The organism is Lentzea sp. NPDC005914 (genome assembly GCF_040629405.1).
GTDB lineage: Bacteria > Actinomycetota > Actinomycetes > Mycobacteriales > Pseudonocardiaceae > Lentzea.
The window spans coordinates 1-57,192 of record NZ_JBEXVQ010000038.1 but is presented as its reverse complement, the minus strand read 5'-3'; the positions used below and the strand labels follow the sequence as shown (position 1 = coordinate 57,192).

49 protein-coding genes (1 of these 49 only partly in view) are annotated in these 57,192 nt (G+C 69.5%); 33 read left to right on the top strand and 16 right to left on the bottom strand.

Annotation, left to right across the window (positions count from 1 at the left end):
* From carB to ABZ345_RS38085, 8 genes are all read left to right on the top strand, one after another.
* Positions 1 to 3,113 carry the 3' portion of a carbamoyl-phosphate synthase large subunit gene (gene carB, locus ABZ345_RS38120; protein ID WP_359859701.1) on the top strand. Its footprint begins 190 nt before the window's first position, so the window shows 3,113 of its 3,303 coding nt (coding positions 191–3,303); its start codon lies beyond the left edge, outside the window; it ends in the stop codon at positions 3,111 to 3,113.
* Positions 3,110 to 3,922, top strand: a complete 813-nt coding sequence (pyrF, locus tag ABZ345_RS38115; protein WP_359859699.1) for an orotidine-5'-phosphate decarboxylase — start codon at positions 3,110 to 3,112, stop codon at positions 3,920 to 3,922. The genes carB and pyrF overlap by 4 nt, the downstream gene beginning before the upstream one ends.
* A gap of 295 nt (positions 3,923 to 4,217) precedes the next feature.
* Positions 4,218 to 4,535: an integration host factor, actinobacterial type gene (gene mihF, locus ABZ345_RS38110; RefSeq protein ID WP_030471603.1), complete on the top strand. Its 318-nt coding sequence runs from the start codon at positions 4,218 to 4,220 to the stop codon at positions 4,533 to 4,535.
* Entirely contained in the window at positions 4,532 to 5,128 is a 597-nt protein-coding gene (gene gmk, locus ABZ345_RS38105) for a guanylate kinase (protein ID WP_359859697.1), read from the top strand. Before mihF ends, gmk begins: the two co-directional genes overlap by 4 nt.
* A 3-nt stretch (positions 5,129 to 5,131) precedes the next feature.
* Positions 5,132 to 5,410, top strand: a complete 279-nt coding sequence (gene rpoZ / locus ABZ345_RS38100; protein WP_045313812.1) for a DNA-directed RNA polymerase subunit omega — start codon at positions 5,132 to 5,134, stop codon at positions 5,408 to 5,410.
* A 218-nt stretch (positions 5,411 to 5,628) separates the two neighbouring features.
* On the top strand, positions 5,629 to 6,882 hold the full coding sequence (gene coaBC / locus ABZ345_RS38095; protein ID WP_359859694.1) for a bifunctional phosphopantothenoylcysteine decarboxylase/phosphopantothenate--cysteine ligase CoaBC: 1,254 nt from the start codon (positions 5,629 to 5,631) through the stop codon (positions 6,880 to 6,882).
* A 38-nt stretch (positions 6,883 to 6,920) separates the two neighbouring features.
* Positions 6,921 to 8,123, top strand: a complete 1,203-nt coding sequence (gene metK / locus ABZ345_RS38090; RefSeq protein WP_359859693.1) for a methionine adenosyltransferase — start codon at positions 6,921 to 6,923, stop codon at positions 8,121 to 8,123.
* 61 nt (positions 8,124 to 8,184) lie between these two features.
* Positions 8,185 to 11,100 (top strand): hypothetical protein, encoded by a 2,916-nt coding sequence (locus tag ABZ345_RS38085; RefSeq protein ID WP_359859691.1) that lies wholly within the window; start codon positions 8,185 to 8,187, stop codon positions 11,098 to 11,100.
* Here ABZ345_RS38085 and ABZ345_RS38080 read toward each other — a convergent pair.
* From ABZ345_RS38080 to ABZ345_RS38070, 3 genes are all read right to left on the bottom strand, one after another.
* On the bottom strand, positions 11,090 to 11,572 hold the full coding sequence (locus ABZ345_RS38080) for a hypothetical protein (RefSeq protein WP_359859689.1): 483 nt from the start codon (positions 11,570 to 11,572) through the stop codon (positions 11,090 to 11,092). The genes ABZ345_RS38085 and ABZ345_RS38080 overlap by 11 nt on opposite strands.
* A 65-nt stretch (positions 11,573 to 11,637) precedes the next feature.
* On the bottom strand, positions 11,638 to 14,163 hold the full coding sequence (locus ABZ345_RS38075; RefSeq protein ID WP_359859687.1) for a BTAD domain-containing putative transcriptional regulator: 2,526 nt from the start codon (positions 14,161 to 14,163) through the stop codon (positions 11,638 to 11,640).
* Between the two features lie 37 nt (positions 14,164 to 14,200).
* Positions 14,201 to 14,944, bottom strand: a complete 744-nt coding sequence (locus ABZ345_RS38070; RefSeq protein WP_359859685.1) for a hypothetical protein — start codon at positions 14,942 to 14,944, stop codon at positions 14,201 to 14,203.
* Positions 14,945 to 15,079: 135 nt separating this feature from the next.
* Here ABZ345_RS38070 and ABZ345_RS38065 point away from each other — a divergent pair, with 135 nt between their 5' ends.
* From ABZ345_RS38065 to ABZ345_RS38055, 3 genes are all read left to right on the top strand, one after another.
* Positions 15,080 to 16,408, top strand: a complete 1,329-nt coding sequence (locus ABZ345_RS38065) for a S8 family peptidase (protein WP_359859683.1) — start codon at positions 15,080 to 15,082, stop codon at positions 16,406 to 16,408.
* 92 nt (positions 16,409 to 16,500) lie between these two features.
* Positions 16,501 to 18,447 (top strand): phosphocholine-specific phospholipase C, encoded by a 1,947-nt coding sequence (locus ABZ345_RS38060; protein ID WP_359859681.1) that lies wholly within the window; start codon positions 16,501 to 16,503, stop codon positions 18,445 to 18,447.
* 80 nt (positions 18,448 to 18,527) lie between these two features.
* Complete coding sequence (locus ABZ345_RS38055; RefSeq protein WP_359859679.1) at positions 18,528 to 21,254, top strand: primosome assembly protein PriA; 2,727 nt, start codon at positions 18,528 to 18,530, stop codon at positions 21,252 to 21,254.
* Between the two features lie 25 nt (positions 21,255 to 21,279).
* Here ABZ345_RS38055 and ABZ345_RS38050 read toward each other — a convergent pair whose 3' ends face one another.
* Positions 21,280 to 21,744 carry a hypothetical protein gene (locus tag ABZ345_RS38050; protein ID WP_359859677.1) on the bottom strand — a complete coding sequence of 155 codons (465 nt, stop codon included), beginning with the start codon at positions 21,742 to 21,744 and terminating at the stop codon, positions 21,280 to 21,282.
* A 65-nt stretch (positions 21,745 to 21,809) separates the two neighbouring features.
* On the opposite strand from ABZ345_RS38050, the gene ggt reads away from it, so the two are divergent.
* Positions 21,810 to 23,579, top strand: a complete 1,770-nt coding sequence (gene ggt, locus ABZ345_RS38045; protein ID WP_359859675.1) for a gamma-glutamyltransferase — start codon at positions 21,810 to 21,812, stop codon at positions 23,577 to 23,579.
* A 104-nt stretch (positions 23,580 to 23,683) separates the two neighbouring features.
* On the opposite strand, the gene ABZ345_RS38040 is transcribed toward ggt, so the two are convergent.
* On the bottom strand, positions 23,684 to 24,202 hold the full coding sequence (locus ABZ345_RS38040; protein WP_359859673.1) for a DinB family protein: 519 nt from the start codon (positions 24,200 to 24,202) through the stop codon (positions 23,684 to 23,686).
* Between the two features lie 11 nt (positions 24,203 to 24,213).
* Complete coding sequence (locus tag ABZ345_RS38035) at positions 24,214 to 24,468, bottom strand: hypothetical protein (protein WP_359859672.1); 255 nt, start codon at positions 24,466 to 24,468, stop codon at positions 24,214 to 24,216.
* A 120-nt stretch (positions 24,469 to 24,588) separates the two neighbouring features.
* Between ABZ345_RS38035 and ABZ345_RS38030 the strand changes: the two genes are divergently transcribed.
* The 12 genes from ABZ345_RS38030 to ABZ345_RS37975 all read left to right on the top strand — a co-directional run bounded on the left by ABZ345_RS38030 (position 24,589) and on the right by ABZ345_RS37975 (position 34,419).
* Positions 24,589 to 24,738: a hypothetical protein gene (locus ABZ345_RS38030; protein WP_359859670.1), complete on the top strand. Its 150-nt coding sequence runs from the start codon at positions 24,589 to 24,591 to the stop codon at positions 24,736 to 24,738.
* Between the two features lie 48 nt (positions 24,739 to 24,786).
* Positions 24,787 to 25,335: a peptide deformylase gene (gene def / locus ABZ345_RS38025; RefSeq protein WP_359859668.1), complete on the top strand. Its 549-nt coding sequence runs from the start codon at positions 24,787 to 24,789 to the stop codon at positions 25,333 to 25,335.
* 2 nt (positions 25,336 to 25,337) lie between these two features.
* Positions 25,338 to 26,264 carry a methionyl-tRNA formyltransferase gene (gene fmt / locus ABZ345_RS38020; RefSeq protein WP_359859666.1) on the top strand — a complete coding sequence of 309 codons (927 nt, stop codon included), beginning with the start codon at positions 25,338 to 25,340 and terminating at the stop codon, positions 26,262 to 26,264.
* 490 nt (positions 26,265 to 26,754) lie between these two features.
* The gene (locus ABZ345_RS38015; protein WP_359859664.1) at positions 26,755 to 28,191 is read left to right on the top strand and encodes an RsmB/NOP family class I SAM-dependent RNA methyltransferase; all 1,437 of its coding nucleotides are present in this window, start codon (positions 26,755 to 26,757) and stop codon (positions 28,189 to 28,191) included.
* 249 nt (positions 28,192 to 28,440) lie between these two features.
* Positions 28,441 to 28,935 (top strand): flavoprotein, encoded by a 495-nt coding sequence (locus ABZ345_RS38010; RefSeq protein WP_359859662.1) that lies wholly within the window; start codon positions 28,441 to 28,443, stop codon positions 28,933 to 28,935.
* A 314-nt stretch (positions 28,936 to 29,249) separates the two neighbouring features.
* Positions 29,250 to 29,915 (top strand): ribulose-phosphate 3-epimerase, encoded by a 666-nt coding sequence (gene rpe / locus ABZ345_RS38005; protein WP_359859786.1) that lies wholly within the window; start codon positions 29,250 to 29,252, stop codon positions 29,913 to 29,915.
* A gap of 14 nt (positions 29,916 to 29,929) precedes the next feature.
* The gene (gene ribD, locus ABZ345_RS38000; protein WP_359859784.1) at positions 29,930 to 30,913 is read left to right on the top strand and encodes a bifunctional diaminohydroxyphosphoribosylaminopyrimidine deaminase/5-amino-6-(5-phosphoribosylamino)uracil reductase RibD; all 984 of its coding nucleotides are present in this window, start codon (positions 29,930 to 29,932) and stop codon (positions 30,911 to 30,913) included.
* 8 nt (positions 30,914 to 30,921) lie between these two features.
* Positions 30,922 to 31,542, top strand: a complete 621-nt coding sequence (locus ABZ345_RS37995) for a riboflavin synthase (protein ID WP_359859660.1) — start codon at positions 30,922 to 30,924, stop codon at positions 31,540 to 31,542.
* A complete protein-coding gene (locus tag ABZ345_RS37990) occupies positions 31,539 to 32,801 on the top strand; it encodes a bifunctional 3,4-dihydroxy-2-butanone-4-phosphate synthase/GTP cyclohydrolase II (protein ID WP_359859658.1) in 1,263 nt (420 codons plus the stop codon). The genes ABZ345_RS37995 and ABZ345_RS37990 overlap by 4 nt, the downstream gene beginning before the upstream one ends.
* The gene (gene ribH, locus ABZ345_RS37985; protein WP_359859656.1) at positions 32,798 to 33,295 is read left to right on the top strand and encodes a 6,7-dimethyl-8-ribityllumazine synthase; all 498 of its coding nucleotides are present in this window, start codon (positions 32,798 to 32,800) and stop codon (positions 33,293 to 33,295) included. The genes ABZ345_RS37990 and ribH overlap by 4 nt, the downstream gene beginning before the upstream one ends.
* A complete protein-coding gene (locus tag ABZ345_RS37980; RefSeq protein WP_359859654.1) occupies positions 33,292 to 33,723 on the top strand; it encodes a PH domain-containing protein in 432 nt (143 codons plus the stop codon). The genes ribH and ABZ345_RS37980 overlap by 4 nt, the downstream gene beginning before the upstream one ends.
* Positions 33,724 to 33,759: 36 nt before the next feature.
* Entirely contained in the window at positions 33,760 to 34,419 is a 660-nt protein-coding gene (locus ABZ345_RS37975) for a dihydrofolate reductase family protein (protein ID WP_359859652.1), read from the top strand.
* Here the strand turns inward: ABZ345_RS37975 and ABZ345_RS37970 are convergent.
* The 5 genes from ABZ345_RS37970 to ABZ345_RS37950 all read right to left on the bottom strand — a co-directional run bounded on the left by ABZ345_RS37970 (position 34,416) and on the right by ABZ345_RS37950 (position 41,403).
* The gene (locus tag ABZ345_RS37970) at positions 34,416 to 34,841 is read right to left on the bottom strand and encodes a DUF1761 domain-containing protein (RefSeq protein ID WP_359859650.1); all 426 of its coding nucleotides are present in this window, start codon (positions 34,839 to 34,841) and stop codon (positions 34,416 to 34,418) included. The two genes, ABZ345_RS37975 and ABZ345_RS37970, sit on opposite strands and share 4 nt — an antisense overlap.
* Before the next feature lie 98 nt (positions 34,842 to 34,939).
* On the bottom strand, positions 34,940 to 35,365 hold the full coding sequence (locus ABZ345_RS37965) for a DUF1761 domain-containing protein (RefSeq protein WP_359859648.1): 426 nt from the start codon (positions 35,363 to 35,365) through the stop codon (positions 34,940 to 34,942).
* 87 nt (positions 35,366 to 35,452) lie between these two features.
* A complete protein-coding gene (locus tag ABZ345_RS37960; protein ID WP_359859646.1) occupies positions 35,453 to 36,907 on the bottom strand; it encodes a S8 family serine peptidase in 1,455 nt (484 codons plus the stop codon).
* Positions 36,908 to 37,075: 168 nt separating this feature from the next.
* Entirely contained in the window at positions 37,076 to 39,895 is a 2,820-nt protein-coding gene (locus tag ABZ345_RS37955) for an aconitate hydratase (RefSeq protein WP_359859644.1), read from the bottom strand.
* Between the two features lie 131 nt (positions 39,896 to 40,026).
* On the bottom strand, positions 40,027 to 41,403 hold the full coding sequence (locus ABZ345_RS37950) for an aldehyde dehydrogenase family protein (protein WP_359859642.1): 1,377 nt from the start codon (positions 41,401 to 41,403) through the stop codon (positions 40,027 to 40,029).
* A 178-nt stretch (positions 41,404 to 41,581) separates the two neighbouring features.
* On the opposite strand from ABZ345_RS37950, the gene ABZ345_RS37945 reads away from it, so the two are divergent.
* Genes ABZ345_RS37945 through ABZ345_RS37930 form a run of 4 tightly spaced genes read left to right on the top strand, consistent with a single transcriptional unit; the run spans position 41,582 to position 45,517 of the window.
* Positions 41,582 to 42,709 carry a sugar ABC transporter substrate-binding protein gene (locus tag ABZ345_RS37945; RefSeq protein WP_359859640.1) on the top strand — a complete coding sequence of 376 codons (1,128 nt, stop codon included), beginning with the start codon at positions 41,582 to 41,584 and terminating at the stop codon, positions 42,707 to 42,709.
* Positions 42,710 to 42,741: 32 nt separating this feature from the next.
* Positions 42,742 to 43,962 carry a sugar ABC transporter substrate-binding protein gene (locus ABZ345_RS37940; RefSeq protein WP_359859638.1) on the top strand — a complete coding sequence of 407 codons (1,221 nt, stop codon included), beginning with the start codon at positions 42,742 to 42,744 and terminating at the stop codon, positions 43,960 to 43,962.
* Complete coding sequence (locus ABZ345_RS37935) at positions 43,962 to 44,771, top strand: sugar ABC transporter permease (protein ID WP_359859636.1); 810 nt, start codon at positions 43,962 to 43,964, stop codon at positions 44,769 to 44,771. The genes ABZ345_RS37940 and ABZ345_RS37935 overlap by 1 nt, the downstream gene beginning before the upstream one ends.
* Positions 44,768 to 45,517, top strand: a complete 750-nt coding sequence (locus ABZ345_RS37930; RefSeq protein ID WP_359859634.1) for a carbohydrate ABC transporter permease — start codon at positions 44,768 to 44,770, stop codon at positions 45,515 to 45,517. The genes ABZ345_RS37935 and ABZ345_RS37930 overlap by 4 nt, the downstream gene beginning before the upstream one ends.
* Before the next feature lie 75 nt (positions 45,518 to 45,592).
* On the opposite strand, the gene ABZ345_RS37925 is transcribed toward ABZ345_RS37930, so the two are convergent.
* Both ABZ345_RS37925 and ABZ345_RS37920 read right to left on the bottom strand, forming a co-directional pair.
* Positions 45,593 to 46,018 (bottom strand): hypothetical protein, encoded by a 426-nt coding sequence (locus tag ABZ345_RS37925; protein WP_359859632.1) that lies wholly within the window; start codon positions 46,016 to 46,018, stop codon positions 45,593 to 45,595.
* A 148-nt stretch (positions 46,019 to 46,166) separates the two neighbouring features.
* A complete protein-coding gene (locus ABZ345_RS37920; protein ID WP_359859630.1) occupies positions 46,167 to 47,063 on the bottom strand; it encodes a hypothetical protein in 897 nt (298 codons plus the stop codon).
* 156 nt (positions 47,064 to 47,219) lie between these two features.
* Here ABZ345_RS37920 and ABZ345_RS37915 point away from each other — a divergent pair, with 156 nt between their 5' ends.
* From ABZ345_RS37915 to ABZ345_RS37905, 3 genes are read left to right on the top strand one after another with little or no spacing between them, the layout of a single operon-like run.
* A complete protein-coding gene (locus ABZ345_RS37915) occupies positions 47,220 to 48,038 on the top strand; it encodes an ATP-binding cassette domain-containing protein (RefSeq protein WP_359859628.1) in 819 nt (272 codons plus the stop codon).
* Positions 48,035 to 48,667 carry a hypothetical protein gene (locus tag ABZ345_RS37910; protein WP_359859626.1) on the top strand — a complete coding sequence of 211 codons (633 nt, stop codon included), beginning with the start codon at positions 48,035 to 48,037 and terminating at the stop codon, positions 48,665 to 48,667. The genes ABZ345_RS37915 and ABZ345_RS37910 overlap by 4 nt, the downstream gene beginning before the upstream one ends.
* Positions 48,667 to 51,450: a BTAD domain-containing putative transcriptional regulator gene (locus ABZ345_RS37905; RefSeq protein WP_359859624.1), complete on the top strand. Its 2,784-nt coding sequence runs from the start codon at positions 48,667 to 48,669 to the stop codon at positions 51,448 to 51,450. The genes ABZ345_RS37910 and ABZ345_RS37905 overlap by 1 nt, the downstream gene beginning before the upstream one ends.
* Here ABZ345_RS37905 and ABZ345_RS37900 read toward each other — a convergent pair.
* The 3 genes from ABZ345_RS37900 to ABZ345_RS37890 all read right to left on the bottom strand — a co-directional run bounded on the left by ABZ345_RS37900 (position 51,370) and on the right by ABZ345_RS37890 (position 54,750).
* Positions 51,370 to 52,671 carry an FAD-dependent monooxygenase gene (locus ABZ345_RS37900; protein WP_359859622.1) on the bottom strand — a complete coding sequence of 434 codons (1,302 nt, stop codon included), beginning with the start codon at positions 52,669 to 52,671 and terminating at the stop codon, positions 51,370 to 51,372. The two genes, ABZ345_RS37905 and ABZ345_RS37900, sit on opposite strands and share 81 nt — an antisense overlap.
* Before the next feature lie 82 nt (positions 52,672 to 52,753).
* Entirely contained in the window at positions 52,754 to 54,301 is a 1,548-nt protein-coding gene (locus ABZ345_RS37895) for a flagellar basal body protein FliL (RefSeq protein WP_359859620.1), read from the bottom strand.
* The gene (locus ABZ345_RS37890; protein ID WP_359859618.1) at positions 54,298 to 54,750 is read right to left on the bottom strand and encodes a hypothetical protein; all 453 of its coding nucleotides are present in this window, start codon (positions 54,748 to 54,750) and stop codon (positions 54,298 to 54,300) included. The genes ABZ345_RS37895 and ABZ345_RS37890 overlap by 4 nt, the downstream gene beginning before the upstream one ends.
* A 17-nt stretch (positions 54,751 to 54,767) precedes the next feature.
* On the opposite strand from ABZ345_RS37890, the gene ABZ345_RS37885 reads away from it, so the two are divergent.
* The gene (locus ABZ345_RS37885; RefSeq protein ID WP_359859616.1) at positions 54,768 to 55,577 is read left to right on the top strand and encodes a Sir2 family NAD-dependent protein deacetylase; all 810 of its coding nucleotides are present in this window, start codon (positions 54,768 to 54,770) and stop codon (positions 55,575 to 55,577) included.
* Between the two features lie 9 nt (positions 55,578 to 55,586).
* Positions 55,587 to 57,101, top strand: coding sequence for an AMP-binding protein (locus ABZ345_RS37880; protein ID WP_359859615.1), 1,515 nt, complete (start codon positions 55,587 to 55,589; stop codon positions 57,099 to 57,101).
* The last annotated feature ends 91 nt before the right edge of the window (positions 57,102 to 57,192 follow it).

The following is a 57,192-nucleotide window of genomic DNA, read 5'->3' as shown; positions in this document are numbered from 1 at the left end:
CCTACATCGAGCCGATCACGGCCGAGTTCGTGGAGAAGGTGATCGCGCAGGAACGTCCGGACGCGATCCTGGCGACGCTGGGCGGGCAGACCGCGCTCAACACCGCGATCGCGCTGCACGAGCGTGGGGTGCTGGAGAAGTACAACGTCGAGTTGATCGGCGCGGACATCGACGCGATCCAGCGTGGTGAGGACCGGCAGATCTTCAAGGATCTGGTGCGCCGTATCGGCGCGGAGGTTCCGCGTTCGGCGGTGTGCACGACGATGGACGAGGTCCGCAAGACCGTCGCCGACCTCGGTCTGCCGGTGGTGATCCGGCCGTCGTTCACCATGGGCGGCCTGGGTTCCGGTATGGCCTACACGCCCGAGGACCTGGAGCGCCTCGCCGCGATCGGCCTGGAGGAGTCGCCGGTCACGGAGGTGTTGATCGAGGAGAGTGTGCTCGGGTGGAAGGAGTACGAGCTCGAGCTGATGCGTGACCGCAACGACAACGTGGTCGTGATCTGTTCGATCGAGAACATCGACCCGATGGGCGTGCACACGGGTGACTCGGTGACGGTGGCGCCGGCGATGACGCTGACCGACCGCGAGTACCAGCACATGCGCGACGTCGGTATCGACGTGATCCGCGAGGTCGGCGTCGACACCGGTGGTTGCAACATCCAGTTCGCGATCCAGCCCGAGACCGGCCGCATGGTCGTCATCGAGATGAACCCGCGGGTGTCGCGTTCGTCCGCGCTGGCGTCGAAGGCAACGGGTTTCCCGATCGCCAAGATCGCCGCGAAGCTCGCCATCGGCTACACGCTCGACGAGATCACCAACGACATCACGGGGGAGACCCCGGCGTCGTTCGAGCCGACTCTCGACTACGTGGTGGTGAAGGCGCCTCGGTTCGCGTTCGAGAAGTTCCCCGGCGCGGACCCGACGCTGACGACCACGATGAAGTCGGTCGGCGAGGCCATGTCGATCGGCCGGAACTTCGTTGAAGCACTCGGTAAGGCGCTGCGTTCGCTGGAAACGAAATCGGTCGGTTTCTGGACTCAGCCCGACCCCGAGGGCGTTACGCTCGAGTCGACGCTGAAGCAGCTGGAACGCGGACACGACGGCCGCCTCTACACAGTCGAGCGTGCACTTCGACTGGGTGCGACCCTTGAGGACGTCCACCGTGCCTCGGGGATCGACCCGTGGTTCATCGAGCAGATCGCCTGGCTCGGCACGTTGCGTCAAGAGCTGCTGGACGCTCCGGTGCTCGACGAGCTGTTGCTGCGCAAGGCGAAGCGCGCCGGCCTGTCGGACCGGCAGATCTCCGTGCTGCGGCCGGAGCTGGCCGGTGAGGACGGCGTGCGCATCCTGCGGCACCGCCTCGGCGTGCGGCCGGTCTACAAGACCGTCGACACCTGCGCGGCGGAGTTCAAGTCCGAGACCCCGTACCACTACTCGGCCTACGAACTCGACCCGAACGCCGAGTCCGAGGTGGCCGAGCAGCGGGACAAACCGAAGGTGCTGATCCTGGGGTCCGGGCCGAACCGGATCGGGCAGGGCATCGAGTTCGACTACTCCTGCGTGCACGCGGCGATGGCGTTGCGCGAGGCCGGGTACGAGACGGTCATGGTCAACTGCAACCCGGAGACGGTATCGACCGACTACGACACTTCCGATCGCCTCTACTTCGAACCGCTCACGTTCGAGGACGTCCTGGAGGTCGTGCACTCCGAGCAGCAGTCGGGCACCGTCGCCGGCGTGATCGTCCAGCTGGGCGGGCAGACGCCGCTGGGCCTGGCGCAGCGCCTGTCCAACGCCGGCGTACCGGTGGTGGGCACCACCCCGGAGGCGATCCACCTGGCGGAGGACCGCGGCCAGTTCGGCAAGGTGCTCACCGAGGCCGGCCTGCCCGCGCCCAAGTTCGGCACCGCCACCTCGTTCAGCGAGGCCAAGGAGATCGCCGACGAGATCGGCTACCCCGTCCTCGTCCGACCCTCCTACGTGCTCGGCGGCCGGGGTATGGAGATCGTGTACGACGAGGAGTCGCTGTCGGGCTACATCGCCCGCGCGACCGAGGTGACCCCGGAGCATCCGGTGCTGGTCGACCGGTTCCTCGACGACGCCATCGAAATCGACGTTGACGCCCTGTGCGACGGCGACGAAGTCTTCATCGGCGGCGTCATGGAACACATCGAAGAGGCGGGTGTCCACTCGGGCGACTCGTCGTGCGCACTGCCACCCATCACGTTGGGCGCGTCGGACATCGAGAACGTCCGGCGTTCCACCGAGGCCATCGCCAAGGGCATCGGCGTGAAGGGGCTCCTGAACGTCCAGTACGCGCTCAAGGACGACGTGCTCTACGTCCTGGAGGCGAACCCGCGTGCGTCGCGCACGGTGCCGTTCGTGTCCAAGGCGACGGCTGTCTCCATGGCGAAGGCGGCGTCCCGGGTCATGCTCGGCGCCACGATCGCGGAGCTGCGGGCCGAGGGTCTGCTGCCCGCCACCGGTGACGGCGCCCGGCTGCCCGAGCACGCGCCGGTCGCGGTGAAGGAAGCGGTCATGCAGTTCCACCGCTTCCGCACGCCCGAAGGCCACGGCGTGGACTCCTTGCTGGGCCCGGAGATGAAGTCCACCGGCGAGGTCATGGGCATCGACTCGTCGTTCGGCAAGGCGTTCGCGAAGTCGCAGACGGCGTCCTACGGCTCGCTGCCGACGTCGGGCAAGGTGTTCGTGTCGTTCGCGAACCGCGACAAGCGCGCGATGATCTTCCCGGTCAAGCGCCTCGCGGACCTCGGCTTCCAGATCCTCGCGACGTCCGGTACGGCAGAGGTGCTGAAGCGCAACGGGATCGCGTGCACCGAGGTGCGCAAGCACTTCGAGGGCGAGGGCAACGTCGTCGACATGATCCTGGCCGGCGAGATCGACATGATCTTCAACACGCCGTACGGCAACAGCGGCCCGCGCATCGACGGTTACGAGATCCGCACCGCCGCTGTGGCGAAGGACATCCCTTGCGTCACCACGATCCAGGGCGCTGCCGCGGCCGTGCACGGCATCGAGGCGCTCATCCGCGGTGACATCGGGGTCCAGCCGCTGCAGGCGCTCCAGGCCGCTCTCAGGGAGGGCTCGTGACGTTCGGCGACAAGCTCGCGAAAGCCGTTGAGGCGCACGGACCTCTGTGCGTGGGGATCGACCCGCATCCCTCGCTGCTGGACGCCTGGGGCCTCTCCCGGACCGCCGAGGGGCTCGAACGGTTCGCTCTGACGGCCGTGGAGGCGTTCGGCGGCAAGGTGTCGATGGTGAAGCCGCAGGCGGCGTTCTTCGAGGCCTACGGGTCGCGTGGCGTCGCCGTCCTCGAACGGGTGATCTCCGAGCTGCGCGACTCCGGCACGCTGGTGCTGGTGGACGCCAAGCGCGGCGACATCGGCTCGACCATGGCCGCGTACGCCGAGGCGTACCTGGGCGAGGGGTCGCCGCTGGCAGGAGACGCGGTGACGGTGTCGCCGTTCCTCGGCTTCGGGTCGCTGCAGCCCGCGCTGGACACCGCCCGTGCGAACGGCCGCGGCGTCTTCGTGCTGGCGCTGACGTCCAACCCGGAGGGTGCCGAGGTCCAGCGGTCGGTTGCTCCGGACGGGCGAACCGTGGCGCAGACGATCATAGATTTCGCCGCCGCTCGGAATTCCGGCATTTCTCCGTGCGGCGATGTTGGTCTCGTCGTGGGTGCCACGATCGGTGAAACGGACGTGGACCTCGCAGGGTTCAACGGACCCATCCTGGCGCCCGGTTTCGGAGCTCAGGGAGGCTCCGCGGCTGATCTAAAACGGCTCTTCGGGCCCGACATGCGCAACGTTTTCCCGACTTCTTCACGAGATGTTCTCAGGCATGGTCCGGACGTATCGTCGCTGGTCAGGGCCGTGCGGAGCGTTCAGGAGAGCCTCTAGGGCGACGGCGCGCCACGACTTTTGGGTGTGGCGCGCTCACCAGGGGAAACATGTGTTGGTAGGGTCCACGCCACCGGCTGCCCCGCTGGTCACCGGCCTCATAGCACACGTAACGTGGGCGACGAGTTGCCGGAGGCAGTGATCAGGCCGCCGGAGGGTGTTGGTACTACTACCACCCGCCGCATCACTCAAGGCCGCTGAAGATTTACCTGACTGGGTCACGTTGTCCCCAGGCAATTGCGGCTTGTACGGTCGCGGCACCGATCCGAAAAGAATCCACACCACGGAGGAAATCGTGGCTCTTCCCCAGCTTACCGAGGAGCAGCGAGCCGCAGCGCTGGAGAAGGCTGCTGCCGCTCGTCGCGCTCGGGCTGAGCTCAAGGAGCGCCTCAAGCGCGGCGGCACGACCCTGACGGACGTGCTCAAGGCCGCCGAGAGCGACGAGGTCCTGGGCAAGATGAAGGTGTCCGCGCTGCTCGAGGCCCTCCCGGGCGTCGGCAAGGTTCGCGCGCAGCAGATCATGGAGCGCCTCGAGATCGCTCCCAGCCGTCGCCTGCGCGGTCTTGGTGACCGTCAGCGCAAGGCCCTGCTCTCCGAGTTCAGCGGAGAGTGATTGGCACCGAGGCGGGGGCGGGTTCTGCCCGCCCCCGCCTCACCGTCTTGTCCGGGCCGTCAGGCGTGGGTAAATCCAGCGTCCTGGCGGAGCTGCGCAGCCAGCAACCCGATATCTACTTCTCCGTCTCGGCGACCACCAGGAAGCCGAGGCCGGGCGAGGTCGACGGAGTGCACTACCACTTCGTCGACCGCGAGAAGTTCCAGCAGATGATCGACGCCGGTGAGTTCCTCGAACACGCGGAGTTCGCCGGCAACTGCTACGGAACTCCCCGCAAGCCAGTCGAGGAAGCTCTTTCCGCAGGTCAGCCCGCACTCCTTGAGATCGAACTGCAGGGAGCGCGGCAGGTCCGCGTGGCAATGCCGGACGCCCAGCTCGTCATGCTGGCGCCCCCGTCGTGGGAACACCTGGTGGACCGGCTGACCGGCCGGGGCACCGAGCACTCGGAGGTCGTCGAGCGCCGCCTCGCCATCGCCCGCGAGGAACTGGCGGCCGAGAAGGAGTTCGACGAGGTCGTCGTGAACGCCGATGTGCGGGCGGCCGCAGCCGAGTTGCTATCCTTGATGGTCGGACCACGAATTTCAGGAGATTGACGAGTGATCACCCACACCGAGCTCGGTCACCTGACCGGTTCCCCGGAGGGCATCACCAACCCGCCGATCGACGACCTGCTTGAGCAGGTGAGCTCGAAGTACGCGTTGGTGATCTACGCAGCGAAGCGTGCCCGCCAGATCAACGACTACTACGCGCAGCTCGGCGAGGGCCTGCTCGAGTACGTCGGCCCGCTCGTCGAGCCGGGCCCGCGTGAGAAGCCCCTCTCGATTGCGCTCCGTGAGATCCACGCTGGTCTCCTCGAGCACACCGAGGGCGAGTAAGGGGTTAGGACTTGGGGGGCGTGTGTCTGCGGAAAGCGCAGACCAACACGCCTAACCCCGTGTCTTGTGGGGGCCGAGCCCCCACGCCCCACGCCGGGGGCAGGCCCCCGGACCCCCATCAGGGTCCTCCTCGTGGAGGCGCGGTCCTCAGGCCAGGTGCGCGGGGTTCCTCCTCGTGAGAGGCGGGCCTTGGCTGGTCATTCCTCACAGGAGAACCTTTGACTTCCGCTTCGCATGGTGGCGATGCCCCCGTTAAGCCCAGGATCATCCTGGGCGTTGGCGGGGGCATCGCCGCGTACAAGGCCTGTGAGGTCCTGCGGCGGTTCACCGAGTCCGGCCACTCCGTGCGGGTCATCCCCACCGAGGGCGCGCTCAAGTTCGTTGGCGCCGCCACGTTCGAGGCGCTGTCCGGCCAGGTCGTGACGGCTGACCCGTTCGACGACGTGCACGAGGTCCCGCACGTCAAGCTCGGGCAGAACGCCGACCTCGTCGTGGTGGCCCCGGCGACGGCGAACATCATCGCGAAGGCCGCGCACGGTCTCGCGGACGACCTGCTGACGAACACTCTTCTGACCGCGCGCTGCCCCGTCCTGCTGGTCCCGGCCATGCACACCGAGATGTGGGAGCACCCGGCCACCCAGCACAACGTCGCGTTGCTGCGCAGCCGCGGTGTCATCGTGGCCGAGCCCGCGAGTGGCCGCCTGACCGGCAAGGACACCGGCAAGGGCCGCCTGCCCGACCCCGCCGAGATCGTCGAGCTCGCCCGGTTGCTGCTGGTGCGTCGCGACGCTCTGCAGCGGACACTGGAAGGCGTGCACGTCGCGATCTCCGCCGGCGGTACGCGCGAACCCCTCGACCCGGTCCGGTTCATCGGAAACCGCTCGTCCGGCAAGCAGGGCTATGCACTGGCGCGGGTCGCGGCCCAGCGTGGTGCCAGGGTGACGCTGGTCGCGGGCAACACCGCGGACCTCTCGACTCCCGCTGGAGTCGACCTGATCCGGGTCGGTTCCGCGGTCGAGCTGCGCGAGGTCATGCACAAGGTGGCGGCGGACGCGGACGTGGTCGTGATGGCCGCCGCGGTGGCCGACTTCCGGCCCACATCGCTCACCGGGCACAAGATCAAGAAGACTTCCGCGGACCCCGACCCGATCACGCTGACCAAGAACCCCGACATCCTCGTGGAGCTCGTTTCCGCACGTCGGGAGGGTCAGCTGATCGTCGGGTTCGCGGCGGAGACGGGCGACGACACGACCTCGGTGCTCGACTACGGCCGGGCGAAGCTCCAGCGCAAGGGCTGCGATCTCCTCGTGGTGAACGCGGTCGGCGACGGCAAGGCGTTCGAACAGGACGACAACGCCGGCTGGCTGCTCTCCGCCGACGGCGCCGAGACGCCTATACCACATGGATCGAAAGCGCAACTGGCGTCCGTGGTGTGGGACGCAGTTACCGCCCGTTCCACTGATTCTCAGTAAGCTTTTCGGGACGTCATGACAGCGAATAAGGAGTGTCCGTGAGCCAGCACAGCAGCAGGCTGTTCACCAGTGAGTCGGTGACCGAGGGACACCCGGACAAGATCTGCGACGCGATCAGCGACTCGATCCTCGACGCGCTGCTGGCGAAGGACCCCCGGTCCCGCGTCGCGGTCGAGACGCTGGTCACCACGGGGCAGGTTCACGTCGCGGGTGAGGTCACCACGGAGGCCTACGCCGACATCCCCACGATCGTCCGCGAGAAGATCCTGGAGATCGGCTACGACTCGTCGCAGAAGGGCTTCGACGGCAACTCGTGCGGCGTGAACGTCGCCATCGGCGCGCAGTCCCCGGACATCGCGCAGGGCGTCGACACCGCGTTCGAGAACCGGGTCGAGGGCGCTGCCGACGAGATCGACAAGCAGGGCGCCGGCGACCAGGGCCTGATGTTCGGGTACGCGTGCACCGACACCCCCGAACTGATGCCGCTGCCGATCGCGCTCGCGCACCGGCTGTCCCGCCGCCTGTCCGCGGTCCGCAAGGACGGCACCGTTCCGTACCTGCGCCCGGACGGCAAGACCCAGGTCACCATCGAGTACGCGGGCGACCAGCCCGTGCGCCTCGACACGGTCGTCATCTCGACGCAGCACGCCGACGGCATCGACCTCGAGAAGCTCCTCGGCGTCGACCTCCGCCAGCACGTGGTGCAGCCCGAGATCGACGCGCTGAGCCTCGACACCACCGACGTGCGCCTGCTGACCAACCCGACCGGCCGCTTCGTCATCGGTGGCCCCATGGGTGACGCGGGCCTGACCGGCCGCAAGATCATCGTCGACACCTACGGCGGCATGGCCCGTCACGGTGGCGGCGCGTTCTCCGGCAAGGACCCGTCGAAGGTCGACCGCTCCGCCGCGTACGCCATGCGCTGGGTCGCCAAGAACACCGTCGCGGCGGGCCTCGCCTCCCGCGTCGAGGTTCAGGTCGCCTACGCGATCGGCAAGGCAGCGCCGGTGGGTCTGTTCGTCGAGACCTTCGGCACCGAGACCGTGGACCCGCAGAAGATCCAGCAGGCCATCACCGAGGTGTTCGACCTCCGACCCGCCGCGATCATCCGCGACCTCGACCTCCTGCGCCCGATCTACGCCCCGACCGCCGCGTACGGCCACTTCGGCCGCACCGACGTCGACCTGCCGTGGGAGTCGACGGACCGCGCCGAGGCCCTGCGCAACGCCGCCGGCGCCTGATCGTCACGCTCGACCGGCCCGCTTCCCTTCGAAGGGAGGCGGGCCGTTTCGCGTATTTCGGGTGTCCCGCCGGTCTCCGCTCTGCGTGGCGGACAACACGACTGGACTGCACGCGGTACCGCGGCCGCTCGACGTCGAGCTGCCCCGCCTGCGCCTCGTCGACCTTCTGCGCCGGCGCTGGTCCTGCCCGGTCACGCTGGTCGTCGCCGGTCCCGGCTTCGGCAAGACCACCGCGCTGGCGCAGGCGGTCCGCTCGAACCTCCTCGACCCGCGCGGCATCGACGCCTGGGTGAGCTGCGGTCCCGGCCACGAGGACGCGAGCAGGCTGGCCGCCGCGATCCTGGACGCCCTGGCCGCACCCGCCTGCCCCGAACCTGGGGCGCGCGAAGTGCTGGCGGCGTTGCGAAAACGAGCCCCGCTCGACGTCTGCCTGCTGCTCGACGACACCCACGAGATCCCCGGCGACTCACCCGGCGCCCAGCTGCTCGGCACCGTCGCACGCGCTCTGCCCGAGACCGCCCATCTCGTGCTGTCAGGCCGATGCGCACCACCCCTTCCACTGGCACGAAGACAGGCAGCGGGCGAGGTGGCCGCCATCGGCACCACCGACCTGGCCTTCACCGACGCGGAAACGGCCGCGCTGGCCCGGCGGTTCGGCCGCGAGCTCACCGAGGACCTCAACGGCTGGCCGGCGCTCATCCGGCTGTCCCTCACCGCCGGACCCGCCGCGTCGTGGCGTTACGCGGCAGAAGAGGTGCTCCACGGACTCGCCGAGCCGGTGCGCGCAGCGTTGGCCGCGTTGGTGACGCTCGGGTGTGCGACAGAAGAAGAAGCCAGCACTGTCGCCGGGGCTCCCGCACGGCTGGAGCACCTCGCACGGTCGGTTCCCCTGGTCAACCGCCTCGACGACGGGAGATACCGCGCTCACGACCTGTGGGCGGGACTGGTGCCCACAGACCACCTGCGCGCCAGAGCGGTCGCGGTGCTGGCGGCGCGGGGCGAGCTGGCCGGAGCGGGACGGGTGGCGTGCCGGGCGGGGGACTGGGGCCTGCTCGCGACCCTCGCGGTCGCGCTCGTGCGGACCACGTTGTCCGTGCTGCCCTGCGCGACGGCCCAGCGGTGGCTCAGCGAGGTACCGGCCTGTCACGCGGACGAACCGGCGTTCCTGTTGCTCAGGGCCGCGGTGACACACGCGCGGGACTTCACCGATCCGTCCATCGACCGCCTGGTCGACCGCGCCTGCGAGGGGATGCTCGACGCCGGTGACCACGACGGGGCGGCGGTGGTGCTCGGCCAGGCCGTGATCACCGCGCACTCCAGGGGAGATCTCGTCCGGCTCGCCGAGGTCGCGTCGCGGGCGCACGGGCTCGACGCGTCCTCGCCCGTCCTGCGGCTGCTCAAGCACAGCTCCGCCGCAGTCGTTGCCGAGCTCGGTGGAGATCCGGAAGCGGCACTCGTCCACCTCGCTCAGGCACCTGCGAACGAGGTGCCCAAGGCACTTGCCGTGTCCACGACCCGGTTCCACGTGCATTGCCTGGCCATGTGCGGGCGCGGACAGGAAGCGGCCGAACTCGCCGAACGCATGCTGGACGACGACCTCGCCCGCCGTCACATCGCGACGGCGCGCTGGTTCGACGGTGAACCCGTTCAGTTCCCACTGGAGTGCGCGGACAACACGGCTCGTGACGAGTTCGTGGAGCGCGCTGTGCACACCGTCGTCGCCGCGTCGTTCGGTGACGGCACGACCGAGCTGCCTGCAGCGCAGGACAATCCACGCGATGCGGTGCTGGCGTGTGCGTCGCACGCCGCGGTGGCCGTCACGCGCGGAGAGGAAGAACTCGCTCGCGACGTCTACAAACAGCATCTGGCCCGGTGGCCGCTGGAGGTGAAGGTCGCCGAACGGCACCTGCGCCGGTTCCTCGCGCTGGGGTACGTGCTGAGCGACGAGCTGAGAGAACGGTGGGACAACACCGATCTGGGTCCGTCGCACCGCAGGGCACGAGCGGCGGGACGTGCTCTCGTCCGAGCAAGGCTCGGGGACCTCCGCACTGACCTGCCGCCGGAACACGCGCTCTGCTTCCTGCCGCTGCCGTGGTCGGCCGAGCTGGCCGTCAGGCTGGCGGCGGCGGGCGGGACGAAGCTGGGCAGCTGGCTGGCGGAACGTGTCGGCCCTGTCGTGCACCGCCGGTTCCGGGAGCTCGCGCGTGACCCGGAGCTGGCCGCCGGTGCCGCCCGGCTGCTCGCCACCGTGCCCACACCACCGGACCATCCGCTCGGCATCGAGGTCATCGGGCCGATGCGCGTGACCCGCAACGGCGTCGTGGTGCAGGCGCCGGAACTGCGGCGCGCACGGGTCCGTCAACTGCTCGGCCTGCTGGTCCTGCGTCCGGTGCTGGGCCGCGAGCAGGCGATGGACCTGCTGTGGCCCGAGCTCGGCCCCGCGAGTGCCGCGAGGAACCTGCGGGTGACCATGACCCACCTCCGGCGGTTGCTCGAACCGGACCGCGCCGGCGGTGAGGCCAGCTACTGCCTGCGCAGCGACGGCGACACGATCCGCTTGGTGCGCGGCGGGATGCTGGCCGTGGACCTGTGGTCGTTCCACGAGCTGGCCGACGCGGACCTGCTCAGCGACGCGGTGGCGTTGTGGCGGGGTGAGCCGCTGCCGGACCTGGCGGACGTGTGCGCCGCCGAGATCGCCGGAGTGCGGGCGCGGCACGTGCACAACCTGCTGGCGCTGGGCGAACTGCGGCTCGTCAGCGCGGATCCGGCCGAGGCGTGGCGGCTGGCCGACCGCGCGCTGGCGCTGGAACCGTTCGAGCCTCGCGGTCACCGGCTGGCGCTCGCCGCCGCACTGCGCGCACGGAATCCACAAAGGACGGTGGAGGCCCGTGCGCGCGTGCTGGACTCGTTGCGGCAGCTCGGGGTGAGACCCGATCGTGCCACGGAGATCCTGCTGCGGCAGTCGGTCAGCAGCTGACCTGGACCTCGGTGGACGCTGGGCAGAAGTCGAAGCCCGCCTCACCGTCGCCCGCGTCGAAGTTCAGGTCGCCCGACAGCAGGTCCATCCCGTTGCCGCCGCGCATCCTGTCGTTGCCGGGTTCGCCGTAGACGGTGTCGTGGTCGTTGCCGCCCTGGACCTCGTCGTCGCCCCAGCCCGCGCAGATCAGGTCGTTGCCGTCGCCGCCGTGGAGCTCGTCGTCGTCGCCGAGGCCGAGGATGATGTCGTTGCCGCCCAAGCCCCAGATGACGTCCGGGCCGTTGCTGCCGACGATCACGTCCGGTCCGGGGCCGCCGAAGATCACGCCCGCGCCGACGATGGTCGGCACCGCGTTGTAGCAGTCCGCGATCGTGGGTCTGTTCTGGAACTCGGGCGGAACCTCGTCAGCTGAGGCGACACCGGCGGTGCACAGGCCGATGGCGAGCGCGGCGGCGGTGATTCGCAGTCTCATGGTTGTTCCCCTCATCCGTGTGTTGCCTACGGACAGAAGAGTCACAACCGAGCGTTGCCCGAACGCTAACCGGAGCGGGCCAGGTGCTGTTCCACAGTCGGTACCGGAGCCCCGATTCGGGCTCTGATCGCCGCGGCCTCGGCTCGCAGCTCCCGTTGCCCGGTCGAGTGGGCCAGGGCCTCCAGCACGCTCGCTTCCCGCCAGCGGTCGCCCAGTTCGCGGTGCAGGGTGAGGCTGCGTTGCAGCAACGACCGGGCCGCAGCGGGGTTGCCGGTGCCCTGTTCGACCACGCCGAGCAGGTTGAGCGCCCAGGCGATGCCCTCCTTGAACTCCAGCTCCCCGAACGTGTCCAGCGCTTCGTCGAGGAGTCGGCGGGCCTGGGCGGCGTTGCCCCGGTACCACGCCACGGCGCCCAGGTAGGCGAGCGAGGAGGTGGCGCCGCGGCGATCACCCAGGTCTCGTAGTGATTTCAGTGATGCCTGAAGATCAGCCTCGGCCACGTCGAAGTCCCCGGCCAGCCAGGAGGTGGCTCCGGCCAGCTGGCGGGCGTAGGCGGCGTTCGCGGGGGTCGAGGCGCGGGCGGCCTCCCGGTAGTGGTGCAGGGCGGCGTCGTAGTCACCGCGTTCTCGAGCCACCGAGCCGAGGAGGCGGTGCAGGCGTCCAGCCTGGGACGGGTCGGCTTCCAACCCTTCGCGGGCGTGGCGGACGGCTTCGTCGTAGTCGCATTCGAGCAGCGCCAGGGCTGCTGCCGAGGCCAAGGCCTTGCCGCGCAACGGACCTGAGCCGTGCAGCGCGACGGTCAGCCATCGGCGGCCTTCGCGGTAGTTGCCGGTGCGGTGCCAGTAGCGGTTCAGGGCGACCACCAGGCGGAGGATCTTGTCGGTGTCGCCGGTGGTGGTGAACCAGTCCATGGTGCGTTGCAGGTTGGCGTGTTCGACGCGCAGCTCGTCGAGCAGCGTGCCGGTGGGGTCGGCTTCGGCGCGTTCGGCCAGGCGCAGGAAGAACTCGGCGGCGCGGGCGTGGGCCGAGGAGGGTTGTTCCAGCGCGAAGGCGTGGACGGTTTCCAGCATGGAGAAGCGGGATTCGCCGCCGGCGCGGGAGACGCGGACCAGGGATTTCGAGACGAGGCCGGTCAGGGCGTCGAGGGTGCTGGCCAGGGCGTCGACGAGGTCTGCCGGGAAGCCGCCCGCGCAGACGGCCAGGTCGGCGAAGAGGGTGCGTTCCGAGGACGTCAGGAGGTCGTGGCTGCACGCGATGGCGGCTCGCAGGGGGCCCAGCAGGCCGAACCGGTCCCGTAATCGGCGCACGATCTGGGCCGGGGTCAGGACGGACGTGCGGGCGGCGGCCAGTTCGAGGGCCAGCGGCAGGCCGTCCAGGGCGGCGCAGAGCTGGGCGATCGCCGCGGCGTCCGCGTCGGTGTAGGTGTGGGCGGCGCGGTCCAGGAAGAGCCTGACGGCGTCGTAGGCGGCCAGTTCGGTGAGCGAGCGCGGCACGTCCGGGTCCGGGACGGTCAGTGGCGGGATCGGGTAGACGGTTTCGCCTGGCACGGTGAGAGGTTCGCGGCTGGTGGCGAGCACGCGCAGTCGTGGATGTGCCGAGACGAAGGACGCGCAGCCTGCGCGGAGGCGTTCGCAGTTGTCCAGCAGCACCACCGCGTTTCCGAGGGTGCTGAGCTCTCGGGTGGTGATGGTGAACGCCGCTGCCACGGCGTCCTCGACGGAGGACGCGGAGGTCAGATCGACCACTGTGGACGAGGGCGCCACGTGCTGGGCCAGCCTGGATTTGCCGCAACCGGCCGGTCCGGTGAGGGTGACCAGCCGGGACTTCTCCAGCAGGCGCACGATGTCCTGGGTTTCGCGTTGACGGCCGACCAGACCGGAGCCGGAGCCGGGAGGCGGGCACGCGAGCGCTTCGGACTCGATGGCGCGCAGGGCCGGGCCGGGGTCGACGCCCAGTTCTTCGACCAGGACGTTGCGGGCCCGGCGGACCGTGCTCAGGGCGTCTGCGCGTCGGCCGCCGCGTAGTTGTGCGTCGGCCAGGAGCTCCCAGAAGCGTTCTCTGAGCGGATGGGTGACGACGAGGCGTTCCAGCGAGGCGGCCGCGGTTCCGTAGGCGCCCCGGTTGATCTCCTGTTGTGCCAAGGACTCTTCGGCGCAGAGGCGGGCTTCGTGCAGGCGGGTGATCTCGGCGGACGCCCATTCGAAGACGTCGCAGTCGGCCAGAGGGTCGCCGCGCCACAACGCGAGTGCCGCACGGGATGAGGGGGCGCGCTCGAAGCGGGTGACGTCCACGTGCGATGGATCGGTGCGGAGTGCGTAGCCCGCGCTGGTGGTGACCAGGACGTCCATCAGGCCGATGGCGGACAGTGCGCCACGAACGCGTGCGATGTGGCTGTGGAGCGTGCGCAGGGCCGTGGGTGGAGGCTCGGTGCCCCACAACGCGTCGATCAGGTGCGTTGCGGGGAGCACCGAGGGTGCGCGCAACGCCAGCAGCGCCAGGAGGGAGCGCTGGCGCGTGCCGGCGAGGCGCAGCACGCCGCCTGGCCCGGTGACTTCGAGGGGCCCGAGCAGGCGGACGTCGAAAGGCTCCACGCACCAGCGGAGTTCTCAATCGAGCGCCTGATACATGTCAGGGCAGGCAGAAGTCTCCGGGACCCGCTGTGCACGTGTCCGTGCCGCCGAGCCCGGCCAGGTGGTTGGGCCAGGCGTTGCCGGACAACGTGTCGTCGCCCATGGTGCCGTAGACGTCCTGCACGTTCTTGAGCTGGTCGATCTCGCCCGGCCGGGACGCGGTGCCCGCCGCGAGGTCGATCGTCATGCCCTCGGCGTGGTCGCTGAAGTCCGCCCGGTCGCGCATGTCGGGTTTGGTGCCGTCGATCTTGTCGTTGCCGTAGCCGCCCTGCAGGAAGTTGCCGCCCGTGCCGGTCGACGACTCGTCCAGCACGTCGTCGCCGTCGCCGCCGAACACGCTGTCCGGGCCGTTGCCGCCGTTGAGGGTGTCGTCGCCGTCGCCACCCTGGAGCGTGTCCGCGCCATCGCCGCCGTGCAGCGAGTCGTTGCCGTCGCCACCGTGCTGCTCGGTGGGCACGGCGCTGTCGTAGAGAACCGTGTCGTCGCGGTTGCCCAGGTAGATGACGATCTTCTGGACCTGCGCGCACTGGACGCGTGAGGCCGACAGGCGCGTGCACCCGGTGCCGGCCCGCATCGCGCCGGCATCGCTGATGGTGGTGCCGGAGACGTGGATCCGGCTGGCGCGCGACGGTGCTCCGGTGATGACGAGCCTGTCGGCCTCGACCCGCGCGGTGGTCGCGGGTTCCGGTGCGGCGGCGGTTCCTGAAGCGGCCAGTGCGACTGCCACGACGAGTTGGAGCATCTGGGTTCCCCCCTCGAAGACGTTGTGCACGTGAGTACGCGGGTCCTGTTGTGGACCTGTTGTGGCGGCCGCATCCGGGCCACAACCGCGCCGGTCTCTCCTTCTCTCCGTCAGTACGTCAGGGAAGGGGAAAACATGAGAGCCGGCATCGCAGCCCTGATCGGCGCCGTGATGGCGTTGACGGTGACGCCGTTGACCGCGGCGGCGCAGGACGAGGAGCCAGAGCAGGAGATCATCGTCAAGTTCCGCGAGGGCGCGTCGCGGGGTGACGCGCTGGAGAAGTCGCGCACACGGGCCGTTGCCGAGGCCACGGACGGTGCGGAGGTGTTGGCGTCGCGGGATGCCGCGGAGTCGATCCGGGTGCTGCTGGCACGCGGTGACGTCGAGTACGCCGAGCCGAACATCGTGCTGGAGGCCACGGCCGTGCCGAACGACCCGTTGTGGCCGCAGCAGTGGCACTACTGGGAGGCGGTCGGCGGCATCGGGTTGTCGCCCGCGTGGGACCAGGGGCCGTCCGGGCTGGGCCAGCGGGTGGCGGTGATCGACACCGGCCGGACGCTGCACCCGGACATGACCGCGAACTACGTCGGTGGCTACGACTTCATCAGCAACGCGGGGTACGCCAAGGACGGCAACGGGCGCGACGCGAACCCGATGGACCAGGGCGACTGGCGACTGGCCGGGCAGTGCGGTCCGGGATCGTCGGCGCGGCCGTCGAGCTGGCACGGGCTGCACGTCGCGGGCACCGTGGCCGCGTTGCGCAACAACGCGACCGGTGGCACGGGCGTCGCGCCGTTGGCGAAGGTCGTGCCGGTGCGCGTGCTCGGCACCTGTGGCGGCACTCTGGCGGACATCGCGGCGGGAATCGTGTGGGCGGCTGGTGGCGCTGTCGCGGGCGTTCCGGCGAACCCGAACCCGGCCAAGACGCTGAGTCTGTCGCTCGGCGGCCCGTCGGCGGCGTGCCCGGCGACGTTGCAGAACGCGATCAACACGGCACGCAACGTGCACGGCGCGACCGTCGTCGTCGCGGCGGGCAACGATGCCGCGAACGCCGCCGGGACCACTCCGGCGAACTGCGTCGGCGTGATCACCGTGGGTGCCACCGACCGGCAGGCCAACCGCGCCTCGTACTCGAACTTCGGCGCCTCGGTCGAGATCTGCGCGCCGGGTGGTGAGACGTCACCTGTGGTGGCCAACGGGGTGCTGTCGACCATGAATGCCGGCGCGACGGTGCCGGCCGGGTCGATCTACAAGCACTACCAGGGCACTTCGATGGCGACTCCGCACGTCTCCGGTGTCGTGGCGCTGATGCAGCACGCGCGGGTGCAGCACGGCAAGGCGCTGCTCACGCCCGCGCAGGTGTTGTTGCACCTGAAGGCAAAGGTGCTGCCCGCTGCCGCTCAGTGCGGCAAGGGGTTGCTGAACGTTCAGGCGAGTGTGGCGGCCGCGATCGCCGCACCCTGACTGTGAGTGTGAACGAGGCCCCGGCTCGTCCGGGGCCTTTGTTCATACGTGGGTCGGTTCCGCGTCACGTGCTGAGACTAGAAACTGCATCCATGTCGCTTTCTCGCCGTGGGTTCATGGCTGCCGTCGCTGCTGCTGGAGCCGGCACGCTGCTGCCGCCGTCGGTGTACGCCGCGTTGGCCCGCGAGCCGCGTGCGGGAGGGTTGCGGGCGATCAAGCATGTCGTGCTGTTGATGCAGGAGAACCGTTCGTTCGACCACTACTACGGGTCGTTGCGGGGCGTGCGCGGGTTCTCGGACCGTAATGCTCTTCGCGGCGTGTTCTCGCAGTCCGGCGTGCTGCCGTTCCCGGTGCGGGAGGCGGCGTCCGGGCGGGACATCCAGTACATCGGCGACCTGGACCACAGCTGGAACGGCGGGCACACGGCGTTGCGCGGCGGGTGGAACGACAACTGGGTGCCGGCCAAGACCGCGGCGACGATGGCGTTCTACACGCGGCAGGACATCCCGTTCCACTACGAACTTGCCGACACCTTCACGCTGTGCGACGCGTACCACTGTTCGGTGCCTTCCTCGACGTCGCCGAACCGGAACTACTGGGTGTCCGGGTACACCGGGTTCGAGCCGACTGGTGGGCGTGCGACCGGGAACGCGGCCTACAACGAGGACAACCACGCCGGGTACGCCTGGAAGACCTATCCCGAGCGCCTCGAAGCGGCCGGGAAGTCGTGGCGGGTGTACCAGGAGTGGGACAACTTCCAGGACAACAACCTGGAGTTCTTCGTGCGGTTCAAGGAGATCGCGCGCAAGGTGCTGCCGGCGGGGTTCAAGTCGCTGGACAAGCTGTACGGCACCGGTGACCCGGCGCTGATCGGTTCTCTCGACCTGTCCTCGCTGACCGCTGCCGAGAAGTCGCTGTACTCGCGGGGACTGCAGCGGGTCCGGCCCGGTGGGCTGGGCGAGGCGTTCCGGGCGGACGTTGCTGCCTGCAGTCTGCCCGCCGTGTCGTACCTGGTCCCGTCCTCTGTGGACTCCGAGCACCCAGGCGCCTCTTCTCCCGCTGCGTCGGCCTCGATCACCTATCAGGTGCTCGATGCGTTGGCTTCTCGTCAGGACGTGTGGGAGTCCACGGTCCTGTTCATCACCTACGACGAGAACGACGGCTTCTACGACCACGTGCCGCCGCCGCGCCCGCCTTTGTCCGTTGCTGACGAGTACGTGGGTGACCGGCCGTTGGGGTTGGGTGCGCGCGTGCCGATGACGGTCGTCTCGCCGTGGTCCGTTGGCGGATACGTGTGTTCGCAGGTGTTCGACCACACGTCGATGACGCAGTTCCTGGAGAAGTGGACCGGGGTGCGGTCGGAAGAGATCTCCGCGTGGCGCCGGACCGTCACCGGCGACCTGACCTCGACGTTCGACTTCGACCGGCGCCGGACGTGGCCCGAGGTAGGGGAGCCCGCGCCGGCGCCGCCCGCGACGCCGCGGTGGCGTCCCGCGCCGCCTTCGTCGCAGAAGATGCCGGAGCAGGAGGCTGGACGGAGACGTGCGCGCGCTCTGCCGTACCAGCCTGACGCGTCGTTGCGCGGGTCGAGGTTGGAGATGACCAACTCCGGGTCTGCGTCCGTGCACTTCGCTCTGTACCCGTACTCGGGGCAGTTCTCCCTGCCGCAGCACTTCGACGTTGCTTCATCTGCTTCCGTTGAGCTCGCTGGTGATCACGACCTCGTGCTGCTCGGCCCGAACGGGTTCCGCCGCGAGTTCGCCGGGTCGTCTTCTGACTGTGCGCGCGTGTCGTCGTCGGTGCGCGGATACAGCCGTGTGCTGACGTTGACCTTCGAGAACACCGGGTCGTCGCGGCTGACGTTCGTGCTGGGTCGTCGTCGCTACGCCGTGCGTCCGGGCCATCGACACGTGATCCCGTGGCTGACCGTCATGAACTCCGGCTGGTACGACCTGACCGTGACGGTGGAGGAGGAGCCCGCGTTCCGGCGCCGGCTGTGCGGTCACATCGAGAACGGCCAGGAGTCGATCTCCGGCTGACTCGTTGTTCTCGTGGCGAGCTTCACCAGTTCGGTGAGGCGCGACGCGTGACTGTCGGACCTGTCTGATAGACCAAGAGCATGAGCGAGAAGACCGGGGCAAGACGGGGCGAACGAGTCCCCGCGGCCGAGCTGCCGGTCGCCCGCATCGTGGTGGACGTGCCGCTGGCCCACCTCGACCGCCCCTTCGACTACGCGGTTCCGTCCGAACTGGACACAGCCGCCCAGCCGGGCTGCCGTGTCCGCGTCCGCTTCGCCGGCCAGCTGGTCGACGGCTACCTCCTGGAACGCACCGAAACCTCCGACTACGGCAAGAAGCTGGCCTTCATCGAAAAGGTCGTGTCACCCGAACCAGTCCTGGCACCGGAGATCGCCGCCCTGGCCCGAGCCATCGCCGACCGGTACGCGGGCGGCATGATCGACGTCCTGCGCCTGGCCATCCCACCCCGCCACGCCCGAGCCGAAGCCGCCGCCTCACCCGCCCCGGCACCCCTGCCCCAGGACCCGGCCTGGGTAGGAGCCGCCCCGACGCCGCCCCTCGCCTCACCGGACGCGGAGCCCACTCCGCCTTCGGCCGAGGCGGTGCAGTCGTCGCCCGCCGACACCGAGGCTGGTGGTGCCGCCGACGCCTCCGCTGACCCCGCCCTCGCGGCGCCGGGCGGATCGCCGGACGACTCCTCGGCCCCAGCAGCAGGTCCGGCAGCAGCGGCCCCAGCAGCAGGGGGTCCAGCACCAGCGGGTCCGGCAGCAGGGGGTCCAGCACCCGCGGGTCCAGCACCAGCAGTTGGCCCGCCAGCAGCCGGCCCACCGCCAGCGGATTCAGCACTGGTCGACCCAACGCCAGCTGACCCAGCATCGCCGGCCAGCCCACCTTCGCCTGTGGCCCCGGTGTCTTTCGCAGCCCCAATACCGCTCGCCGACCTGGCATCGTCCGCGCCCTCAGCATCTCCAGCGGCCCCGCCCCTGGCGCCTGCCCCGGCATCGCGCGCGGTCTCGGCATCGTCTGCGGACGAGCCATCACCCGAGCCATCCGGCGTCGTTTCCACAGCTTCGTCCGGCGTCTCCGCGGGCTCCCCAGCAGCCCCCGCGCCCCCAGCGGCCTCTGCCTCGTCCCCGTCCTCGCTCGCGGCCCCAGCATCGTCTGCGGACGAGCCATCAGCTGAGCCATCCGGCGCCGTTTCCGCAGCCTCGTCCGGCACCTCCGCGGAGCCCTCGGCGGGCCCCGCGCGTTCCCAGCTGCCCCCGGTCCCCGCCGATGCCTGGTCCCGCTACCCCCGCGGCCCCAAATATCTCGAAGCCCTCCGCACCGGCCGCCCCGCCCACGCCGTCTGGCAAGCGCTTCCGTCCGAAGACTGGCCCGCGCGACTGGCCGAAGCCGCTGCCGCGGTCGCGTCCACCGGGCGGGGGGTCGTCATCGTCGTGCCCGACCACCGCGACCTCGCCCGCGTCGCCGAGGCGTGCGGCCGGCTCATCGAAGGCGTGGTCACCCTCTCCGCCGACCTCGGGCCGTCGGAGCGCTACAAGCGCTGGCTAGCTGTGCGCCGAGGGGTCGCCAGGGTCGTGGTCGGCACCCGCGCCACCGCGTTCGCCCCGATCAAGGATCCCGGGCTGCTCGTCGTGTGGGACGACGGCGACGACCTCCACGTCGAGCAGCGGTCGCCGTACCCGAACGTGCGCGATGTCCTGGTGCAGCGCGCGCACATGTCCGGTGCGGCGTTGCTGATCGGTGGGTTCGCCCGGACCGCCGAGGCTCAGGTGCTGGTCGAGACGGGCTGGGCGCACGAGATCGTGGCTTCCCGGGAGACGCTGCGTGCTGTGGCGCCGCGCGTGGTGTCGGTGGGCGACAACGAGTGGCAGGACGTCAAGGACCCCGCCGCCCGTACCGCGCGCCTGCCGTCCATCGCCTTCGACGCCGCCCGGTTCGCCCTGGCCGACTCGCCTGTTCTCATCCAGGTACCGCGCCGCGGCTACGTGCCCGCGCTGGCGTGCGGGCAGTGCCGGGGGCCAGCTCGCTGCCGCAGGTGTGCGGGGCCGCTCGCGTTGCCCGGCGGTACCGAGGAGGGGCTGCCCAAGCCCGCTTACTGCCGGTGGTGCGCGGCGACGGAGGCCAGTTTCCGGTGCCCGACGTGCGGGTCCCGCAGGCTGCGCGGCCAGATCATCGGTGCCCGGCGCACGGCGGAGGAGCTGGGGCGGGCGTTCCCGGGGTATCCGGTGCGGACCAGCGGCGCCGACGAGGTCCTCACCAAGGTGCCGGGCAAGCCCGCGCTGGTCGTGGCGACGCCGGGCGCCGAACCCGTCGCCGAGGGCGGCTACGGCGCGGTGCTGCTGCTCGACGGCTGGGCGTTGCTGGGCCGGGCCGACCTCAGGGCCTCGGAGGAAGCACTGCGGCGGTGGATGACGGCCGCGGGACTCATCCGTCCGGGCAACGGACGCGTCGTCGTCATCGCGGACTCCTCGCTGACGCCGGTGCAGGCCCTCGTGCGCTGGGATCCCGTGTGGCACGCCGCCACCGAACTCGCCGCGCGGACCGAGCTCGGGTTCCCGCCCGCCGTGCGGATGGCGACCGTCGACGGCACCCCGGACGCGGTCAACGCCCTGCTCGACGAGCTGCACCTGCCGCCCACCGGTGAGATCCTCGGACCGGTGCCGCTGGGCGACGACGAGACCAAGGAACGGGCGCTGGTCCGGGTCGCCCGCAACGAAGGCCGCCAGCTGGCCGCAGTCCTGGCCGAGGCGCAGGCCGTGCGGACAGCCCGGAAGGAACAGGAGCTGGTGCGCATCAAACTCGATCCGCTCGAAGTGCTGTAGGCCCCGCGCCGATCTCGGTGGCAGGTCAGTTTTCGTAGTAGGAGCGCAGGTTCGCGACGTGCGAGCGGATCTCCTCGTCGGTGAGCTTCTCGTACTCCAGGTACTCGCTCATGTACGTCATCAGGTCGCCGCGCTCCGGATGGTCCTCGCTGGCGATCACGTGCGCCGTCGTGCCCGCGATCCCCGCCGGGAACAGCAGGAAGCCGTCGAGGCCCGCCATGGTGTCGAAGGAGGCGTTCTTGGCCTCCCACAGCGTCCAGACGTCCTCCTCGCGGCCGCACTCCGCGAGCAGCAGCGCGGCGAGGCCCATCGCCTCGCTCAGACCCCAGCCCTCGTGGTGCGCGGCGGTCTCCGCGGCGAGGAGGTGACGCAGCAGGTCGGCGTCGCCTTCGCGGCGGTCGCGCAGGAGCATGCGCAGCGCGTCCTCGCGGTCGGCCTCGTCGAGCGGGGTGTTCGCGAAATCCGTTCGCAACCGGTCAAGATCGATCACCTCCGCACCTTAGGCCTTCCTCAAGGGGTGTTGCCATCCGGTCACAACGGAGTAGAAGAACACGCATGTTGCGAACGGTCGCCGCCCTGACGCTCTCCGTCGTACTGGTCGCCCCTGCTCAGGCAGGCGCGGCGGAAACACCTTTGCGCGTGCCCGAACAGGTCGGCTGGGGAGGCGCAGTCTCCAGCGTGGACCCCGACGCGTCCCAGATCGGCATCGACGTGCTCCGCCGAGGTGGCAACGCCGTCGACGCCGCCGTCGCCACCGCTGCCGCGCTCGGCGTGACCGACCCGTTCTCCGCGGGCATCGGAGGCGGAGGCTTCTTCGTCTACTACGACGCCCGCACCCATCGCGTGTCCACTCTGGACGGACGTGAGACCGCCCCGCGTGCGGCGACCGACCAGCTCTTCGTCGAGAACGGCACGCCGTTGCCGTTCGCCGAGGCCATGACCAGCGGCCTGTCCGTCGGCGTTCCCGGCACGCCCAAGACGTGGCAGCAGGCTCTTCGCAAGTGGGGCTCGCTGAACCTGCGCGAGGCCATGGCGCCCGCGGAAGCGTTGGCGCGGCGCGGTTTCGTCGTCGACCAGACGTTCAACACCCAGATCGCGAACAACGCCGCCCGCTTCGCCGACTTCACCTCGACCCGCGACCTCTACCTGCCGGGCGGGCAGCCGCCGGCGGTGGGCAGCACGTTCCGCAACCCGCAGCTCGCCGACACCTACCGCGAGCTGGCCCGCACCGAGCTCGCCTCCCTCTACGGCGGCGCGGTCGGCCGCGAACTCGTGCAGACCGTCCAGAAGCCCCCGGTCGCACCCGGCTCGACCCGGAACGTCCGCGCGGGCGCCATGGAGATCTCCGACCTGGCCCGCTACCAGGTCGAACGCCGCGAGCCCACGCACACCCGCTACCGCGGCCTCGACGTCTACGGCATGGCCGCGCCGTCGTCCGGCGGCACCACCGTCGGCGAGGCCCTGAACATCCTCGAGTCGACCGACCTGTCGAAGGCCAGCGACGTCCAGTACCTGCACCACTTCATCGAGTCGACGAAGCTCGCCTTCGCCGACCGCCTGCGCTGGGTGGGCGACCCGGCCTTCTCCCGCGTGCCGACCGACGGCCTGCTCTCGCAGAAGTTCGCTGACACCCGCGCGTGCCTGATCAAGCCCGACGCCGTCCTGCTCGCCCCGCAACCGGCCGCCGACCCGGCCAACCCCAAGCCCTGCGAGGCCACCGCGGGCCTGTCGAACCTGCGCGAAGACGCCGAACGCACCACGCACCTGACGGTCGCCGACCGCTGGGGCAACGTCGTCGCCTACACGCTGACCATCGAGGCGGAGGGCGGCAGCGGCATCGTCGTCCCCGGCCGCGGCTTCCTGCTCAACAACGAGCTCACCGACTTCGAGTTCGTCGCCCCGACCGCCGGCGTCCCGCACCCGAACCTCCCCGGCCCCGGCAAGCGCCCGCGCTCGTCCATGGCCCCGACCATCGTGCTCGACCACGGCAAGGTCCAGCTGGCCGTCGGCTCGCCGGGCGGCTCGACCATCATCACCACAGTCACCCAGATCCTGACGGGACGCCTGGACCGCAACATGTCCCTGCGTGACGCCGTCGCCGCCCCGCGCGCCTCCCAGCGCAACGCGGCCACCACCCCGGCCGAGGCGGAGTTCATCGCCGCCGCGACCACCCGGGGCCTGCAGGCCATCGGCCACACCTTCAGCCAGAACGCCGAAATCGGCGCCGCCACGGCCGTCGAACGCGCGAAGGACGGCCGCTGGCGAGCAGTGGCCGAACCGACGCGGCGCGGCGGAGGCGCCGCCCGCGTGGTGTGGGTGGGCTGAGAACCACCGCACGAAAAGACCGCAGGCCCGGAGAACTCCGGGCCTGCGGTCGTTTCGACGCGGGGAAGAGCATCTCCGCGCTCACGAGGTGCTTCGGACCCGCGCTACTTGTTCGTGCGGCCGTCGACGGCTTCGCGGATGAGATCGGCGTGGCCGTTGTGCTGCGCGTACTCCTCGATCATGTGGATGTAGGCCCACCTCACCGACATCTTGCCCCACCGCGCGTGCACGAAGGTGTCGTCGAGGTCTCGCGTGGCCACGGCCGCGCGGGCCTCGGCCATTTCGGCGACGAGGTCGGCGTACTCGGACTCGGCGCGGTGCGGGTCGAGGTGCTCGAAAGCGGCGTCCCAGTTGGGAGGCTCGCTGTAGCGAGCTTTGACGTCCTCGCCCGCTATGCGGACGCGGAACCAGACGCGCTCCACGTCGGTCAGGTGCCGGATCAGGCCCAGCAGGGTCAGGTTGGACGGGGGCGTGGAGGCCGTGGCGAGCTGCTCGCCGGTCAGGCCCGCGCAGTTCTGCAGGAAGGTGGCGCGATGGCGGTCCAGCCACGTTTCCAGCATCGGGCGGTCTGGGCCGAGGAAGGGTTCGTCGGGCAGTTCTACTTCCGGTGCCGTCCAGGTCATGTGTCCCGACACTAGGCAACGCCGCCGACGTAGACGATCTGATTATCAGCGTTGCGGGCTGTGACGTGCAGGACGTCGAAGGACAGCCGCACGCCGCTGCCGCCGGGCCGCCCGCCGCTCGCCGAGCAGGACGAGCTCGACGGCCGCCCGTGCGCCGCGGGGGAGGCGTTCGACGGCTGGCCTTGCGGCGGAACTCGGAGCGCGCCAGGTTTGGGCGTCGTCGGGCACGGCGGCCGCCCCGCCCAGCTCGGTCGCATCAGCCTCATGACCTGGAGGTGTCCACCTTCTGGCCGAGTGGTGCGGGTGATCTTCCTACCTCGGGCTGACGTGGTCTCGATACTGCGAGCCGATGCGGGCTGACCTGCGCGAACGGCATAGTTCGTGTCATGACGACGCACACTTTCACCAGCGCCCCGGCAGCCCACCTCAACTTCCACGCGCTGGTGCGCCCGGTGCTGACGGCATTGCGGTTCACCGGCCACTTCCTCGTGGCGCTGGTGGGCGTGATCTTCCTCGGCAGCGCGTCCGAGCACTGACCGCGCTCCTCGTAGACTGGCCTCCAGTCCACCACGAGGAGCACTGCGTTGACCGTCCAACCCATCCGCCTGTTCGGCGACCCGGTGCTGCGCACCCCCGCCGTCGAGGTCGCCGACTTCGACAAGGAACTGCGCACCCTCGTCAAGGACCTGTGGGACTCGATGCAGGACGCGGGCGGAGCGGGACTCGCCGCGCCTCAGCTCGGTGTCGGGCTGCGGGTGTTCACCTACCACTGCGACGGCTTCGCGGGACACCTCGTCAACCCGACCTGGGACGTGGTTGGCGAGGAGATGCAGGAAGGCCCCGAGGGCTGCCTGTCCATCCCCGGCATGTCGTGGGACTGCAAGCGCCACCTGCACGTCGTGGCCAAGGGCTGGAACATGCACGGTGAGCCCGTCGAGGTCGAAGGCACCGAGACGCTGGCCCGCTGCATCCAGCACGAGACGGACCACCTCGACGGCGTGCTCTTCCTCGACCGCCTCGACGCCGACACCCGCAAGCTGGCCATGAAGGAAATCCGGCAGGCCGAGTGGTTCGACGGTACGGTCCCCACCTTGAAGCAGAGCCCGCACCCACTCTTCGGCAGGTCCAGCTGACCATGCGACTCGTGTTCGCCGGTACGCCCGAGGTCGCACTGCCCTCGCTGCGCGCCCTCATCGACTCTCCCCGCCACGACGTCGTCGCCGTGGTCACCCGCCCCGACGCCCCCTCCGGCCGGGGCCGCCGTCTCGAACGTTCCCCGGTGGCCGCCCTGGCCGACTCGGCCGGCATCGAGGTGCTGACGCCCGCGAAGGCGGGCGAGCCCGAGTTCCTGGACCGCCTGCGCGCACTCGAGCCCGACCTGTGCCCGGTCGTGGCCTACGGCAACCTGCTGCCGCAGCGGACGCTCGACATCCCCCGGTTCGGCTGGGTCAACCTCCACTTCTCCGTGCTCCCGGCCTGGCGCGGCGCCGCGCCGGTGCAGGCCGCGGTGCGCAACGGAGACGACATCACGGGCGCCTCGACGTTCCGCATCGTCCGCGAGCTCGACGCGGGCCCGGTGTTCGGCGTCGTGACCGAGAAGGTCCGCGACCGCGACACCTCCGGCGACCTGCTGACCCGGCTGTCCGAGTCCGGCGCCCACCTGCTGCTGTCCACTGTGGACGGCATCGAGGACGGCACCCTGCGCGCCGTCGAGCAGCCCCAGGACGGCGTCACGTACGCCGCCAAGATCACCGTCGAGGACGCGCGCCTCGATTTCCGGACGCCCGCCGTGGCCGTCGACCGCCTCGCCCGTGCGGTCACGCCGGAACCCGGCGCGTGGGCCGAGTTCCGGGGCGAGCGGTTGAAGCTCGGCCCCGTCACGCCCGTGGACGACGTGACCCTGCCCGCGGGCGAGGTGCTCGTCGAACGCAAGCGCGTGCTCGTGGGCACGGCGACCACCGCCGTGGCCCTCGGCGAGGTCCAGGCGCAGGGCAAGAAGCGCATGGCCGCCACCGATTGGGCACGCGGCGTGCGCATCGAGGCGGGGGAGCGCATCGAATGAGGCGCTCCACGACCAGGACGCGCGGCATCGCCCCGGCTGCCGAGGTGCGGGCAGCAGCGGGTCTGGCCCCGGTGGATCGGGCGCAGGGCCGTAGCACGGTGCCGAGCGGGTCGTTGGCTGCTGCGGAGTCGAGGTGTGGCGTTGCCGAGCCCGCGCAAGACCGGCGTGGACCGAGGCCGGCTCACACCGGCCGGACGAGCCGCCCTCGTGCCGGGATGGGTGTGTGGCTCACTCACGCCAGCAGGGCGTATGGCGGTGGCGCGGCAGGCCGGTTGTTGGTTGGTGCCTCCTCGGGGTGTGGTGCTGTCGCGCATGCTCGCGTGTGGACAGGGCCGGGACGTAGTGGTCGGATGGACAGTTGCCGTGGTGAGTTGGGCTTGAGGCTCGCTCGTGACGGTGAGAAGCAGTGCCGGGGCATGGCGTTCGGACGCTTGCCGGCAGACACGAACTTGGCGCGCGTTGGTCGTGCCGCAGCAGGAGAGTGCATCGCATGACCGGCTACTCGCGAGGAGCCTCCAAGCCGTCCCGTCCGCGCAGGCCGCACCCGCCGCGCCGGCGTACCGGGCCCGCACGGCCGCCCGTGGAGGACCCGGCACGCCTTGCCGCGCTGGAGACGTTGCGGGCGGTGCGGCAGCGCGACGCGTACGCGAACCTCGTGCTGCCGCAGATGTTGCGCGAGCGCCGCATCACTGGCCGTGATGCCGCGCTGGCCACCGAGCTCACCTACGGTGCGGCGCGAGCCCAAGGGCTGCTCGACGCCGTCATCGAGGCGTGCTCCGACCGCCCGCTGTCCGAAGTGGACGGTTCAGCGCTCGACGCGCTGCGGCTCGGTGCGTATCAGCTGCTGCGCACGCGGATTCCTTCGCACGCCGCGGTCGCCTCGACCGTCGACCTCGTGCGGGCCGAGCTCGGCTCGGGGATCGCCGGCTTCGTCAACGCCGTCCTGCGCCGGATCGCCGAGCAGGACGAGGCCGCCTGGGTCGACGAGCTCGCGCCCGACCCGGACACCGACCCGATCGGCAATCTCGCCTTCACCCACGCCCACCCGCGCTGGATCGCGCAGGCGTTCGCGGAGGCCCTCGGCAGCCGTGAAGAGCCGCTGAAGCGAGCCCTCGAGGCCGACGATGCACGGCCGGCCGTGCACCTGGTGGCACGTCCTGGCGAGGTGAGCGCCGACGAGCTCGCCGCCATCACGGGCGGCGAAGTGGCGCCGTACTCGCCTTACGGCGTGCACCTGGAGGCCGGGGCGGGCGACCCGGGCGATCTCGAGCCCGTCCGGGAACGCCTCGCCCACGTGCAGGACGAGGGCAGCCAGCTGTGCGCACTGGCCCTCACGCGCGCGCCACTGGAGGGCACTGACGACCGCTGGCTGGACCTCTGCGCGGGCCCCGGCGGCAAGGCCGCGCTGCTCGCCGCACTGGTCGGCATCGAAGGCGGCGAGCTGATCGCCGTCGAGAAGGCACCCCACCGCGCCGAGCTCGTGCGCAAGCTCACCTCAGGCCTGCCGGTGACCGTGCACGTGGCCGACGGCCTCGAGACCGACTTCGTCGAAGGGGCGTTCGACCGCGTCCTGGTCGACGCGCCCTGCACCGGTCTCGGTGCGCTGCGCAGGCGCCCGGAGGCGCGGTGGAGGCGCCAGCCCGCCGACGTCGGCACGCTCACGAAGCTGCAGCGCGAGCTGCTCACCGAGGCGTTGCGACTGGTGCGTCCTGGCGGCGTCGTGGCTTATGTCGTGTGCTCACCTCATCTCTCTGAAACCGTCGGGATCGTGACGGACGTCGCGCGGCGGACGGGGGCCGAAGTGCTGGACACGCGGGAGTTCTTCCCGGGAGTTCCGGACCTCGGGGAAGGGCCGCACGTCCAGCTCTGGCCTCATCTGCACGGCACCGACGCGATGTTCTGCTCGGTGCTGCGACGGCCTGTTTGAGCGCTCGGGAATGACGTTAGCGACGGGGTCTGACAGGTTCGGGCTCCGTCGGCCCGTATCGGGGTGGGATGGCTACGGGTTCACCGGTTCGAGTGATGAGCCGGTGGTGCGGACGCCCATGATCCCGGTGCCCGGCATGTCGGGAGCGGGGAAAGCCGACCGTGCGGAACCTGTTGGCGCAGAACGGATATCGCGCGGAGTGGAACAGCCGGCGGCGCTCACCGGACCACCCGACCTAAGATCGTCCACATGACACGTGGGCTGCTCGGACTGGTCGCGTCAGGCTGCGGCGGCGTCGAGACCTGGTTCCGCACCGACCTCGCCGAACCGGCGGCGCGACGCGGCTGGCGCCTGGCCATCACCCTCACCCCGGCGGTCGTCCCGTGGTTCGAGGAGGCGGGCGAGCTCGACGAGCTCCAAGCCCTCACGGACCTGGAGATCCGCTGGAACCCGCGCATGCCGAGCCAGCCCAAGCCCTACCCGACGCCGGACGCGTTCATCTTCGCCCCGGCCAGCGCGAACTCCGTGGCCAAGCTGGCCCTGGGCATCGGCGACAACCAGGCGCTGACCGCGTTGAACGAGGCCATCGGCGTCGAGAGCTGCAAGGTCGTCGTCAGGCCCCACGCCAACGCGGACAAGCGCCGTCACCCCATGTGGGACACGCACATCGCGACGCTCACCCGGGCGGGCGTGATCATCACCGACGAACCGCCGGCCGCGCTGCTCGACCTGCTCGAGCCGTAACGCGGCCTGAGGCGAGATTCGTCATCGCGCCCGCGATTCTGGGGCCGGACGAGCTCGAAGCCGCGCATCGGGTGAACCTGGCCGACGCGGCGTAGTCGGTCGAGCGGTTCGAGGAGGCACCCAGGCTCCCTGGCGGGTGACCGGTCAGCATTCCCCCGAAGATCGTCGCGGCGAGGGACGCGCTCGAAGCGGCGCCGCTGAAGTTCGCGGACGTCGCGCGCGAGCACGCGAGTTAGGCGCGTCACCGACGAGGCTCCCGGCAGGCTTCCCGACCTGCTGGACACCTAGACTTCACCCTTGTGGTCCACACGCCGATGATCGCCCCCAGCATCCTGTCCGCCGACTTCGCGCGCCTCGCCGACGAGCTCGCCGCGGTGCCCACGTCGGACTGGATCCACGTCGACGTCATGGACAACCACTTCGTGCCGAACCTGACGCTCGGCCTGCCCGTGGTGAAGTCGCTGCTCAAGGTCACCGACATCCCGATCGACTGCCATCTCATGATCGACGACCCGGACCGCTGGGCCATCGGGTACGCCGAGGCGGGCGCGTACAACGTGACGGTGCACGTCGAGGCCGCGCAGGACCCCGTCGCGCTGGCCAAGAACCTCAAAGCCGCGGGCAGCAAGGCGGGCTTGAGCATCAAGCCCGGCACGCCGCTCGAGCCGTACGTCGACGTGCTCAAGCACTACGACACGCTGCTGGTGATGTCGGTCGAGCCGGGCTTCGGCGGGCAGAGTTTCATGGCCGACGTCCTCAAGAAGGTGCGCCAGGCCCGCCACCTCGTCGACACCGGGCACCTCAAGCTGCTCGTGGAGATCGACGGCGGCATCAACGCCGACACCATCGAACAGGCCGCGCAGGCCGGTGTGGACTGCTTCGTCGCCGGGTCCGCCGTGTACGACGCCGCCGACCCCGGCAAGGCGGTCGAGGCACTGCGCGCCCAGGCAGCCGGAGCCCAGGGAATCAGGACCACGTGACGCCCGAGGACGCGATGGTGCTCGCCATCGCGGAGAGCGAACGGGTGCGAGGCTCCACCAGCCCCAACCCGCCGGTCGGCTGCGTCATCCTGGACGAACACGGCAAAGCGGTTGGCTTCGGCGGCACCCAACCGCCCGGCGGCCCGCACGCCGAGGTGATGGCGCTCAAGGAAGCCGGCACGAAGGCACAGGGCGGCACGGCCGTGGTCACGCTCGAGCCGTGCTCGCACTTCGGTCGCACGCCGCCGTGCACCGAAGCGCTCGCGGAAGCCGGCATCAAGCACGTCATCCACGCTGTGAGCGACCCGAACCCCAGGGCTGCGGGCGGTGCGCGACGTCTCGAAGAAGCCGGCATCACGGTCGAGAGTGGTCTACTCGCAGACGAGGTCAGCAACGGTCCACTGCGCGCGTGGCTGCACTACGCGCGCACGGGACGTCCACACGTCACGTGGAAGTACGCGGCGTCACTGGACGGCCGGATCGCGGCGCGAGATGGCACCAGCCAGTGGATCAGCTCGGAGACCTCCCGCAAGGAGGTTCACGGCATGCGCGCGAAGCTCGACGCCATCATCGTCGGCACCAACACGGTCAAGAAGGACGACCCGGCGCTCACGGCGAGGGACGATGACGGAATGCCGTTGCCCCGCCAGCCGTTGCCCGTGGTCGTGGGCATGAGCGACCTGCCGGACGGCGCCAGGCTCCGGCACACCGCGCTGCACGTGCGGACGCACGACCCGGACGAGGTCCTGGCCGTGCTCGCCGGGCAGGGGGTCGTCGACGTGCTGCTGGAAGGCGGTCCAACTGTGGCCGGCGCGTTCTGGCGTGCTGGGAGGATCGACCGCGTGCTCGCATACATCGCGCCCACGCTGCTCGGGGACGGCCCCGCGGCGGTGCTGGACGCGGGCGTGTCAACCATCACGGACGCTGTCCGGTTGACCGTCGAAGACGTCACCATGAGCGGACCGGACTTGCGGATCAGCGCGGTTCCGCAAATTTAGGAGGAGCGGTGTTCACCGGGATCGTCGAGGAACTCGGCCACGTGGTCGCGACGCAGGACCTGCCCGACGCGGCACGGATCCGCATCGCCGGACCGATCGTGACCAGCGACGCGAAGCACGGCGACTCCATCGCGGTGAACGGCGTCTGCCTCACCGTCGTGGAGGTCGAGGACAACACCTTCACCGCCGACGTGATGCGCGAGACCCTCGTGCGCAGCAGCCTCGCGAAGGTCGCCGCGGGGGACAAGGTCAACCTGGAGCGCGCGGCCGCGGTCGGCCAGCGCCTCGGCGGCCACATCGTGCAGGGCCACGTCGACGACGTCGGCACGATTCTCTCGCGGGAGAAGGCCGAGCACTGGGAGATCGTCCACATCGGACTGCCGCCCAAGCTCGCCCGTTATGTCGTGGAGAAGGGCTCGATCACGGTCGACGGCGTGTCGCTGACGGTCGTGAGCGTGTCGGAGGACCAGTTCTCCGTGAGCCTGATCCCCACCACGCTCGACCTCACCACGCTCGGGCACCGGCTGCCGGGTTCCGTCGTGAACCTGGAGGTCGACGTGCTGGCGAAGTACGTTGAACGACTGGCCGTCCCGCACCTGCGGGCCATCGCGGGCGAGGAGACCCAGTGAGCACCGACTTCGCTCAGATCGAGCGGGCGATCAAGGACATCGCCGCCGGACGGCCCGTGGTCGTGGTCGACGACGAGGACCGCGAGAACGAGGGCGACCTGATCTTCGCCGCCGAGAAGGCGACGCCGGAGCTGCTCGCGTTCATGGTGCGCTACACGTCCGGCTACATCTGCGTGCCGCTCACCGAGCCCGACTGCGACCGGCTCGACCTGCCGCCGATGTTCCACACGAACCAGGACGTGCGCGGCACCGCCTACACGGTCACCGTCGACGCGCGCGAAGGCGTCAGCACCGGCATCTCGGCCGCGGACCGCGCCCGCACGATCCGGCTGCTCGCCGACCCGACCTCGAAGGCCAGCGACTTCAACCGTCCCGGCCACGTCGTGCCGTTGCGCGCCAAGGCAGGCGGCGTGCTGCGCCGTCCTGGCCACACCGAGGCCGCCATCGACCTGGCGCGCCTGGCCGGGTTGTCCCCCGCCGGCGTGCTCTGCGAGATCGTGTCGCAGAAGGACGAGGGCGACATGGCCCGCCGCGACGAGCTCGAGGTGTTCGCCGCGGACCACGACCTCGCGATCATCACCATCGCGGACCTGATCGCGTACCGCCGCCGGGTCGAGACCCAGGTCGAACGCGTGGCGGAGGCCCGGATCCCGACCGCGCACGGCGTGTTCACGGCCGTCGGCTACGACAGCCTGCTCGACGGCATCGAACACGTCGCGCTGGTGTACGGCGACATCGGTGACGGCGAGGACGTGCTGGTGCGCGTGCACTCCGAGTGCCTCACCGGCGACGTCCTCGGCTCGCTGCGCTGCGACTGCGGCCCGCAGCTCGACGCGGCGATGGAAGCCGTTGCGGCACAAGGACGTGGTGTCGTGCTGTACATGCGCGGCCACGAGGGCCGCGGCATCGGCCTGATGCACAAGTTGCAGGCCTACCAGCTGCAGGACCAGGGCGCGGACACCGTGGACGCGAACCTGGCGCAGGGCCTGCCCGCCGACGCGCGCGACTACGGCACGGGCGCGCAGATCCTCGTCGAGCTGGGCATCAAGTCCATGCGGCTGCTCACGAACAACCCGGCCAAGCGCGTCGGACTGGAGGCGGGATACGGTCTGCGGGTGCTGGACCGGGTGCCGCTGCCGATCTCCCCGAACCCGGAGAACCTGCGGTACCTGCGCACCAAGCGCGACCGGATGGGCCACGAGCTGAACCAGCTGGAACAGTACGAGGCCGTTGTTTCCGCTACGGAGGACCAGGAATGAGCGGCGAGGGCCGTCCAGAGCAGACTCAGCTCGACGGCAAGGGCCTGAGCGTCGCGATCGCCGCGACGCGCTGGAACAGCAAGATCACCGACCAGCTCCTCGAGCGTGCGCTCAAAGCCGCCGAGGACGCCGGTTGCGTCGACACGACCGTCGTGCGCGTGGCGGGTGCGATCGAGCTTCCCGTTGTGGTGCAGGAGCTCGCGCGTCACCACGACGCCGTCGTCGCGCTGGGTGTGGTGATCCGCGGCGGCACCCCGCACTTCGAGTACGTGTGCGACTCGGTGACCGACGGGCTCACGCGCGTCGCGCTGGACGAGTCGACGCCGGTCGGCAACGGCGTGCTGACGTGCAACACCGAAGAGCAGGCGATCGCCCGTTCCGGTCTGCCGGACTCGGTGGAGGACAAGGGTTACGAGGCGACCGTGGCCGCGATCGACACCGCGCTGGTGCTGCGCGGCCTGCGTCAGCCGTGGACCGAGCGGGGTTTCGAGTGACCGTCCTGGTGTTGCGTCCCAAGAAGATCCGCCGCGTCGCGTGGGCGTGCGCGATCGGCCTGGTCGCCGTGTTCACCGTCGTCGGGCTGCTGCTGGGCAACACCCCGACCGGCGTGATCTTCCGCGCCTCCGACCAGGTCGCCATGATCGTCCTGGGCGTCCTGCTGGCGGGCGGCGTGCTGCTGCTGACCCGCCCGCGCGTCACCGCCGACGCCTCGGGTGTCGACGTGCGCAACGTCGTGACGTCTCACCACTTCGAGTGGAAGGACGTGCTCTCGGTGAGCTTCCCGGACGGTGCCGCGTGGGCCCGCCTGGAGCTGCCGGAGGACGAGTACATCTCGGTGATGGCCGTGCAGGCCGTGGACCGCGAGTACGCCGTCTCGTCCGTGCGCGCGCTGCGGGAGCTGCACAAGTCCGCACGAAACTAGCGATGAGTTCGGCCTGCCAGAGGAGTCTTCACCTACATGACTCAATTGCTGCGAGTGCAGAACTTCGGCGTCTCGATCGACGGGATCGGCGCGGGGGAGAACCAGCGCCTCGACCAGCCGTTCGGTGACGGCGTCGACCCGTGGCGGCTGTTCAGCTGGGCCGGCGCCACCGCGAGCTGGCCCAACCGCACCGAACCCGGTGGCAGCCGAGGCCTCGACGACTACTTCACGCGTGACTTCGCGCAGAACATCGGCGCCGAGATCATGGGCCGCAACAAGTTCGGCCCGCAGCGCGGCCCGTGGACCGACCACGAGTGGCAGGGCTGGTGGGGCGACGAGCCGCCGTTCCACACCCCGGTCTTCGTCCTGACCCACCACCCGCGGCCGTCGTTCACGCTGGGTGACACCACGTTCCACTTCGTCGACGGTGACCCGGCTTCGGTTCTCGAGCAGGCGCGGGAAGCCGCCGGGGGCAAGGACGTGCGGCTCGGGGGCGGGGTCTCGACGATCCGGCAGTTCCTCGACGCCGATCTGATCGACACCCTGCACGTGGCGGTCTCGCCGTTCGAGCTGGGGACCGGACTGGCGCTCTGGAAGTCACCGGAGGACCTGCTCGACCGGTTCCACCTCGACGTGGTGCCCAGCCCGAGCGGCGTGACGCACCACCTGTTCTGGCGGCGCCAGGACACGGCCTAGGTCCAGAGGCCCAGGATCGCGCCCGCCAGCGCGAGTCCGACGATGTGGTAGCCCGCTCCGATGGCCGCGAAGGTCTTCGGTGCGGGCTTCGTCATGTCGAAGGTGCCCGTCACGAAGACGACCGGCAGCGCGACGCCGATTCCGATGACGAGCCCGAGCAGGATGCCTTCCATGATGTTGTCGGTGCTCGACGCGGCACCGACCATCGCCGTCGCGAGCGTGGCGGTGAAGCAGGTGGCCAGCGGCACGACGTAGATGCCCGCGCCCGCGTTCTCCGGTGGGTTGAGATCCCACCCGGCGGCCCGTTGCCAGGCTCGGCCGAACGCGAACTCCGCGTACCACAAGGCACCCAGCGCGAAGTACGCGATGGTGGCCACGATGACGGCTAACCAGTTCAGGTCGCCGAGCACGGTCAAGCTCATGACGTCTCCCGCGGTGATCAGGGTGACTTGGCATCGCGGGGTGAACGTCTGCTGTTACCGGTGGTTCGGGGCCGGACATAAAGGCGCCGAATGCATCGCTACCGCCAGAGCGCGAGGATGACGCTGGCCAGCAGCAAGCCGATGAAGTGATAGCCGCCGCTGATCGCCACGGAGGTCATCGCGGCGGGTTTCGTCGAGTCGAACATCCCCGTGACCGCGAGGATCGACGCGGACAGCCCGATGCCGACGACGACGGCGAGCACGATGGCCTCGCCGAGGGTGTCGGTGCCGGTGGCCGCGGCCAGCATGGCGGTGGCGAGCGTGGCGACGAAGCACGTGGCGAGCGGGACGACGTAGATGCCGGCTCCGGCGCCCTCGGGTGCGTTGCCGTCCCAGCCCATGGCTTTCTGCCAGGCTTTGCCGAAGAGGAACTCGGCGTACCAGAGGCCGCCGAGTCCGAAGTAGACGATGGTGGCGACGATGACGGCGAACCAGTTGAGGTCGCCGAGGACGCTGAAGCTCATGATTCCTCCAGCCCGATCAAGGTGCCGGGGAATCGTAGATCCGATGATGAGGGGCCGCTCACCGAAACCGGTGAGCGGCCCGCTCGGTCAGCTCACGGCCTTGAGGGCGTCGATCTCACCCGATCCGTAGAAGCTGTTGTGCCCCGTTCCGCCCTGGCACGTCTGCGGTTCGCCGCTGTTCTGCGGGAAGGCCGCGTAGATCGACGTGTCCGGGCACGACAGCGGGTTGGTCGCCTGCTGGAGCTTGGCGGCCGCGCCCGCACCGCCCCGCTGGCTCAGCAGCAGCGCGGCGACACCGGCCACGTGCGGCGCGGCCATCGAGGTGCCCTGCAGGTAGCAGTACTTCGCGCCGTTCTCGACCACCGGGCGCGCGCACGGCCGGTAGCTCGGGTACGTCGACAGCACGCGGCCGTTCGGGGCGGCCGCGGTCAGTTGCAGGATCGCGTCGCCGCCCGGTGCCGCCACGTCGGCCGTGGAGACGCCGTAGCTGGAGTAGTACGACTTGAACCGCTTGTTGCCCGTCGCCGTCACGCCGATGACGCCAGGGACCTCGACCGGGACCACCGCGCAGGCGTTGGTGATCTCCCGTTCCTGCTCGCTGCCCGGCGGGAAATCGGGGCTGATCACGTCGACCCGCGGGTGCGAGAGGTTGGTGCTGTCGTTGCCCTGCGAGGCCACGACGATCACGCCGCGGGACTGCGCGAACTTGATCGCCCTGCGCTCGGCCTTCCAGATCGCGCGCTGGTCGGCGTTGTTGCGGCAGTTGAAGAGCCACGGATCGGCGAAGTAGCTGTTGTTGGTGACGTTGATGCCGTGCGTGGCGGACCAGATGTACGAGCAGATGACCATTTCCGGGAAGAAGTAGCCGTCGTCGTTGCTCGTCTTCACACCGGCGATGCGCACGTTCGGCGCGACACCGACGATTCCGGTGCCGTTGGCGGCCGCGGCGATGGTGCCGGCGGTGTGGGTGCCGTGGCCGTTCTGGTCGTTGCCCACCTGCAGAGGTGCGGGCGCGCCGCTCGAGCAGTCCGCGCTGCGCGACGCGTCGTAGTTGGGCGCGAGGTCCGGATGCGTGAAGTCGAGGCCCGTGTCCAGGTCGCCCACGACGACCTGCCTGCTGCCGGGCGTGACCTGGTGCGCCTGCGGCACGTTGATCTGCTGCATGTCCCACTGCAGACCGGACAGCGAGTCGCCCCACGTGGCGGCGGCGGTCACGTCGTCCGCGGCATCGGCCTGGTCCGGCGCGAGCTGGACACCGAGACCCGTCGTCGCGGCGACGCCCTCGACGGTGCCGTTCTGCTTCAACGCGGTGGCGAACCCGGTGCTCGACGATCGGGCGATCGCGACGCCGATCTGGCCGTAGTTCGCGACAACGGTGCCGCCCGCGCTCGCGATGGTGTTCGCGGCGTTCGACGACGAGGCGCCCTCGCGGTAGAGGACGACGTAGGTGGACTCCGTCGCGGCACCGGCCTGGATCGCCGGGGCGACAATCAGGGCCGCCCCGAGACCGGCGGCGGCCAGCAGTGCTCGTGGACGATTCAACAAATGTCTCACCGCTTCCCGTAGTAAGGGTGTACACGGGAAAATCGAATCGGCGAGAAGATTGTTACATCACATGCAACGCGCATTCACGTGATTACCGCAGGAGTAGTTCTGTGAATGTGAAAAGGGCCGTCCACACAGGTGAACGGCCCTTCTCAAACGATCTGACTAGCTGCGGACCATCTTGCGCAGCACGTACTGCATGATGCCGCCGTTGCGGTAGTAGTCGGCCTCACCGGGCGTGTCGATGCGGACGACCGCGTCGAACTCGACCTTGGCGCCGTCGGTCTTCGTGGCGACCACGTGGACCGTCGACGGGGTGGTGCCGTTGTTGAGCTCCGTGACGCCGGTGAAGTCGAACGTCTCGGTGCCGTCGAGGCCCAGGGACGCCGCGTTCTCGCCGGCCGGGAACTGCAGCGGCATGACGCCCATGCCGATCAGGTTCGAGCGGTGGATGCGCTCGTAGGACTCGGCGATCACGGCGCGGACGCCGAGCAGCGACGTGCCCTTGGCCGCCCAGTCGCGCGACGAGCCCGAGCCGTACTCCTTGCCCGCGAGGACGACCAGCGGGACACCGGCGGCGGCGTAGGCGACCGAGGCGTCGTAGATGGTGGTCTGCGGGGCGTCGGCTTCCAGGAAGTTGCGGGTGAAGCCGCCCTGGACGTCGTCGAGGAGCAGGTTGCGCAGGCGGATGTTCGCGAACGTGCCGCGGATCATCACCTCGTGGTTGCCGCGGCGGGAGCCGTAGGAGTTGAAGTCCTTGCGCTCCACGCCGTGCTCGGTCAGGTACTTGCCCGCGGGCGAGTCGGCCTTGATCGAACCGGCGGGGGAGATGTGGTCCGTGGTGACCGAGTCACCCAGCAGGGCCAGGACGCGGGCACCCGAGATGTCGGTGACCGGCTTCGGCTCCATCTCCATGCCCTCGAAGTACGGGGGCTTGCGGACGTAGGTGGACTCGGCGTCCCACTCGAAGGTGTTGCCGGTCGGCGTGGGCAGCGACTGCCAGCGCTCGTCACCGGAGAACACGTTCTTGTACCCCTTGGTGAAGCCCTCCGCGGAGATCGAGGTCGAGATGACCTCGGCGATCTCGGCCGGGGTCGGCCAGATCTCCGACAGGTACACCGGCTTGCCCTCGGGGTCGTGCGCGAGCGGCTCGGTGGTGATGTCCTTGTCCATCGAACCGGCCAGCGCGTACGCCACGACCAGCGGCGGCGACGCGAGGTAGTTCATCTTGATGTCCGGGTTGATCCGGCCCTCGAAGTTGCGGTTGCCGGACAGCACCGAGACGACCGCGAGGTCGCCTTCCTGGACACCCGCCGAGATCTCGTCCTGCAGCGGGCCCGAGTTGCCGATGCAGGTGGTGCAGCCGTAGCCGACCAGGTGGAAGCCGAGCTTCTCCAGGTACGGCATGAGGCCCGCGCGCTCGTAGTAGTCCATGACGACCTTCGAGCCCGGCGCCAGGGTCGTCTTGACCCACGGCTTGCGCTCGAGGCCGCGCTCGACGGCCTTCTTCGCGAGCAGGGCCGCGCCGAGCATCACGGACGGGTTCGAGGTGTTGGTGCACGACGTGATCGCGGCGATCGCGACGGCGCCGTGGTCCAGCTCGAACTCGTTGCCGTCGACGGTGACCTTGACCGGGTTCGAGACCCGGCCGGTGGAGCCCTCGGCGGCGGACTGGAAGACGGCGGGCTTGCCGGAACCGTTGTCGCCCTCGTGGATGGCGGCCGGGTCGCTCGCGGGGAACGACTCGTCGACGGCCTCGTCCACACCGGACAGCTCCGGGGAGTCGGTGTGCGCGACGTAGGCGCCCAGAGCCTGGCGGAACGCTTCCTTGGCGCTGGTCAGCTCGATGCGGTCCTGCGGGCGCTTCGGGCCGGCGATGGACGGGACGACCGTCGCCAGGTCCAGCTCCAGCGTCTCGGAGAACACCGGCTCGCGGGACGGGTCGTGCCAGAGGCCCTGCTCCTTGGCGTAGGCCTCGACGAGCGCGATCTGCTCCTCGGAACGGCCGGTCAGGCGCAGGTAGTCGATGGTCTCGCCGTCGATCGGGAAGATGCCGACCGTGGAGCCGAACTCCGGCGACATGTTGCCGATCGTGGCGCGGTTGGCCAGCGGCACGGCGCTGACGCCCTCGCCGTAGAACTCGACGAACTTGCCGACGACGCCCTGCTTGCGCAGCATCTCGGTGATCGTGAGCACGAGGTCAGTGGCGGTGGCGCCCGCGGGCAGCTCACCGGAGAGCTTGAAGCCCACGACGCGCGGGATCAGCATGGAGACCGACTGGCCGAGCATCGCGGCCTCGGCCTCGATGCCGCCGACGCCCCAGCCCAGCACGCCGATGCCGTTGACCATCGTGGTGTGCGAGTCGGTGCCGACCAGGGTGTCCGGGTACGCCTGGCCGTTGCGGACCATGACGACGCGGGCCAGGTGCTCGATGTTGACCTGGTGCACGATGCCGGTGCCGGGCGGGACGACCTTGAACTCGTCGAACGCGGTCTGGCCCCAGCGCAGGAACTGGTAGCGCTCGCGGTTGCGCTCGTACTCGAGGTCGACGTTCAGCTCGAACGCGTCCGGGCGGCCGAAGATGTCGGCGATGACCGAGTGGTCGATCACGAGCTCGGCGGGGGCGAGCGGGTTCACCTTCTCGGCGTCGCCACCCAGCTGGGTGACGGCCTCACGCATGGTGGCGAGGTCGACCACGCACGGCACACCGGTGAAGTCCTGCATCACGACGCGGGCGGGCGTGAACTGGATCTCGGTGTTCGGCTCGGCGGCGGGGTCCCAGTTGGCGAGCGCGCGCACGTGGTCGGCGGTGATGTTCGCGCCGTCCTCGGTCCGCAGCAGGTTCTCCAGCAGGATCTTCAGGCTGAACGGAAGACGCTCTGCGCCCTCCACGGCGCTCAGCCGGAACACCTCGTAGGAGGAGTCGCCGACGTTGAGCGTTCCGCGGGCGCCGAAGCTGTCCTTACTAGTCACGTGCAACTCCATCTGGTGACAGCGCGGTGGTCAGTTCGGGGTACGGGGCAAGTCTTCCTCACAGGGTCGACCACTGCCCCTCGACCCCAAACAGTACGCGCGTCCTGTTAGGCGCTTCAAGTCAGGTTGCCCTAAGTCACGTGTCAGCGCTGCACTCCGATCCACCTGCGGCGGGTGAACTCGTCAAGATCCACGTCATCGGCGTCCGTCGGTCGTGGCCCGGCGTCGTTCACGTGGACGTTCTTGCTGTGCAGCTGCTGCGCGAACGCCAGGCCGCGCATCAGATCGTCGGTGTGCACCGCGTTCACCAGTGCCTGGCACGAGTTGGTCAGCTCCAGTGCCTCGGCCTCGTCGTCCACGGCGGTCACGGGCGCGACCGGGCCGAACACCTCCTCGACGAACAGCGGCATCTCCGGCGTCACGCCGACCACGACCGTCGGTTCGTAGAAGAGCCCGTCGTACTTGCCGCCGACGAGCACCTGAGCGCCCATGTCGACTGAACGTGACACCAGCGAGTGCACACGGTCACGTTGCTCGGCGCTGATCAACGGGCCGAGGGCGACGCCGGGCTGGATGGGGTTGCCGACGACGATTTGGCCTGCCTGGCGGACAAGAGCGGCCACGTAGTCGTCGTGCAGCGTGCGGTCGACGATGTGCCGTGACGAGCTGATGCACGTCTGGCCTTGGAAATCGAACGATGACCACGCACCGCACGTGGCCGCCTTCTGCACGTCGGCGTCGTCGAGCACTACGAACGCGTTGGAGCCACCTAGTTCCAGCGACGTGCGCCGCAAGCCCGCGATCGACGTCATGAGCCGCCCGACGGCGTTCGACCCGGTGAAGTGGATCAGCGCGACGTCCGGGTGCTCGGCCAGCGGCTGGCCCGCCGCGGGGCCGAGTCCGGTCACGACGTTGAACACGCCGGGAGGAACGCCTGCCTCGGCGGCGACCTCGGCGAGCAACTGCCCACCCGCGATCGGCGTCAGCTCGGCCGGCTTCAGCACAACCGCGTTGCCGGCGGCCAACGCGGGAGCCACGGCGCGCATCGCGAGAACCAGGGGGAAGTTCCAGGGCGTGATCACGCCGACGACACCGAGCGGAACGCGTTCGAGCAACGTCAGCTTTCCGTGCTTCGGTGACGGCTGAACGTCCCCTCGCGACAGTGCCCCGAGTGACGCGCAGACTTGCAGACGGTTGATCGCCGCCGCGACCTCACCGCGTGCTTTCGCAATCACACCACCGGTTTCGCGGACGAGCGTCGAGACGAACTCGTCCACACGGGACTCCAGCAGTGCGGCCATGCGGCGCAGCACCGCCGCTCGTTCGGCCGGTAATCGGGCCGCCCAGGCGGGCTGGGCGCAGAGCGCGCTCGCCACGGCCAGGCGAACGTCGTCGACATCGCCGAGCGCATATGTGCCGATCTTTGTGTCAGTTGCTTTCTCGAACACGTCGGCGGTTTCCCCGCGGGCGGGTACCACGAAATCGCCGCCGATGTAATGGCGTCCAGTGGACATGCGCATTGCGACTTCCGATCTTGACAGCCTGTCAAGGCAGGAGTAGGACCTTCTCGACCCAAACGGTAAGCGCTTACCTATGGAATGGAACGTCTGCATGAGCGGAATGCGAGCAGTCCTCCTGATCGTCCTTCTCTTCGTTTCCGCGTGCAGTGGAAGTACATCGTCCAGTGATAGGACGACTTTGACGTGGTGGGACTACTTCGGATACTCGCCCGCGTCGGATCAGGCGGTCAAGACGTTGATCGAGAGGTATGAGAAGGCTCATCCGAACATTCAGATCAAACGGACGTCGATCGGATTCGCGGACTTCCACGCGAAGATCGTGCAGGCGGCGGCCTCCGGGACGTTCCCCGACATCGCCGCCGTCGACTCCCCGGACGTCCCGCTGCTCGCGAGTCAGCGCGCGCTCAGCGACGTCACCGCGAAGTTCGACGCGTGGGGCCTGGGCGGGCAGTTCCTCGAACGGGTCCGCGAGGGCGTGAAGCACGACGGCAAGTACTTCGGTGTCCCGCTGCGCAGCAACACGACCGCGTTGCTCTACAACAAGAAGCTCTTCACCGGCATGCCGCCGGCGACCTGGGCCGAGCTGAGGACTGCGGCCAAGGCGAGCACCAGCGGAGAAACCGCTGGTCTGTGCTTTGCGGCTGCTGCGAACGAGCAGCTCACGTTCAACTTCCTGCCCTTCGTCTGGCAGGCGGGCGGTGACCTCAAAACGGTCGGCGACGCAGCCACCATCGACGCGCTCGGGCTGGTGAACTCGCTGGTCAACGACGACCGGAGCGTGCCGAAGCAGGTGCTGCAGTGGGGTCACTCGGACGCGGAGAAGGCGTTCGAGGAGGGCAAGTGCGCCATGATGATCAACGGTCCGTGGGTCATCCCCGGACTCAAGAAGGCCGGCCTCGACTGGGGTGCCGCCGCGCTGCCGAAGGGATCGGCGGGAGCGGCGTCGCCGCTGGGCGGCGAGGTGTGGGTCGTCGGCGCGAAGACCAAGAACCTCGACGCCTCGTGGGACGTCCTGACCTGGCTCGCCGAGAACAAGGACAACGCCAGGGAGATCGGCGGCGGGCTCGGTTCCGTCCCGAACCGGACCGACACGCTGAACGACGAAGCCTGGCAATGGGATCCGGCCGTTGCCGCGTTCGCCGGGCAAATGTCGACAGCAAGACCCCGCAGCGTGTACGGACCGCAGTATCCGCAGCTCTCCGAAGCCGTCTGGACGATGGCCCAACAGGTGCTGACCGGAGCGAAGAACCCGCAGGACGCCGCCGCTGAAGCCAAAAGCCGAATCCAACCATTGCTGGGGAAGTAGTGCGAAAATCGAGCAAGCATTTGCGGTTCGTCTTGACAGCACTTGCCATGACGCTGATGGCGTCCTGCGCGAGCGGAACGGCGGAAAGTGAGAGCCCCTCGAACAGAACTGTCACGTGGTGGGACTACTTCGGCTACTCGCCGGTGTCCAACCAGGCCGTCGACACCCTGATCGCGCGGTACCAGCAGGAACACCCGCACGTCCAGATCAAGCGGACGGCGATCAAGTTCGGCGAGTTCCACCAGAAGATCGTGGAGGCGGAGAGCGCCGGCACGTTCCCCGACATCGCCGTCGTGGACACCTCCGACGTGCCGTGGCTCGCCAGCCAGAACGCGATCGCGAACCTCACGCCGCAGTTCAAGCGCTGGGACAAGGGGAACCAGTTCCTCGAGCCGGTGCTCGACAGCGTCACGCACCAGGACAACCTCTTCGGCGTCCCGCTGCGCAGCAACACCACCGCGCTGATCTACAACAAGGACCTCCTCGCCCAGGGCAACATCGTGAACCCGCCCACGACCTGGGACGAGATGCGGGCTGCTGCGAAGACGCTCACGAAGGACGGCAGGCACGGGCTGTGCTTCGGCGCGGCGGCCGACGAGACGCTGACGTTCAACTTCCTGCCGCTGCTGTGGCAGGCGGGCGGCGACATCTCGACGATCGCCGAGAAGCCGGGCGTGGACGCGCTCGGCCTGCTCGACACGTTCTTCAACAAGGACCAGAGCGTGCCGAAGGAAGCGCTGAACTGGAGCCACTCGGACGCGCAGACGGCCTTCGAACAGGGCAAGTGCGCGATGATGATCAACGGGCCGTGGGTGCTGCCCTCGGTCGCCAAGGCATCGTTCCAGTGGGGCACCGCGCCGCTGCCGGCCGGGGAGAAGGGCGTGTTCTCGCCGCTGGGCGGGGAGGCCTGGGTGATCGGTAGCCGCAGCCCCAACGCCGACGTGGCGTGGGACGTGCTGCAGTGGCTCGCCGAGTCCCGCAACAGCGCCAAGGAGCTCGGTGGCGGTCTGGGCGCGATCCCGAACCGCAACGACACGCTCAACGACCCCGTCTGGAAGTGGGGACCGGGCGTCGGCGCGTACATCAGCGAGATGCTGACCACGCGCTCGCGCAGCAACTACGGCCCCAAGTACTCCAAGGTGTCCGAGGCCGTGTGGACGATGACGCAGCAGGTCGTGAAGGGCGAGAAGAAACCCCAGCCCGCGGCCAGCGAGGCGGCGGCCAAGATCAGGCCGCTGCTGCCGACCAGTTGATGCGAGCCGGGTATCTGTTCGTCGCACCAGCGGTGCTGTTCCTGCTGGCACTGCTGGTGTATCCGGTCGTGCTGAACGTCGTGATGTCGTTCCAGGACGTCACGGCCTCCACGATGCTGACCGGGTCGGACTGGGTGGGCTTCGAGAACTACCGCGCCGCCTTCGCGGACGAGCTGTTCGTGACGGCGGCGTGGCACTCGGCGGTGTTCGCGGCCGCTTCGGTGACCGTGCAGCTCTTGCTGGGACTTCTGCTGGCGTTGTTCTACGCGCAGGTCTTCCCCGGTGCGCGGGTGTTCCGGTCGTTGTTCATGGTCGCCTACGCGATTCCGGTGGTGGTGTCCGCGGAGCTGTTCCGGTGGCTGTTCTCCGGTCCGGGGTGGCTCGTGGACACCGATCTCGTGCTGCCCGCGCTGGCCGGGATCCAGTGCTGGCTCGGGGTGCCGTTCGTGATGGTGTCGCTGCTGGCCGGGCTCACCGCCGTGCCGCGGGTGCTGCACGAGGCGGCGATGATCGACGGAGCCGGTGCGTGGCAACGGTTCCGGGCGGTCACGTGGCCGTTGCTGCGGCCGACGCTGCTGGCCACGGCGGTGTTGTCGGCGATCTTCACGCTGAAGTCGTTCGACCTGGTGTGGATCGCGACGCAGGGCGGGCCGGCGAACGCGTCCGAGATCCTGCCGACCTTGGCCTACCGGCTGGTGTTCTCCAGTTTCCTGTTCGGCAAGGGCGCGGCGATCCTCAACGTCGTCTTCGCGGCTCTGTTCGTGTTGTCCGTGCTGTACCTGCGCGCGCAACGACGGGAGGTGCTGTGAGGTCCGTCGTCGGGTTCGTGCTGGTCGCGGTATACCTGTTGCCGGTCGGCGTGATGGTCACCTATCCGACGTCGGAGGCCTGGTCGTCGCGGATTCTCGGTGACCCGCAGGTGTTCCGGTACGTGCTGAACAGCGTCGTGGTGGCGTCCGGGACGTGCCTGCTGACCCTGGTGCTGGCCGTTCCCGCGGCCTACGCGCTGGCACGGTTGCCGTTGCGGGGCAAGCCGGTGCTCTTGCTGTTGATGCTCTCGTCACTGATGTTCCCGGCGATCATGCTGGCCACACCGTTGTTCGTGGTGTTCTCGCGGCTGGGGCTCACCGACACCTACGCCGGCCTGATCCTCGCCGACACGACGCTGGCGTTGCCTTACGCGATCGTGCTGCTGCGACCGGCTTTCGCCGCGGTGCCCCGCGAGTTCGGGGAGGCGGCGGTGATCGACGGCTGCGGGGCGTTCGGGGTGTTCTGGCGGGTGATCCTGCCGTTGGTGCTGCCGGGGGTCGCGACCGTCGCGGTGCTCGCGTTCCTGTGGGGCTGGGGCGATCTGGTGTTCGCGCTGACGCTGGCGACCGATGACGAGATGCGGCCCGTGACGACCGGGTTGTGGGGGTTCTTCGGTGCCACGACGTCGGACTGGGGTGGGGCGATGGCGTTCGCCACCGTGGCGATGGTGCCGCCGTTGGTTGTTTTTCTTGTGTCGCAACGGCTTGTGGTGGCCGGGGTGGCCGCGGGTGGCACCAAGGGTTAGCGCGGTCTGCGCCCTGGGGTAGCCCGGCTGGGGCCGGAGGGGAAGCGCCGGGCTACCCGCGGAAGGGCGGCGAGGCTACGCGCCGCCGTGGTCTCTGACGACCCTGCGGGCCGAGGCGAAGAGCATGCCGATGTTCACCGACTTGGGGCACACGACGACGGCGACGACGTCCTCGTGGTGGTTGTTGCGGATGAACAAGTGCGTGAGGTTGGTGCTGTTGACCAGGATCTCCTGGAAGTAGTGCTCGGAGCTCGAGATACCGCGCCGCTCCTTGAAGATGTCCTCGATCATGGTCACCGTGCGGCCCTGGAAGAGGTCCATCGTCGCTCCCGCGAGCAGGTCCAGCACTTCGGACGGGTGATTCTCGGTCGTCTCGAACGAGAGCAGCATGCCGGTGGCCATGTCGACGACGCCTGCGGCCACACAGCCGGGAACCTCCTGGCGCAGGTGTCTGATCATCGCGGCCATCTGGTCGGACATGGCCATCTTCGGCTTCGTCATTTCACACTTCTTTTCAGGCGGGGGTGTGTCAGGCGGCGGAGAGAATGGAGTTGGTGCGTTCGATCGGGGGCTGTGATTCCTGGTGCAGAAGGGTGACGTCGAGTCCTTCGTCGCCGAGCACGACCATCAACACCACTGCGCGGGCTATTCAGAGGTCGGCGGCGGCCAACGCGGAAATGCTCTCGGCGTCGATCCTGTCGGACGTGTCCGCCGGCGCGGCGCGGTTCAAAGCTGTTTCCTCTCTTGTTGTTTGAATAGTTTCGGCAACAGTTGGCGTCTCAACGACCGCGGTAACGGCTCGTCGTCGCCGTCCGCGCCGGCCTGGGGGACCGGCGGCGGGTTCTGGGGGTTGCGGGGCCGCAGCGGCATCACGGGCTCGGCGGCGGGCGTCGTGACGGTGGTGCCGGACACGACCGTCAGCAGGCCCTCGCCGACCATCCGGCAGGCCTCGATCGTCACGGAGTACACGCTGCGGCCGCACATGAAGGCGAGATCGCGGGCGCAGCGCCGTCCGGTGGCGTGGGTGAGGATGTCGGCACGGACCGCTGTGCTCGTGCAGTTCGGCCTCGGGCGTGGGGGCGACGCGTTCGCGGTGCGGGGAGAGCGGGCACGGCAGCGCGGTGAGCGAGGTCAGCCGGCGCGAGGTCTCCTGCAGCAGGCGGACGGGTTCGAGGCCGGTGCTCATCGGGACCGCCACGTCGAGCGTGTCGGCCGTCAGCACGCAGTTCTCGATCTCGCCGGCGACCGCGGAGAACACGGCGTCCTGCGCCGCCATCATCGCGACGACGTGCAACGCGGTCGTGCCGGCGTTGTCGCTGACGGGCAGCGCCGATTCGCTGATTCGTCCCGAACGCAACAACAACGTGTCCGGTCCGGGCGCGCCGGCGCTCTCGGCGGAGATGATCCAGCCGTTTCTCAGGTGAATTCTTCCGCCGGGATTTCCCACGACGTGCAACGTTCCTGTCGCGCGCGCGGCCTCACGTCCGGTCAATGCGCCCGCGAGCAGATCGAAGGAGAATTGCGTGTCGCTTTCCAGGGTTGTCACCCGCATTCGTAGAACTGGGCCTCACTCGTTCAGATCGTTCATTCTTGGTGCACAGGTGACGGTTTGTCGCCACACTTCACTCGATCGAGTGAAAAGTAAAGCAGGTATATCTATTGCGGATACATCTGGTTCGACACAAAGTGTTATCCGACGAACATGAGAATGATTCCGAAGGTGGGTGGCGCTTCGAGTCGGTGGTCCTGCCTCGACGCCGGGTTCGCCCACTTCACCTCGTGCGACGGCGAGCGTGGTTATCTTGGCGTGGTGCTCCTCGATCAGGTCTCCAAGCGGTACGGGCGCGGGCCTTGGGTGCTGCGCGACCTCACCCTGGAAGTCGCCGGCACGGTGGTGCTGACCGGCGCGAACGGCACCGGCAAGTCGACGCTGCTCAAGATCGCCGCCGGGGTGCTGAAGCCGTCCTCCGGGCGCGTGGTGCGGCCCGCCTCCGTCGGTTACGTACCGGAGCGGTTCCCTTCGGACGTCAAGATGTCCGCCTCGTCGTACCTGGCCCACATGGGACGGATTCGGCGGGCCGCGGCCAACGACGTGCTGGAGCGGCTGGGGTTCGTCGGGTCACTGACAGCGCCGATGTCCGAGCTGTCGAAGGGCAACGCGCAGAAGGTCGCGCTCGCGCAGGCGTTTCTGGCCACCGATCTGCTGGTGCTCGACGAGCCGTGGACCGGGCTCGACCCCGCGGCCTCGGCCGAGCTGGTGTCGTTGCTGGAGGGACGCACGGCGCTGGTGGCCGACCACGACGGGCACCTCGCGTCGGCCACTCGGGTGGATCTCGAAGGCGGGCACGTGACGATCGAGCTCAGCCGTGTCGTGGGGCTCGACACGCTGGAAGCGTTGGAGGGAGTGCGGTCGGTGCTGTCGCGGGGGTCGTCGGCTCAGGTGGTGGTGGCGCCGGGCCGGAGCGATCACGTGCTGGCCGAGGCGTTGCGGCTCGGATGTTCGGTGCGGAGCGTGCGGTGATCTCCCTGGTGCGGTACCTCGCGGCTGATGTGCTGCGGGGGCAACGGTTCCTCGCGCCGATGCTGGTGTTTCTCGGCGTGATGGGGATGTTGTTCGCGTACGACCCCGGTCCGCAGCTGTCGGCCTACTCCGGGTCGGCGGCGTTGATCTACCCGATCTGCGCGTGGCTGGCCGTCGTGGTGGCGACGTCCGAGGACGTCGTGCGGCGGGAGATCACCGTGGTGTCGGCGGGAGGATGGGCTCGCGTGCTGACGGCGGTGGCCGCGACGACCGTGCTGTTCGGGCTGGTCGTCGCGGTGGTGGCGACGGTGTGGGCGGTGGTCGCGAGCCCACGCCCCTACACGTTCGGTGAGTTCCTGGCCGGGCTTGGCGCGCACGGTGTCTGCGCGCTGCTCGGCGTCGGGGTCGGTCTGCTGTTCGCGCGGCCGGTGTTCGACGCCATCGGGCGGACCGTGCTGGCCGTGTTCGCCGTGGTGGTGTTCACCTATCCGCTGGGACGCTGGACGCCACTCGGGTGGGTGCTGGACGCGTTGGGGCACAACCAGATCACGCCGTCGATCCTGTGGGCCGGGGTGATCGGGGGCGCGCTCGTGGCGGCCGCCGTTGTGGCAGGGGTGCGGCGGGCTTGATGCGGGTCAACGTTCTCGGGCCGCTGCAGGTCCTCGTCGACGGCGTACCGGTGGAGGTGCGGGGCAGGCGGCTGCGGTGGTTGCTGCTGCGGCTCGCGATGGAGCCCGGCCGGGTGGTTCCCGCCGACCGTCTGATCGCGGACCTGTGGGCCGGCGAACTGCCTGCCGACGGGCCGGCGGCGTTGCAGTCGCTGGTGTCGCGGTTGCGGCGGACGGTGGGCGCGGCGGCGGTCTCGTCGCACGCGCTGGGGTATCGGCTGGAGGCGTCGACCGACGTCGAGGAGTTCGAGCGGACCCGGTCCGCGGCGTTGTGGCGCGGGGCCGCCTTCGAGGAGGCGCCGTTCGCGGTGGACGAGGCTGTTCGGCTGGCGTTGTTGCGCGACGACCTGGCCGGGTTGGAGGCGTTGGCGGCCGCGCATCCGTTGCGAGAGGACGTGCAGGCCCGGTTGATGCTCGCGTTGCACGCGGCTGGGCGGCGGTCGGACGCGCTGGAGGTGTTCGCGCGGGTTCGGGCTGTTTTGGCCGACGAGCTCGGGGTGGATCCCGGGGAGGCGTTGGCCGCGGCGCATGGTCTGGTGTTGCGCGAACGGTCGGTGCGCGGGAACCTGCCGGCTGCCGTCGGATCGTTCGTCGGGCGGGACGTGGACCTGGCGCGGCTGGCGTCGTTGTTGCGCGACAACCGGTTGGTGACGTTGACCGGGTTCGGCGGGGTGGGCAAGACGCGGCTGGCGCTGACTTACGCGGCTTCGGTCTCGTCGGCGTGGTTCGTCGAGCTGGACTCCGCCGCCGAGCCGCTGGCCGCCCTGGACGCGGCGCTGGGGCCGAACCCGCTGGCCACGCCGGTGTTCTCGCGGCTCGGGTCGTCGCTGGTGGTGCTGGACAACTGCGAGCACGTGGTGTCGGCGGCGGCCGGGCTTTGTGTTCAGCTGCTGGCCTCGGCGCCGGAGGTGCGGGTGCTGGCGACGTCTCGGGAGCCGCTCGGGATTCCGGGTGAGGTCGTGCATCCGGTGTCGCCGCTGGATCTCGACCACGCGGTGCGGTTGTTCTCGGCACGGGTCGGGGTCGCGCTGGATCTCGACGTGCGGCGGCTTTGTGCGGCGCTGGACGGGATTCCGCTCGCGCTGGAACTGGCGGCGGCGCGGGCTCGGTCGTTGTCCGCCGCGCAGCTCGAGGCTCGGGTGGACAGCCGGTTGCGGTTGCTGGACCGGGGGTCTCGGACGGGGCCCGCGCGGCATCGGACGTTGCGGGCGGTGATCGACTGGAGCTGGGAGCTGCTGGACTCGGCCGAGCGGTTGTTGCTGGCGCGGCTGGGGGTTTTCGTCGGCGGGGCCACGGCCGCGGCGGTGCACGCGGTGTGCGGGGCAGGCTTGCACAGGGGTACCCCCTCGCTGGGATCCCCTACAACTCAACCTACTCAGGACCCCCGACAAGATCAGGATCTCTGGGACACCGAGGACCTGCTGGCGGCGCTGGTCGAGAAGTCGCTGGTCGTCAGGGCGGGCGAGCGGTACCGGCTGCTGGAGACGGTGCGGGAGTACGCGCTCGAGCAAGGTGAGATCGACGCCGCCAAGCACGCCGCCTACTACGTGGCGCTGGCCGAGCAGAACGAGCCGTTGCTGAGGGGACCGCGTCAGCTCGAAGCCCTCAAGGTGTTCGACGCGGAACGAGGCAACCTCGACGCCGCGCAGACGTGGGCCGTGCGGCACGACTCGGAGATCGCCCGGCGGATGATGGCCGCCCGCACCTGGCATCTGCTGGTGATGACCAAGCGGTTCGACGAGATCCGGCGGTGGGCGCCGCTCACGCCGGACGACCCGCTGTCGGAGGTGCTGGTGTCGCTCGGCACGCCCAAGGCCCTCGCCGCGGCCGAGAAGCTGTGGCAGGCGGACCTGCCGACGGCGCTGTGCGCGTTGATGCTGACCAGCGGCCAGGTGTGGGGTGTGGCGGAGCTCGGGGACCGGCTCACCGAGCTGGCCGATCGGCTGGAGCAGTCGCCCGACCCGTGGATGCGGGCGTTCTCGGCGCTCATCCTGGGCGTGGTGGCGGGCGAGTTCCGCGACGGCTCGGCACCGGAGGCGGAGGCGGCGTATCGGCAGGCGCTCGACAGGTTCCGGGAGGTCGGTGACCGGTGGGCCGTGGTGTTCGGGCTGTCCTGCCTGGTCATGGTGCTGATCAACCGCGGGGCGTTCGCCGAGGGCCTCAAGGCCGTGTCCGAGGCGCGCCGGGTCGCCGAAGAGCTCGGGGATCCGGAGAACGTGCTGGTGCCGATGTCGGTGCTGGTGCAGACGGCGCGCATCAAGATCCGGATCGGAGACCTCGACGGGGCGCGCGAGGACCTGGGGCGGGTGCCCGCGTCGCCGCTCGACCTCGACCAGGCGCGGGTCGCGCAGGTGCACGGCGAGCTGGCGTACTTCGCCGGTGACTTCGAGGACGCCGTGCGGCTCTACCGGCAGGCGCTCGACACCGCGGAGGACTCGCCCGCCAGCCAGTTCCGCGCGACCGTCCACGCCGGACTCGGGCTGTCGCTCACGAGGCTCGGGCACATCGACCAGGCGGGCGAGGAGCACAGAAAGGCGCTCGCCGTCGTCAAGAAGAGCGCGGACGGGCCGGCACGCGCGAGGGTGCTGGAGTGGTACGCGGACTGGCTGCTCGCCCAGGGCGACCCCCGCGGTGCGGGAGAGGCCCTGGACGAGGCGGAGAGACTACGCGGCGGCCCCAGCAGCGACCCGTCGGTGGTGCAGCTGCGTGACCGGGTTCGCGCCGAAGTAGGCGTCGATCGCTGACCGGCCGATGGCGGCGATGTACCCGTCCGGGCGGACGAGCACCGGGCCGTCGGGCAGGTCGAGCGTCACGAAATCCGGGCCCCGCAAGAGGTCGAAGATCCGGCCCTGAGCGATCACGCCGTCGGGCATGCGGTCGCCGGGCTGCAGGCCGGGGCCGTCGGAGGTCCGGTACGACAGCGAGAGCTGCAGGGTCTGGTCGTCGCGCTTGGCGAACACCGCGCCGGACGTCATGATCTCGGTCGTCAGGCCCAGCAGCCACTCGGCGACGGGCTTGCGCTCGGACTCGTAGGTGTCGAGCAGCGTCTCCATCGCGAGCTTCCAGCCCAGGTTGTACGCGTCCTGGATGCCCGTGTTCATGCCCTGGGCGCCGGCGGGGGAGTGCACGTGCGCCGCGTCACCCGCCAGGAACACGCGGTCGACGCGGAACCGGTCCACCATGCGGATGTTGGTGCGGTACAACGACATCCACGTCGCGTCCTGCAGCACGACGTCGTCCAGGCCGGTGCGCTCGCGGACGATCTGCCGGTAGAGCTCGAGGGACGGCTCGCCGTCTCCCGTCGCCTGGAACTGGTAGAGATCCGTGCCGGGCAACGGGCACAGACCCAGCCATTGGCCGTCGTCGGTGGACCAGCCGTGCCAGAACTCGCGGTCCAGGCCGGAGACGCGGACGTCGCCGATGAGCATCCGGTGGTCCTCCCACGTCTCGCCGACGAACTGCACGCCGAGACGCTTGCGCACGAACGACTTCCCGCCGTCGCATCCCACGAGATAGGCGGCCCGGACGGTCTCATCACCGATGACCGCGGTGACGCCGTCGAAGTCCTGCGTGAACGACGTGAGCGGCATCCCGTACTCGACCGGCTGCGGCAGTGCGTCGCGGAGGATCTGCTCGACCCGGAACTGCGGGATCAACATGGTGCTGCCGTACGGCCGCTCGACGGTGTTCTCGCGCCCCTCCTGCATGTCCCACTCGCGCACCACTTCGCGGCCCTTGTAATGGCGGTGTCGCATGTGGAACCGGCCGGACGCGAGCACCGGCTCGATCACGCCGAGGTCGTGGAAGACCTCCATCGACCGCGGCTGCAGGCCCTTGCCGCGCGAGCCGGCGAACGGGGCGGGCGCGGCGTCGACGATGCGGAACGGGACGCCGCGGCGGGAGAGGTCGAGGGCCAGGGTGAGGCCGGTCGCGCCGGCACCGATGATCAGAACCTGTGTGTCCATGAGCGAAGATTCCGCCCGCGAACTGCCAGGGCCCTGTCACCGCGCTGTTACGCCGTGACAGGGCCCTGTGACCTGCGGAAACCTACTTCTTGAGCAGCTCGATCAGCGCGTCGACGTCCTTGGGCTCGAAGCCGCGGAACACCGTCAGCGCCAGCTCGTAGTACGAGCGGACCGGGCTCACGTACCACTTGCCGTCGACCTTGGTCGCGACCACGCCGACACCGGTCTTCATGACCGACGCGGCGACCCGGCCGATGATCTCGACCGCCGCGGCCGGGATCTTGCCGCCGCCCTGCTGGTTCATGAGCTGCGTGATCTCGTCCGCGCACAGCTTCTGCGCGCCCTGGCCGGGAACCGTGGCCGAGTAGCAGTCGCCGTCACGCGCGATCGAGACGGTCTCGCCCTCGACGGTCACCGACAGCTTCTTGATGGTGACCTGCTTGCCGCCGGTCACGTCCTTGACGTCGGTCTCCAGCTCGTTCAGCTTGGCGCCGGTCGGACCCATCTTGCCCGCCTGTTCCAGCAGCAGCGGGCCGAGGTCCTGCAGCACACCGGCCTCGTCGGGCGGCAGCAGCGAGATGACCTGCTTCAGGTCACCGTCCATCGCGGCGGTGACGAGCTGCTTGGCCGCGTCCTGCGCCGAACCCGCGCCCTGCGGCGCGAAGCCCTGCTGCGGCCACTTGAGCTTCTCCTCCTCCAGACCGACGTTGGCGATCGTGTAGAAGGCGCTCGGGTACCACTTGTCGCCGACCTTGATCGTCGCGATGCCGATCGGGGTGCCGCGCTTCTGGACCTCGGCGGTGATGTCCCAGGTCTTCGTCTCGGACTTGGTCAGGCTGACCTTGTCGCCGATCGCGTCCATCAGCTTGTCGGTCAGCGGGACCTTCGAGATGTCCGAGGTGACCGTGATCTTGCCCTCGACCAGCTTGTTGATGGTGAGGTGGTCGTTGATCTTCTCGGCCTTGGCCTCGTCGAACTTGATGTTCTCGCTCTTGAACTCGATGCCGGAGAGCTTGTTCGGGTCGGCCTCGGGCTTGAGGATCTGGAGACGCTTCATCTCCTTCGTCATCGAGTCCATGTAGTCCTTCGACAACGCGGCCTCGGCGGGCGCCAGCGACGCCGCGATGCCGACGACGTCACCGCTGCCGAGCTGCTCGATGAGGTTCTTCGCCGCGACCGCCGGGGTGTCCTGGCCCGCGTTCGCCGACGGGTCGGACTTCTTCAGCGCGAAGAACGTGACAGCGCCGCCCACGAGCAGCAGCACGACGACGACGGCCGTGATGACCAGGCCGGTGCGCTTCTTCTTCGGCGGCTCGCCACCCATCGGGGCGTAGCCGTACGGCTGCTGGTCGAAGCCCTGCTGCGGAAAACCCTGCGGTCCGGTCTGGGGATAGCCCTGCTGCGGGTGGGGCTGCTGGGGGAAGCCCTGCGGCCCGGTCTGCGGGGGACCCTGCTGGTAGCCGCCCTGCTGGGGGTACCCACCCTGCTGCGGCTGCTGCGGGTGACCACCCTGCTGCGGGTACCCACCTTGCTGCGGCTGCTGGGGGTAGCCACCTTGCTGCGGGTAGCCGCCCTGCTGCGGATTGTTCTGCGGCTGCCACTGGCCTCCGCCACCACCTGGGTAGCTCACGGATTCCCTCCCGAAGTAATCACTGCGCTGCGCCTGTTGGAGGTGAGCACCGTGATCGCCCCCACGATCGTCAGTACGGCACCAGCGAGGGTGACGGCCGGTCCGGCGATGCTGATTCCGACCAATGCACCCTTGCTATCCCCTTGGACTGTGGCCAGTAGGGCCACGGTTCCACTGATCGTGCCAAAGAGCAGACCAATACATGCGGCGATTCGGCGAAAACGGACCACGTAAAGGACTGCGGCGATCATGGCGAGGGGCGTGAGACCCACCCAGACCGACGTGACGACGCTGCCCGCCACCCCGTCCAACCCGGCCAGATCACGCAGCGAAAGCACCTCGTAACTGTCCCTCGTGGTCATTCCGGACTTCAGCCACGGCAAGAAAGTCCCGGCTATCGAAGTGATCAGGCCCACTGCCGCGATGGCGGCTCCCACTGCGCTGCGCACCGGACTAGTGTGAACCGATGGGCTCCCAGGCGTGCGCGGAGGCACGGTCACTGGTCGCGTCCGCGCACCGGATCACGGTGCTGACGGGCGCCGGAGTCTCCACCGACTCGGGCATCCCGGACTTCCGCGGCCCGGACGGCCTGTGGACGCGGGACGCCGACGCCGGGCGCGCGGCCTCGTTGGACGCCTATCTCTCCGACCCCGAACTGCGCCGGCTCGCCTGGCGGACGCGGCTCGGCAGTCCGGTGTGGACGGCCAGGCCCAACCCCGCGCACAAGGCACTGGTGGAGCTGGAACGGTCGGGGCGGCTGCGCACCGTCGTCACGCAGAACATCGACGGCCTGCACCAGAAAGCGGGCTCCGATCCGCATCGCGTGCTGGAGCTGCACGGCACGTTGCACGCCACCGTGTGCCTCGGATGTGGTGCCACGGGCCCGATGCGGGACGCGTTGAAGCGTGTCGCCGAGGGTGAGGCGGAGCCGGGTTGCCTGCGGTGCGGGGGAATCCTCAAGTCCGCCACGATCTCGTTCGGGCAGGAGCTCGACGGCGAGGTGCTGCGCCGCGCGAGGCTGGCCGTGCTGGACTGCGACGTGCTGCTGGTAGCCGGAACGTCGCTGTCGGTGCAGCCCGCGTCGGGGCTCGTGCCACTGGCGGCCCGCGCCGGCGCCCAGGTGATCATCTGCAACGCCGAACCGACGCCGTACGACTCTCTCGCGGCCGTTGTCCTGCACGAACCCGTCGGCGAGGTGCTTCCCGACCTCAGCTCCGTTCCTCCATCCGGGGGAGGCCGATTCTCGTCCTGGGGAGATCCGAGCACCTGGTCGTAGGGTCGTTCCATGCGCGTACCGCTGATCACCACGGACTTCCTGGACCGGGCGTCGTTCGCGTTCGGCGCGACGACCGCGACCATCGACGAGCCCGACCAGCCGGCCAAACCGGTCGAGACGACGACGTATGCCCAGATGGCGACCCGTGTGCGCGCGTGGCAGGCCGGGTTCGACGCACTGGGCGTGGGTGAGGGTGAGCGGATCGCCGTCGTCAGCCACAACTCGGCGCGGCTGCTGGAGCTGCTGCACGCGGTGCCCGGCAGCGGGCGGATCTGCGTGCCGGTGAACTTCCGCCTGCGACCCGACGAGGTGAAGTACATCGTCGAGCACAGCGGTGCCTCGGCGTTGTTCGTCGACCCGGAGCTCGAGCTCGACGACGTAGTGGCGCGGCACCGGTTCACGTTCGGCGAGGAGTCGGAGTCGCTGCTTCGGTTCGATGTGGAGCCACGGCCGTGGAGCTCACCGTCGGAGGATGCGACCGCGACGATCAACTACACGTCCGGCACCACCGCGCGTCCCAAGGGCGTGCAACTCACGCACCGCAACATCTGGCTGAACGCGGTCACGTTCGCCATGCACACACGGGCGTGGGAAGGCGACGTGTACATGCACGTGCTGCCGATGTTCCACTGCAACGGCTGGGGCATGCCGTTCGGTCTCGCGGGGCTCGGTGTGCCGCAGGTGGTGCTGCGCAAGGTCGACGGCGCCGAGATCCTGCGTCGTGTGCGCGACCACGGCGTCACGCTGATGTGCGGCGCACCGGCCGTGTGGAACGCCGTGCTGGACGCTGCCGCATCGTGGGACGGCGAGATCCCCGGCCGTGACCGCGTACGGATCGTGTGCGCCGGTGCGCCGCCGCCCTCGCGCACGATCCAGCGCGTGACCGAGGAGCTCGGGTGGGAGTTCCTACAGATCTACGGCCTGACCGAGACGGCGCCGCTGCTCACGTTCAACCGCGCGCAGCCCGGCCCGCAGGGCGAGGAGAAGGCGAAGAAGCAGTCACGGGCGGGCGCACCGGCGTTGGGCGCGAAGCTGCGGATCTCCGAGAACGGCGAGGTGCTCGCGCGCTCGAACGTGGTCATGGAGGGCTACTGGGAGAACCCGGAGTCCACCGCGGACGCGATCGAGGACGGCTGGTTCCGCACCGGTGACGGCGGCTTCTTCGACGACGACGGCTATCTGACGATCTCGGATCGCAAGAAGGACGTGATCATCACCGGCGGCGAGAACGTGTCGTCGATCGAGGTGGAGGACTGCCTGTTCTCGCACCCGGCCGTCGCCGAGGTCGCGGTGATCGGTGTGCCGCACGAGAAGTGGGGTGAAACGATCAAGGCGTTGGTCGTGCGCTCCGCGGAGGTGTCCGAGGCCGAGCTGATCAAACACTGCAAGGAGCGGCTCGCCGGGTACAAGGCGCCGACGTCCGTGGAGTTCCGCGACTCGATCCCGCGCACGGCGACCGGCAAGATCCAGAAGTTCAAACTCCGCGAGCCGTACTGGGCAGGGCGCGACCGCGGCGTGAACTAAGAACTCCTAACAGAATGATCTTGGAATACTGTTGATCAACCGCGTGTTGACCTTGGTGTGAGGAAGGGCGAGCAGCTCCCCTGGATCGTGT

What these genes read in the sequence shown, in the direction of transcription:
- ribD (WP_359859784.1), top strand. Translation starts at nt 29,930, where the DNA reads ATGGTGCTCGCCATCGCGGAGAGCGAACGGGTGCGAGGCTCCACCAGC.
- ABZ345_RS37925 (WP_359859632.1), bottom strand. Translation starts at nt 46,018, where the DNA reads ATGACGAAGCCGAAGATGGCCATGTCCGACCAGATGGCCGCGATGATC.
- ABZ345_RS38030 (WP_359859670.1), top strand. Translation starts at nt 24,589, where the DNA reads ATGACGACGCACACTTTCACCAGCGCCCCGGCAGCCCACCTCAACTTC.
- ABZ345_RS38070 (WP_359859685.1), bottom strand. Translation starts at nt 14,944, where the DNA reads ATGCTCCAACTCGTCGTGGCAGTCGCACTGGCCGCTTCAGGAACCGCC.
- ABZ345_RS38060 (WP_359859681.1), top strand. Translation starts at nt 16,501, where the DNA reads ATGTCGCTTTCTCGCCGTGGGTTCATGGCTGCCGTCGCTGCTGCTGGA.
- rpe (WP_359859786.1), top strand. Translation starts at nt 29,250, where the DNA reads ATGATCGCCCCCAGCATCCTGTCCGCCGACTTCGCGCGCCTCGCCGAC.
- ribH (WP_359859656.1), top strand. Translation starts at nt 32,798, where the DNA reads ATGAGCGGCGAGGGCCGTCCAGAGCAGACTCAGCTCGACGGCAAGGGC.
- ABZ345_RS37950 (WP_359859642.1), bottom strand. Translation starts at nt 41,403, where the DNA reads ATGCGCATGTCCACTGGACGCCATTACATCGGCGGCGATTTCGTGGTA.
- ABZ345_RS38015 (WP_359859664.1), top strand. Translation starts at nt 26,755, where the DNA reads ATGACCGGCTACTCGCGAGGAGCCTCCAAGCCGTCCCGTCCGCGCAGG.
- ABZ345_RS37970 (WP_359859650.1), bottom strand. Translation starts at nt 34,841, where the DNA reads ATGAGCTTGACCGTGCTCGGCGACCTGAACTGGTTAGCCGTCATCGTG.
- ABZ345_RS37885 (WP_359859616.1), top strand. Translation starts at nt 54,768, where the DNA reads ATGGGCTCCCAGGCGTGCGCGGAGGCACGGTCACTGGTCGCGTCCGCG.
- ABZ345_RS37880 (WP_359859615.1), top strand. Translation starts at nt 55,587, where the DNA reads ATGCGCGTACCGCTGATCACCACGGACTTCCTGGACCGGGCGTCGTTC.
- ABZ345_RS37905 (WP_359859624.1), top strand. Translation starts at nt 48,667, where the DNA reads ATGCGGGTCAACGTTCTCGGGCCGCTGCAGGTCCTCGTCGACGGCGTA.
- ABZ345_RS38040 (WP_359859673.1), bottom strand. Translation starts at nt 24,202, where the DNA reads ATGACCTGGACGGCACCGGAAGTAGAACTGCCCGACGAACCCTTCCTC.
- ABZ345_RS38035 (WP_359859672.1), bottom strand. Translation starts at nt 24,468, where the DNA reads ATGAGGCTGATGCGACCGAGCTGGGCGGGGCGGCCGCCGTGCCCGACG.
- ABZ345_RS37935 (WP_359859636.1), top strand. Translation starts at nt 43,962, where the DNA reads ATGCGAGCCGGGTATCTGTTCGTCGCACCAGCGGTGCTGTTCCTGCTG.
- ABZ345_RS38055 (WP_359859679.1), top strand. Translation starts at nt 18,528, where the DNA reads ATGAGCGAGAAGACCGGGGCAAGACGGGGCGAACGAGTCCCCGCGGCC.
- ABZ345_RS37955 (WP_359859644.1), bottom strand. Translation starts at nt 39,895, where the DNA reads ATGGAGTTGCACGTGACTAGTAAGGACAGCTTCGGCGCCCGCGGAACG.
- ggt (WP_359859675.1), top strand. Translation starts at nt 21,810, where the DNA reads ATGTTGCGAACGGTCGCCGCCCTGACGCTCTCCGTCGTACTGGTCGCC.
- ABZ345_RS38010 (WP_359859662.1), top strand. Translation starts at nt 28,441, where the DNA reads ATGACACGTGGGCTGCTCGGACTGGTCGCGTCAGGCTGCGGCGGCGTC.
- ABZ345_RS38065 (WP_359859683.1), top strand. Translation starts at nt 15,080, where the DNA reads ATGAGAGCCGGCATCGCAGCCCTGATCGGCGCCGTGATGGCGTTGACG.
- fmt (WP_359859666.1), top strand. Translation starts at nt 25,338, where the DNA reads ATGCGACTCGTGTTCGCCGGTACGCCCGAGGTCGCACTGCCCTCGCTG.
- ABZ345_RS37965 (WP_359859648.1), bottom strand. Translation starts at nt 35,365, where the DNA reads ATGAGCTTCAGCGTCCTCGGCGACCTCAACTGGTTCGCCGTCATCGTC.
- ABZ345_RS37900 (WP_359859622.1), bottom strand. Translation starts at nt 52,671, where the DNA reads ATGGACACACAGGTTCTGATCATCGGTGCCGGCGCGACCGGCCTCACC.
- ABZ345_RS38080 (WP_359859689.1), bottom strand. Translation starts at nt 11,572, where the DNA reads ATGAGACTGCGAATCACCGCCGCCGCGCTCGCCATCGGCCTGTGCACC.
- ABZ345_RS37975 (WP_359859652.1), top strand. Translation starts at nt 33,760, where the DNA reads ATGACTCAATTGCTGCGAGTGCAGAACTTCGGCGTCTCGATCGACGGG.
- ABZ345_RS37915 (WP_359859628.1), top strand. Translation starts at nt 47,220, where the DNA reads ATGAGAATGATTCCGAAGGTGGGTGGCGCTTCGAGTCGGTGGTCCTGC.